The organism is Streptomyces sp. NPDC001153, assembly GCF_053598315.1.
Map to the genome: position 1 here is coordinate 1 of NZ_JBSFJZ010000020.1, position 55,448 is coordinate 55,448.

A 55,448-nucleotide genomic window follows, 5' to 3' on the forward strand; every position below is an offset into this window, starting at 1 on the left:
ATCAGCTCACGCCACTGCCTGCGCGGATTGACCGCGAGCAGCGGACGCGCCACGTTCAGACCGGTGCGCTTGACGGCCTCCTCCACGTCCATGGACAGGTAGACCACCCGGTGCCCGGCCAGCAGTTCCCGCGTCTGCTCGTCGAGGATCGCGCCGCCGCCCAGCGCCAGGACGCCGCCGTGCTCGGTCAGCGCCGCGTGCACCGCCCGCTTCTCGAGCGCGCGGAAGACCGGCTCCCCCTCCTCCACGAAGATCTCGGCGATGGTGCGGCCCTCGTGGGCGACGATGTCCTCATCGGTGTCCCGGTAGCCGAGCCCGAGCCGCTCCGCCAGCAACGGGCCGACCGTCGACTTGCCGACGCCCATCGGGCCGACCAGTACGACGGCGGGCACGGCGCTCACCGGATCCGCAGGTTGTCGAGGTACGACCGCACGTTGCGCCGGGTCTCGGCCACCGAGTCGCCGCCGAACTTCTCGGCGACCGCGTCCGCGAGCACCAACGCGGCCATCGCCTCGGCGACGATGCCGGCCGCCGGCACCGCGCACACATCGGATCGCTGATGGTGGGCCTGCGCCGGCTCGCCCGTGGACACATCCACCGTCCCCAGCGCCCGTGGCACCGACGCGATCGGCTTCATCGCCGCCCGCACCCGCAGCAGCTCGCCGGTGGACAGACCGCCCTCGGTGCCACCGGAGCGGCCCGACCCCCGCCGGATGCCCTCGGGCGTGGTGACGATCTCGTCGTGGGCCCTGGAGCCGGGCACCCGGGCCAGCTCGAAGCCGTCCCCGACCTCGACGCCCTTGATCGCCTGGATGCCCATGAGCGCCGCGGCGAGCCGGGCGTCCAGCCGGCGGTCCCAGTGCACATGCGAGCCCAGGCCCACCGGCACCCCGTACGCCAGCACCTCGACCACGCCGCCGAGCGTGTCGCCGTCCTTGTGCGCCTGGTCGACCTCCGCGACCATCGCCTTCGACGCGTCCGCGTCCAGGCAGCGCACCGGATCCGCGTCCAGCTTCTCCACGTCCGCCGGGGTCGGACACACCCCGTACGGCGCCCTGGCCGAGGCCAGTTCCACGACGTGCGAGACGATCTCGATGCCCGCGGTCTCCCTCAGGTACGACCGCGCCACCGCGCCCAGCGCCACCCGGGCCGCCGTCTCACGCGCCGAGGCGCGCTCCAGGATCGGGCGGGCCTCGTCGAAGCCGTACTTCTGCATACCGGCCAGGTCGGCGTGACCGGGCCGCGGCCGGGTCAGCGGGGCGTTGCGGGCCAGGGCCGCCAGCACCTGCGGATCCACCGGGTCGGCCGCCATGACCTGCTCCCACTTCGGCCACTCGGTGTTGCCCACCATGATCGCGACCGGGGAGCCCAGCGTCAGACCGTGCCGGACACCACCCAGGAAGGTGACCTCGTCCCGCTCGAACTTCATCCGCGCACCGCGGCCATGGCCGAGCCGCCGCCGCGCCAGGTGGTCCGCCACCATCTCCGTGGTGATCGGCACGCCGGCGGGAAGCCCCTCCAGCGTCGCGACAAGTGCGGGACCGTGGGACTCCCCCGCGGTCAGCCAACGCAGCCTGCTCAACGGTCGTCCTCCATGGCCGATGCGGCGACTTCCGCCGGGAGCGCGTACCACGGGAACAGCCGTCGCATCTCCGTGTGGAAGTCCGGGAATGTCTTCGTGACGCACTGCGGGTCGTCCAGAGTGACGCTTCCGGGGACGGCGAGACCGAGCACGGCGAACGCCATCCCGATGCGGTGGTCTCGGTGACAGGCGATACGGGCGGGCTGCGGTGCGCCGGGGCGGATGGTGATCCAGTCCTCGCCCTGCGTCGCCTCGATGCCGCAGGCCCGCAGGTTTTCGGCGACGACGGAGATACGGTCGCATTCCTTCAGCCGTGCGTGTCCGATGCCATGGATCGTGATGGGTGCGTCGGCCAGGGGAGCGATGGCGGCCAGCGTCATGAAGGTGTCCGAGATGTCGCTCATGTCGACTGAGAAACCTCCGCTCAGTCGTCCGGGGCCGGTCACGGTGGTCTCCGCCTGCTCCACTCGGACCTGGGCGCCGGTCCTGGCCAGGATCTCCACGAACCGCAGATCGCCTTGCAGGCTGCCCGCGCCCAGGCCGGGCACCGTCACCGTCCGCCCCGTGACGGCCGCGGCGGCGAAGACGTACGTGGCCGTGGACGCGTCCGGTTCGATCACGACATCGGTCGCGGCGTACGGAGCCGGCGCGACCCGGAGTGTCCCGTCCGCGTCTTCGGCGACGCGTGCACCGAAGCGACGCATCAGCGCGACGGTCATGTCGACGTAGGGACGGCTGACGAGCTTCTGGGCCCGGACCGACAGTCCATGGCGCATCAACGGCGCCGCCATCAACAGGCCGCTGAGGTACTGGCTGCTCATGGACGAGTCCACCGCGATCTCCCCGCCCGCCAGGCCCCGTGCACGGATCAGCAGCGGGAGCCCCTGGCCCGGGCCCGCCTCGATGTCGGCCCCCAGTCGGTGCAACACCTCCAGCAACGGCCGCTGGGGGCGGGCGCGCAGCTGTGAGGAGCCGTCGAAGAGGTAGGAACCCAGGCCGGTGGCGGCGAAGGGCGGCAGAAACCGTGCTGCCGTGCCGGCGTCCGCGCACCACAGGCGCGCCCGCCCGTCGGGTCCCCGGCCTGTCCCGGTCACGTCCCAGAACTCGTCCAGGGGACTGCTCTCGACCTGCACGCCGAGTTGCCTCAGCGCATTGCGGAACGCCACCGTGTCGTCGCTGACGAGCGGGGCCCGGACGCGGCTGACACCCCGGGCGGCGGCGGCAAGCAGGAGTGCTCTGTTGGTGAGGCTCTTCGAGCCCGGTATCCGGGCGATGAGCTCGGTCGAGGTTCCGGTGTCCGTGGTCATGTCTGCTCCGGGGTGCCGGCGGCCAGGGGGTTCCGTCCGCTGGATGTCGACGGCTCGGTCGGCGCCCCGACGTTCCCGCCCGTGGGACCCGGAACCTCCTCCGGGTACCGGTGGCCGGGTGCCGTGGGCAGGCGCAGCCCTCGGTGGATGTCCATGGCGGCGGACGAGGTGTTGAGGGTGATGTAGTGCAGGCCGGGGGCGCCCTCGTCGAGCAGTCGTTGGGCGAGTTCGGTGGCGTGATCCACGCCGATGCGGTGGGACTCGCGCGGGTCGCACTGCGCGGTGCGCAGGCGCAGTGCGAGATCGCCGGGAATCGAGGCGTTGCTGAGGCGGGCGAACCGGCTGATCTGGTCGTAGCGAGTGGCGGGCATGATCTCGGGGATGACGGGCGTGTCGCATCCTGCGGCCGCCAGCCGGTCGCGCAGCCGAAGATAGTCCTCGGCCCGGAAGAACATCTGGGTGATGGCGTAGTCCGCGCCGGCCCGGCACTTCGCCACGAAATGACGGATGTCGCTCTCCCAGTCGGGTGAGCGCGGATGCCGCTCGGGGAATGCTGCCACGCCGATGCCGAAGTTGCCGCAGGTGCGGATGAGTTCCACGAGTTCCGCAGCGTGCTGCAGTCCGCTCGGGTGGGGAGTCCACGGTCCTTGCGGGTCTCCGGGCGGATCTCCTCGCAGAGCGAGCACGTCACGGATGCCGGCGTCGGCGTAGCGGCCGATGATCGTGCGCAGCTGGGCCTTCGAGTGGCCGACCGCAGTGAGGTGGGCCACGGGGCGCAGCGTCGTGTCTTCCGCGATCCGTTCGGTGAGGGCGGCGGTTCGTTCCCTGGAGGAGCCGCCTGCTCCGTATGTCACGGATACGAAGGCCGGGTTCAGGGATTCGACACGGCGCAGCGCACTCCACAGGGCTCGCTCGCCTCTGGGGGACTTGGACGGGAAGAACTCGAACGAGTACGACCGGTGGCCGGCCGCGATCAGTTCGGCAGGACTCCGTCGGATCGTTGCCGCAGGCGTGGGGGCCAGGGCCAGGGTGGCCGCGGTCATGAGCGATCGTCTCCTGACGGCAGGTCCGTGGCCGCATGGACGTCTGGGCCGTGTGCGGTCGCCAGCAGTTCGCGCAGGCGTGCCGGGGAAGCGGCGTAGGTCTGGGTGCCGACGAAGGAGAGGGCGAGTGCCGCCAGGGCCGATCCCGTCCGTGCACAGGCCACGGCGTTCTGGCCCGTGGTCATGGCGGCCAGGTATCCGGCCCGGAACGCGTCTCCGACACCGGTCGGATCGGCGACCGTCGCCGCCGGGACCGCGGGAACGTCGAGCGGGGGTTCATCGGCACGTTCGATGCGGCTGCCCTTCTCGCCGAGGGTGGTCACCCAGGTGCCGGCCCGCTTCAGGACGTCGGCTCGCGTCCAGCCCGTCTTGGCCAGCAGCAGTCCGTGTTCGTATTCGTTGGTGAACAAGAGGTCGGCGCCGTCGACCAGTTCGCGAATCTGTTCGCCGTCGAGCCGGGCGAGCTGCTGGGACGGATCGGCGATGAAGGGCAGGCCGTGGGTGCGGCAGGCGCGGGTGTGGCGGAGCATCGCGGCGGGCTCGTCCGCGCCGATGTGGACGAGGTCGACGCCGCCGTGGTCGCGGACGACGCCGGCCAGGTCGATGGCGGCCGCTTCGGTCATCGCACCCGGGTAGAAGGAGGCGATCTGGTTGCCGTCCGGGTCGGTCGTGCACAGGAAGCGGGCCGTATGGCGTGTGGTGGAGAAGTGGACCCCGGAGACATCCACGCCCCGCTCGGCCAGCCGCCGGCCGTAGGGGTGGAAGTCGGCACCGACGGCGCCCACCAGGAGCGGGCGATGGCCCAGGGTGGCCAGCCCGTAGGCGATGTTGGCGGCCACGCCGCCGTCCCGGATCTCGAGGGTGTCGACCAGGAACGACAGCGAGACGCGGTCCAGCCGGTCGGCCAGGAGCTGGTCGGCGATGCGGCCGGGGAACGTCATCAGGTGATCGGTGGCGATGGAGCCGGTGACGGCGATCCTCATCTCAGCACCCCGCCGCGCGACGCAGGGCATCCACACGGTCGACGCGTTCCCAGGTGAAGTCGGGCAGCTCGCGCCCGAAGTGGCCGTAGGCCGCGGTCTGGGCGTAGATGGGCCTCAGCAGGTCGAGGTCGCGGATGATCGCGGCCGGGCGCAGGTCGAAGACCTGCTGGATGGCGAACTCGATGGCCGTCTGCGGCACGGTGGCGGTGCCGAAGGTCTCCACGAACAGCCCGACCGGATCGGCCTTGCCGATCGCGTAGGCGACCTGGACCTCACAGCGGCGGGCGAGCCCGGCGGCGACGACGTTCTTGGCGACCCAGCGCATCGCGTACGCGGCACTGCGGTCCACCTTGGACGGGTCCTTGCCGGAGAAGGCACCGCCGCCGTGGCGGGCCATGCCGCCGTAGGTGTCGATGATGATCTTGCGGCCGGTCAGGCCGGCGTCGCCCATCGGACCGCCGATCTCGAACCGGCCGGTGGGGTTGACCAGCAGCCGGTGGCCCTCGGTGTCCAGCTCGATGCCGTCGGCCGCCAGTCGTGCGAGTTCGTGCTCGACGACGTGCGTGCGGATGTCGGGGGCCAGCAGGCCCTCGAGGTCGACGTCGGCGGCGTGCTGTGCGGAGACGACCACGGTGTCCAGACGGGCCGCCCGGCTGCCCAGGTACTCGACGGTGACCTGGGTCTTGCCGTCCGGACGCAGATACGGCGCGATGCCGTCCCTGCGGACCTGGGAGAGCCGGTACGAGAGCCGGTGCGCCAACTGGATGGGCAGGGGCATCAGTTCCGGCGTCTCGTCGCAGGCGTACCCGAACATCAGCCCCTGGTCGCCCGCCCCTTGCGTCTCCAGAGCGTCATCGTCCCCGTCGGCCGGGTCCACGCCCCGCGCGATGTCCGGGGACTGGGCGCCGATCGAGACGGACACGCCGCAGGAGCGGCCGTCGAAGCCCTTCTTCGAGGCGTCGTAGCCGATGTCGAGGACCGCCTCGCGGACCAGACCGGGGATGTCCGCGTACGCCGCGGTGGTCACCTCCCCGGCGACGTGGACCTGACCGGTGGTGATCAGGGTCTCCACGGCGACCCGCGACCGCGGGTCCTCCTTGAGGAGGGCGTCGAGGATCGTGTCGCTGATCCGGTCGGCGATCTTGTCGGGGTGGCCCTCGGTCACGGACTCCGACGTGAACAGGCGGCGGGACATGGCTCTCCCTGGGGTCGCAGCGGCTGCTGGCTCTTTGGTTGGTCGGTGTGCTCTGGTGGGGGGCCGGGCCGGAGAGCTCCTCGGGGGATGTAGGAGCTCTCCGGCCGGTAGGAACGCGGACAGGGCCGACGGGGACCGATGGCCGGCGTCTGTCGGCGGGCAGTGGCATCGACGGGGACTGCCCTCCGCGTCCCGCACGGGGACGGAAGCGTTATCGGCTTCCGCCGGACAAGGCGACGACGGCCCGCGCGAGTCTCACGACGCGTTCGGCCTGGACGCGGGCCGCGTTGCGGGTGATGTCACCGACCGGTACGGTGCCGCCGGCGTCGTGGTGCGCGGTGCCGTAGGGGTTGCCGTCGATGAACTTGTCCGGGTGGGTGAATCCTGGGGCGACGACGATTCCGCCGAAGTGGTGGAAGGAGTGCATCAGGGCCAGCAGCGTGGACTCGTTGCCTCCGTGCGGGCTGCCCGTGGAGGTGAAGCCGCTGTAGACCTTGTCGGCCAGTTCGCCTGTGCGCCAGGCACCGCCCAGGGTGTCGATGAACTGCTTGAGCTGGGAGGAGATGTTGCCGAATCGCGTCGGTGACCCCATGAGAACGGCGTCGGCCCACAGGACGTCCTCGACCTCGGCCACCAGGACCTCCGCCGATGCCGCGGCGTGGGCGGACCACGCGGGACTGGACTCGACGACGGCCTGCGGTGCCAGTTCCCGGACCTTGCGCAACCGGACCTCGGCGCCCGCCTTCTCGGCCGTCTCCGCCATCTCGCGGGCGATGTCGGCGACATGGCCCGTGGCGGAGTAGTAGATGACGGTGACCTTCACCGCGGTCGTCATGGCGGCGCTCACCAGTCCGCCAGGTGCAGGATCTTCACCGGCTCCTCGGCCCCTGCCGCAGTGGCGGGAGCCGGGCGGGCGAAGGTCCGGTCGTAGTACACGAGCGGTGTCCGGTCGTCCGCATAGGTGTCCACCACGCGGCCGATGAGGATGCTGTGATCCCCCGCGTCGACGATGGAGTGCATCGTGCAGGCGACGCGGGCGCAGGCGCCGTGCGAACCGGGCAGCCCGAGTTCGCAGCTCTCCATGTCGCCCGCGGCGAACCGGTCGACTCCGGACCGGGCGAAGCGGCGCGCGACCGCGTCCTGACCGTGCGCCAGGACGTTGATCAGGAAGCGGTCGGCGGACGTGAACGCCTGGTGCGTGCTGGCGTTCTTGTTCAGGCAGACCAGGACGAGGGGCGGGTCCAGGGAGACGGAAGTGAACGAATTGGCGGTGAATCCCCAGCGTTCGCCCGTGCCGTCGATCGTGGTCACCACGGTCACCGGTCCGGGAACCCTGGCCATCGCATGCCTCAGAGCTGTGCCTTCCATGGTGTCCTCTCCGGTTCGTTGCGGGTCAGGGCTGGAGCCGGCACGTACGCCACCCGTGGTTCTGGCGGTCGTAGCGCAGCCTGCGGTGCAGTCGTTCGGCGTCGGCGCACCAGAACTCCACGGCGACAGGGGTCAGCCGGTACCCGACGAAGCGGGCCGGGCGGGGCAGCGGAGTGCCGGGAGCCCCCAGTCGGGCCGCTTCGGCTCGCAGGTCTGCCACGGCCGCCGGGCCGTCGAGCGGTTCGCTCTGCCGGGAGGCAAAGGACATGGAGTGCAGGGGGATCGGCCGGCCGAACCAGAGGGCGTCGGATGCCGCGTCGTCGAGCTGTGACACCGGTCCGGAGAGGATGAGTTGCTGGCCGGTCTCGCGCCAGTAGAACAGGCCGGAGGCCCAGCCGGTGTCGGCCAGTTCGCGGCCCTTCTGGCTGGTGTTGTGGCTGGCGAAGACCAGCCCGCGGTCGCTGAGCTCGGTGACGGTCACGATGCGGCTGGAGGCTCGGCCCTGGCTGTCGGAGGTCGCCAGGGCCAGCGAGCGGGGCTCCCGCACGCCGCGCGCGGTGGCCTCGGCGATCCACTGGTGAACCAGCGGCATGGGGTCGGCCGGTGGGTTGTCGTACTCGGGGAAGTCGATGTCGACCTCGCCGGTGAGGCTTTCGAACTGGCTGGTGTTCATGTGTCCTCGCTAGACATAAAGGGTGCCGCGGGCGGCCACGGCGCCGTGGCCGCCGACCTGCACGCTTCGGACGTCGTCGCCCGCTCCGTCCGCGGTCGCCAGCATGAGCGAGGGACGGCCCATCTCGACGCCCTGGAGAATCTGGAGCCTGTCCCCGTACGCGCTCAGTCCGTGCCGCGCCAGGTGAATGGCGAGAGGGCCGGCGGCCGAGCCGGTCGCCGCGTCCTCGACCACCCCGTAGGCGGGTGAGAACATCCGTGTCCGCCAGTGGGTGCCGTCGCCGGCGAAGCAGTTGGCCGCCATGTCCGGGAATCGGCTCAGGGCACGGTGGTCCGGTGTGAGGGCCGACAGCGCGGCAACGCTGTCGACCCCCACGAAGACGTGCCGCGGGCCGTTGCGGTAGATCTCGACCGGTGCTGTGGACTCCGCGACGCCGAGCGCCTCCAGGAGTTCCGCGCGGTGTTCGTACGGCTCCCATGTGGGGATGGGCTGCTCCATCCGCACGGCCGGGATGCCCTCGTCGTCGTGGAGCTGGAACGGGACGACCCCCATGGCGGTCTCCAGAAGGAGCCGGTCCCGCTTCAGGGTGTGGCCCAGGGCCACTGCCGTACCGAGCAGGGGATGACCCGCGAACGGCAGCTCGTTGACGGGGGTGAAGATGCGGATCCGGGCGTCACCGCCCTGCTCCGGCGGCAGGACGAAGGTGACTTCGGACAGGTTCATCTCCCGGGCGATGCGTTGCATCAGCTCGGCGGTCAGGTCGGCGGCGTCGAAGAAGACGGCCACGGGATTGCCTTCGAGCGGACGGCGTGCAAAAGCGTCCACCACTATGTATGCGTGCACGGTGTCTCGTTCCCCCGTACGGATGTGGGCGGTGTCGCGGCCGACGCGAACACGGGGCCGAGGCCCTGCAGCTCGCGGAGGGCATACGCTCCTTCGACCGTGGCCTCGACGTCGAACGTGGTGCGATGAGTGGGCGGGCGGCCGATCAGTTCGGCGGCCCGGTTCGCCGGGAGGCCGGCCGGACGCTCCGACTCCCAGAGCATGACCGCGCCCCAGCGGTTGCGCTGCCGGTCCGCCATCCAGAACTTCAGCCGCAGACCCGGGACTTCGCGCCAGGCGTCGGCGGTGCCGTCCCGCAGGTGCGCCCGCAGGGAGTCGATGGTCTGCGGGGTTCCGTCGAGCTCCCACCAGGCGATGTCAACGCGCACGGCCGAGCACCTCCCGGATGGTCTGTCCGACGATGCGCGGCCCGTCGACGGTGAGGACCGACTCGGCGTGGAACTGCATCGAGGCGAAACCCGGCCCGCGCAGCGCGTGCACGTGACCGGTTCCCTGGTCACGACTCACTTCCACCAGGCCGATTCCCTCGATGTCCAGCTTGTCCTCGGTGCTGCGGGCGGCGAACGTGTTGTAGAAACCGACGCGTTCGCGGTGGCCGAACAGATCGATCTCCCGCTGCACGCCCTGGTTGGGAACATCCCGGCGGACGAGGTCGAGGCCAAGGGCCAGGCTGAGCACCTGATGGCTCAGGCACACGGCGACGAAGGGCCGCCGCCGCTCGAGAAGGCCGTGGACCGCCGAACGGAGATGACCGATCCTGGGGTCGTCGGCAGCACGCGGGTCACCGGGACCGGGCCCCATCACGACGAGGTCGTGGCCGTCGGACTCGTAGGCCTCGTCGAAGCGGCTGACCGTCACGTGCACGCCCTGCGCGCGGAGCTGGTGTCCGATCATCGCCGTGAAGGTGTCCTCCGCGTCGACGACCAGTGCCGTCAGCCCCTCCAGCCCGGGGACCGCCGGCCGGCGGCTCCCACTGTCCTGCAGCCAGAACTCGGCGATGGAGGTGTTGCGGCGGCTGAGGGCGGCACGGACCTCCGGATGCGCGCCGAAGCGGCGGGTGCCTCCGGCCTCCAGGGCGGCAAGGAGCCCCGAAGCCTTGGCACGTGTCTCCGCGACCTCGGAGACCGGGTCGGAGTGACGCACCAGCGTGGCACCCACACCGATGCGGACCCGGCCGTGTGCGTCGATGTCGGCGGTGCGGATGAGGATGGCCGAGTCGAGTGAGCGTTCACCGTTCACGTCCCGGCCGATCAGCGCGGCCACTCCGCTGTAGTAGCCGCGGCCTTCGGGTTCGTACTTGCGGATGACGCGTGCCGCGCTCTCCAGCGGGCTGCCGGTGACGGTGGGGGCGAACATCGTCTCGTGCAGGATGTCGCGCACGTCGCGGTCGGTTCGGCCCTCGATGAAGTACTCGGTGTGGGCCAGCCGCGCCATCTCCTTGAGGTACGGGCCCAGGACCCGGCCGCCGCCCTCGCAGATGCGGGCCATCATCTTGAGTTCCTCGTCGACGACCATGTACAGCTCGTCGGTCTCCTTGCGGTCCGCGAGGAACTCCGTGACGCCTTCCAGGGTGGGGCCGGCCGGGGGATAGCGGTAGGTGCCGCTGATCGGGTTCATCACGGCGGTGCCGTCGCTCACCGAAATGTGCCGCTCGGGTGTGGCCCCGACGAGGGTGCGGTGCCCGGTGTGGATGAGGAAGGTCCAGTACGCGCCCTGCTCCCCTTCCAGCAGACGGCGGAAGAACCCCAGCGCGCTGGACAGCGAGTAGTCGCTGATGTCGGCCACGAAGGAGCGCTTGATGACGAAGTTGGCCCCTTCGCCCGTGCCGATCTCGTCCTTGACGACCCGTCGCACGGTGTCGGCGTACCGTTCGTCGTCCACGTCGAAGCCGTGCGCCGTCATGTGTGTCGGGGCGTTCGGCAGCCGCAGGAGGATTTCGGGCACGGACACCCTGGCCTGCCGGGTGACCGACAGGGCGATGAGCGGCACGCCGTCGTCGGGTGCCGTGAACCCCCGCTCGGTGATCTGCCGGTACGGCACCACGACCAGGACGTCGTGGTCGGTCCGCGGCGATTCGGGCCCCGCCTCGGTGAGGGGGATGTCCGCCAGCGTCCTGGGCAGCGACACGTCGCCGACCAGGATGTCCACGGTGTCCGGCACCCCGCACTCCGGCCGGTGCAGCAGGGCGAACGCGGGCGGTTCCAGGTTCAGGACGCTGCCGAGCAGGTCGCCGCGATCCCGGCTGTTCATGCGAACACCTCCGTGGACGGGACGACCACCGCACAGCGCTGGGCCGCGTAGTCGAGTGCGAGCCGATGGTGGTTCTCGGAGAAGTCACCGAGGGCGTCGGCGGCCAGGAACGTCTGGATGTCGTTGGCGAAGGCGTCGAGCGCCGTCGCCAGGACGCCGACGTGCGCGTACACGCCGCAGAGAATGATCTGGTCACGGTCTGCGGCTCGCATGCGCGCCAGCAGGTCCGAGCGGAAGAAGGCGCTGTACCGCCACTTGGTGAACGTCCAGTCGCCCTCGGCGGGGGCCAGCTCCGGCGTCACTTCCCGGTCGGCCGGCTCGGTGCGCATGCCCGGGCCCCAGAAGTCCTTCAGCAGCCCTCGCTGCTCGTCCGTCATCCGTCCGGGCTGCGCGGTGTACGCCACCGGCACGCCGAGAGCGGCACAGCGCTTGCGCAGGGTGGCGGCGTTGTGGACGAGCTCGGAGCGCAGCGGCTCCGGCAGGGCGTTGAGGAAGTAGCGCTGCATGTCGTGGACGAGCAGGACGGCGCGCTCCGGGCGCGGGGTCCATTGCGCCAGGTTCTCGGGCAGGCTCTCCGGGACGGGCAGGGGGTACGACGCGATGGGGGGCAGGCCGGCCATCGAACAACTCCTTTCCAGCGATGTGGCCGAGACGGTGGAGGCGTTCACAGAGCGTCGGACCAGGCCGTGACCAGGGAGACGGCCTGCCGTGAGTTGAGCCGCGGGTCGCAGAAGGTGGTGTGCCGGCCGGCGGCGGAACCGAGTGCGGAGGCGTCGGCGACGCACTCCGTCACGTCGTCCGGGGTCGTTTCCAGGTGCAGTCCGCCGGCCACGCCGCCGGCGCTCGCCACCGCGCGCCGGAACCCGACGACCTCCCGGGCCAGGGTGGTCAGCAAGCGGGTCTTCCTGCCGTCCGCCGCGGTGACGGTGTTGCCGTGCATGGGGTCGCACAGCCAGATCGCCGGATGACCCGCGGAGCGGACCGCAGCGACCAGCGGTGGCAGCCGGTCGCTGACGACGTCAGCGCCCATACGCGCGATCAGGGTGAGGCGACCGGGCTCCCGGAGCGGGTCGAGACGCTCGCACAGGAACGTGATCTCCTCGACGGTCATGTTCGGACCGACCTTGCAGGCCACGGGGTTCACGACATCGGCGAGCAGCTCGACATGGGCGCCGTCCAGCTGACGGGTCCGTTCGCCGATCCACGGCCAGTGCGTGGAACCGAGCCAGCGCCTGCCGTCTCCGACCTCGCGGATCATCGGGACTTCGTAGTCCAGGAGTAGTGCCTCGTGACTCGTCCACACCAGGGGTTCGATGCTCGGCCATGCGCGCAGAGCCGGTGCGCGCCACCCCAGGTGATCCACGATGTCGCCTGCCGCCATGTACCCGGTGAGGATGCGCAGCGGGTCGGGCTGCCTGCTCTCCGGGTCGGGTTCCGGGCTGTTGACCATGTGTCCGCGGTACACCGGCAGAACGAGGTCGCCCACCTGCTCGAAGGAGTTCGAACGCGGCTTGGCGAACTGCCCCGCGATGCGTCCCACGCGCAGGACGGGCTTGCCGGTGACCATCTTCAGCGTGGTGGCCAGCAGGTCCAGTACGGCGGATTTTCGGCGGACGTGCTCCGCGGTGCACTCCTCCGGGTCCTCCGCGCAGTCCCCCGCCTGCACCACGTGCGCTTCGCCCGCGGCGACGGACGCGAGCAACGACTTGAGGGTGTGTACGTCGTCCACGCGGACCAACGGCGGTCGGGAGCTGAGAATTTCCCTGACGCGCTGAACCTGTGAAAGATCGCTCCATTCGGGCTGTTGCAGGGCTTTGGCCCGCTGGATTTCGGTTACTGCATGTCCCACGACTGTTCCCCCGTCAGGCGGAGAGGATGTACGGCCGGATCGCGATGGTCCGCGTTCATGCGGATCAGCTGTCAGGTGGGGATACCCTCACGCTCGATGCGCGGGACGTCGATTCCCAGGGAGCGGAACTGCTGGCACGGGTTCATGAACTCGCGCTGCTGCTTTATCTTCCCGTTCTCGAACAGGAACGAGTGGAGGAAGTGATTACGGTAATGACCTTCGGGATATCCGGGAAAGAGGATCCGGCCCTCGCCGTCGCATTCGACCCAGAAGCGGTCGGGGTCCTGGGTGTCGAAGATCTCGATGTTGGTCCAGGCCCAGTCGGGGAAGCACTTGAGCGACCAGACGGCGTGCTCCCCCAGCCGCTCGCGGCCGCGGATGACGATCGGTTCGCCGCTCTCCGTGGTCCACAGGCCACCGACGCCGTCCTCCGTGAAGAGCAGGTGCCGCCGGAGCCGGTCCTCGCCGCGGGTGTTCATGTACTGCTCGACGACGGCGCGGTTGTGGGCGCGCAACTCGGTCTCGTCGGTGGGTATTCGGGGCTCTGCCATGGGTGTCCTTCGGTGTGGGAGACGGACGTACGGGTTCGGTCGCGTCTCGGCTCAGACGATGAAGCTGATGTCACGGGGGTCCTGGCCGACCAGAGCGCGGCCGTAGACCTGTTCGGGAATGCCCATGCCGAACCCGGCGTGCCGGCTGCCGACGTTGATGTCGCGCCAGAGCCGCTGCAGCGGGTTGGCCTCGTTGAAGGCGGAGGAGCCGTGTGCGGTCAGCAGGGTGTCGACGGCCTCCCGGCACAGCCGGCCGACCTGGGCGGACTCCAGCCGGTTGCGGGCGCGCACGGTCAGATCCGTGTTGATCCCGGCATGGGCGTACTCGTCGACGGTGCCGGCGATACGGGCCGCGATCAGCTTGGCCGTGTCGATCTTCGAGGTGGCGTCGGCGAGGTCGAGCTGGAAGGTCGGCGACTGGGTCTGGTCGCGGTAGGTGGAGCCCGCCACGGGACGGGTGGGGCCCTTCTCCCGGACGAAGTCGAGGGCGGCTTCGGCGCCGCCGATCAGCGCGCCGATCAGGCCGATGGCGAACAGGCCGGTCAGGCTGTTGCGGTAGGGCAGGCCGGGGTCGACCACGCCGTCGGTCTCGCCGTTGAGGACGGGCACGTAGGGCACCAGCCGGTGGCTGGGCACGAAGAGCCGGTCGGCGACGACGGTGTTGCTGCCGGTGCCGCGCATCCCGGCGAAGTGCCAGGTGTCCTTGATGGTGACGTCGTCGGCCCGCATCAGGGCGAAGTTGATGTCGGGCCGGCCCTCGGCGGTGGGTACGGCGATCAGGGCGCTGATCCACTGGGCGTGCAGGCAGCCCGAGACGTAGGCCCACTGGCCGCTGACGACGACGCCTCCGTCGGCGTGCTCGACGTCCGGTGCGGGGAGCCCCAGGACCAGGGCGCACTGGGCGTCGGGGTTCTCGCCCCACACCTCGTCACCGGCGGCCGGGGGGAACAGGGACGCCACGAAGTTCCCGGCGTTGAGCACGCCCGCGATCCAGGCCGCGGAGCAGCAGCCGCGGCCGAGTGCGGTGGCGACCTCGAGCAAGGTGCGCATGTCCGTCTCGTAACCCCCGTGCCGTCGCGGGGTCATCAGCCGCAGCAGGCCCGACTCGGTCATGGCGGAGACGACGCCGGCGGCGAGACGGCGCTCGCTTTCGCAGGCGACGGCATGCTCGGACAGCAGCTCCCGCAAGCCCTCGGCCCGCTTCACGAGCTCGATGCGGTCAGGAGTCTGTACGACGGTGGAAACCACCGGATTCGACATTCCGAATCATTCCCTTCGGATTTCTCGACACTGGAACGCTAGATCTCCGAAAACTGCGGAGTCAAGGCCGGAATTCCCGTTTAACCGAGAATTCAATTTCCCGGAAAAGGCATGACTGATCTGCACGGCACCGCGGGGATCGCGTGTGTGATTCCGGCTGTTCGGAGTGACAGAAAGACGGTTGCGCCGGTTAACGGTTCTCCTGGCTTCCTCGGTGGCGCAGGTTGCCGAGGACCATCCGCCCGATGGTGACGGGATTGAGCAGGATCGTGGGCGGAGAGAGCAGTGAGCTGACCTTGACGAACTCCTGGGTGAGCGCCGAGTCGTGTTCCGCGGCGCTCAGCAGCCGGCCGAAGAAGGCGTTGGTGATGCGTACGGGGAGCGGGCGCGGGCCGGTGACCTCGGGGAGCGCCAGGTCGCTGCCGACGGCCATCTGCCAGGCGACCTCGATGCGCCGTGCGGCGGCCTTGAAGAAGCGGCGCGGCAACTGGTCCCCGTGCTGAGCGAGAGCTTCCTCGAGCGCGCCGGCCTGCAGCGCGGCGGCGGACATCCCCTGACCGTAGACGGGGTTGAAGCTGCAGATCGCGTCGCCGAACACGAGGAGTCCGTCGGGGAAGCGCTGCAGCCGCTCGTAGCGGCGGCGCACGCTCGCCGGATAGCGGTGCGCGACGGGGTCGTCGAGGGGTTCGGCGGCGCAGAGGGCCTCGAAGACGTCCGGGGGGACGATGGGCTTGGCGAAGTCCAGGAAACCGCTCGGGTCGACGGGCGGGTGATGTCCGCCGTAGCCGATCAGTGTCAGCATCCAGTGGTCGTCGCCGTGCTGGAGAAACGTGGCGCCGGTCGGTCTTCCCGGACAGGCGCCGACGATCACGACCTTTCTGCGGCCGAGAGAGCCCGGTGCCACCCTGAGGTTCCGGCTGACGTACTTGATGTCGACGGCGATCCGGTCTTCCTGCGGCTGCTCGTAGCCCAGGTCCGCGAGCCATCGCGTGGTGCGGCCGCCGCGTCCCGTCGCGTCGACGACCAGGTCCGCGGCGAGTTCCTGCTCCACCGCGTCGTCGCGGTGCGCGACGCGGACACCGGTGACGCGGCGTCCGTCCGGGGAGCTGATGAGTCCGGTCGCCTCGCAGCGGTCGATGATCTCGACGTTCGGCAGCGCCCGCAGCCAGGAGCGTACCCGGCCCTCCAGTTGCGGACGGCTCGGCTGATACGTGGGGATGGGGTCCGCGTAGCGGCCCTCCTGGCTGAGGAGATGGCCTCCCGGGGCGAAGTGCATCTCGGTGGGTTCCCGGACCACCGGCACGCCGTCGGCTTCGATCTCCGCCAGCAGGCCGGGGAACATCTCCTGGAGCCACTTCGTGCCGGCGGGCAGTATCGCGTGCGCGTGACGGCCCTGGGGCACTCCGCGCCGGTTCTCGACCGTCTCCGGCAGCGCGTCCCGGTCGATCACCGTCACCCGGTCGAAGGTGTCGGACAGCACCCGGGCGGCGAAGAGCCCGCCGATGCTGGCCCCCAGCACCACACAACGGCTCCACGGCGTCCTGGACGCGGACTCGCCGGAGCGGCCGCTGCTTCGTAAGCGGTGCTCCTCCGGAGAGTGGGGGCGTGCAGTGTCGTCAGGCATGCGTTTCCTCCGCTGTCCTCGTGGGGTGGTGGGTGGGCGTGGTCAGGCAGACACCGATGACGGCGAGGTGAACGTGGGTGCTGCGCGCATCGGGATTTCCGCTGTCCCCTCGGCCGCGCACGTATTCGGCGGGCAGGGATGCCGCCGCGCAGGTCTCGCGGGTAGCTCCCGCGCGCCGGTTTGACAATCGGCGGGTGAATTCCCTGGACGGCTTCAGCGACACCGGCGCGTCCGTCTCATGAACCCGGGGACGCCGCTGAGTCATAAGCCGCGGCAGGTCCGTATCGGGTGTCGAAGGAATGATCCGTTCAAAGGCGTGCCACGCACGGTCTGGTTGCACGATGTCCCCCCGTACCGAGTCCGGCGAAACTGCAGTGCAATGCACCGCATCATTTCAGCCAGAAACCCCCTGTGATGACGGAGGTCAGCCCGCCATCAATGGAATTCGGGATTCCGGATTCCCTGCTGCCGAGTCCGGAATCCTGTTGATTCCAGGAATTCCTGTCAGGCCACGGCCGGTCCGGCGGAAGGAGTGAGCCTGGCGGTCGTCAGCCAGCACGCCGGGAGCGGTGCCACCGTGCGTCCGTGTCCGATTCGGGTGTCGTCGCCGGCGTACACCTCCGCCTCCCACCCGTGGCCGCCCATCCAGGAGACGAGGTCGTCGCGAGCGGAGAGCCAGGAGGCGCCCTGCTCCTCGACGCGCTCCCGCACGGGCCTGCCCGCCTCCTCGAGCATCGCCGCCTGGAGGTGCTCCAGCATGAGCCGGCTTCCCGGTGCGGACAGCTCGGTGACACCGGCCAGGATCGCGTCTCCCGCGGCGTCGGTCAGATACATCAAGAGCCCTTCGACCAGCCAGACCGTCGGCTGCGACGGATCGAAACCCGCAGCTCGCAGGGCCGATTGCCAGTCCTCCCGGAGGTCGGCGGCCACCCCGTGGCGCTCGCACCCGAGGGGCAGGCCGGACCGTTCGATCAGGGCGTCCTTGAACGCGGTCATCTCCGGCAGCTCCACCTCGAACCAGCGCGTCCCGGCCGGCAGCTCCAGCCGGACGGTACGCCCGTCCACGCCCGCGGCCAGCGTGACGACCTGGCGGATCCCGCTCCGGACCGCGGAGAGCACCTCGTCGTCGAAGAACCGCGTGCGCACCGCGAAGTACGCCGGGAAGCCACGCGCGCTGTTGTGGGTCTGCTTGATCACCTCGGCCACATCGGCCAGTACCGGATCCTCCGCCAGGGCCGACAGCATGGCAGCGGCGAGCGGGTCCCGGAACAGCGCGTCCGGACGTTCGCTTTCCAGCTGGCGCATCCACGCGACGAAGAGTGCGGTCTGCCCGACTCCGACCGAAGGCGTCTTCAACTCGACCATAAAATCCTCCCCAAGACGAGGTCTGTTCACTGAAAAGGAGCGGTCTACATTTCTGTAGACGTACGGCTTGAAAGGCTCATCGGAATGGCTGGAACATTCACTTGGCACATGGGGCTCGAAAGAGAGAGATGGGCAGACAGCTGGTCCGCTGCGCACGATGTCGACCAGATCAGAGTAACTCTGATGAGCGGCAACTGATGGAATTCTGCGGACCTCTGAGGCTGCGATGGTAGCGTGGCCTGCGCTATCTTCAACTTTATTCCACGGAGCAGCCTCCCACTGAAGGATGTGTGCATGCTCGACGACCTGGATCGTGCCCTGATACACGCGCTGCACATAGACGGCCGCGCGCCATTCAGTCATTTCGCGGCCGCGCTCGACGTATCGCCCCAGACGATCGCCCGCCGCTACCGGCGCCTACGGGACGAGGCGTCGCTGCGCGTCGTCGGGCTCGCGGACCCCCACCGAGCCGGTCAGACACAGTGGCTCGTCCGGCTCACCGCCGCGGCGAGTTCGGCGCAGGACCTCGCGCACGCCTTGGCCCGCCGACCTGACACGTCGTGGGTCAAACTCACCTCCGGCGGCACCGAAATCGTCGCGATCATCCACACCCCGACCGACGCCGCCGCCGGCAACTCCCTGCTGCTGCGTGACATCCCGCGCACCAACAACATCACGGCCGTGTCCGCTCACTGTCTGCTGCACATGTACCTCGGAGGTCCCACGAACTGGCGCCGAAGCGCGAACACCCTCAACGAGGAACAGCAGCGCATCCTGCGGTCGAACGAGGCCGCCGACACCGCGTACGTGCCCGTGCCACGTCAACTGACCGACGGGGACGCTGATTTGCTGGTTGCACTGCAGAAGGACGGGCGCGCCAGCCACGCGGAACTCGCCCAGGCGACCGGCTGGTCCCCGGTGACCGTCGCGCGGCGGCTGGCCGATCTGCAGGCCGGCGGAGCCCTCTTCTTCGACGTCGAGGTCGACACCGGGCTGTTCGGCGCCAACACCAGGGCACTTCTGTGGATGTCGGTGAGCCCCGCGCATCTGGATCACGTGGCGACGACCCTGGCGGGACACGACGAACTCGCCTTCGTCGCCGCGACCACGGGTCCCACCAACCTGGTGGCCCAGGCGCTGTGCCGCGACCCTGCCGACCTGCACCATTACCTCGCCCGCCGGCTCGGCTCCCTCGACGCGATCCACACCCTCGAGACCAGCCCGGTGCTGCAGAACGTCAAGGCGGCGAGCCCCATGATCACGGATCTGGTCCGTGCCCGGCGGACCGCTCCGGCTTCGCGTCTGCGACCGTGAAGCCGTGGTGGGCGCACACACACCGATGCGGCGACCGGAAGGCCGCCGCATGAACCGCTCAGGAGTGTGGCTCGATCAGTGCTGTGCCCCGGCCTTGTCCGAAGCATCCTTCTCGATCATCATCCTGCTGGTGACGAAGCTGATCACCACCAGCGCGACGGCAACCCAGAAGGCGACCTGGACCGCGTGCAGCGCGGCCGAAGGGCCGCCGGGCCGTGCGCTGTTGAGGTAGACACTGCCCAGGACGGCGACCCCGAGCGTGGCGCCCAGCTGCTGGACGGCGTTCAGCAGTCCGGCGGCCGACCCGATCTCCTGCGGCTGCAGCGGCTTCAGGGCGATGGTGAAGAAGGCAGGGCTGAAGAGCCCGACTCCCAGACCCACCACACCCAGCGCGATCAGCAGCGGCCTGGGGTAGGACGTGGGATCTGCCTCGTGGTACACGGCGATGGCGGCCAGCGCTCCGACCAGGAGTACGACGAGTCCCAGGGACATCATGCGGTGACCGTAGCGCCGGACCAGATGGGCACCAGCCACCCAGGAGGCCACGGCCAGACCCACCGACCAGGGAGCGAGGGTCAGGCCCGCGTTGAGCACATCGGTGCCGAGCCCCAGCTGGAGCTGCAGCACGATGACCATCATCAGACCGTTCGTCACCGCGAAGAAGGTTGTCGACGTCACCAGGGCGGCCGGGAAACCCCGGTGCGCGAACAGGCTCGGCTCCACCACCGGGCTCCGGCCGGCGGCGGCGACACCGCGCTGGTGCAGCGCGAACACGACCAGCACGATCAGACCGGCCACGATGGCCCCCCAGCTCCATACGGACATCGCGGCGATGTCCGCACCGATGAGGGGGTAGACGACGAGCCCGACGCCGATCGTCGCCAGGAGCGTGCCGGTGAGATCGAGAGTGGGCCGCTTGGGAGCGCGGTTCTCCAGCAGTTTGGGGGTCAGGGCCAGCACGACCAGGGACACGGGCACGTTGACCAGGAATGTCGCGCGCCACGACGAACCGAACAGGTCGGCATGCGTCAGCACACCGCCGAGCACCGGACCGCACACGGCCGCCAGGCCCATCACGGGGCCGATGCTGCCCAGGGCCTTGGACATCTCGTCACCGGAGAACATGGTCTTGATCAGACCGATGGTCTGGGGAATGATCACAGCCGCCGCTGCCCCCTGCACCACGCGGAAGCCGATCAGCAGACCCACCGAGGGCGCCAGTGCGCATGCGGTGGACGCCAGCATGAATCCTGTGACGCCGATGACGAACAGCCGTCGTCGGCCGGCGATGTCGCCCAACCGGCCACCGGTGATCAACAGCACCGCGAACGGGAGGGTGTAGGCCGTCGTGAACCACTGGATGTCGGACACCGAGCCGCCCAGATCGGCATGGATCGCCGGTGCGGCGACCTGCACGATGGTCGCGTCCAACAGGTTCATGGCCTCACCGAGCAGCAGGGCGGTGAGCGCCAGCCACCGCCATCGGTACGCCGTTGTGGGAGTCGGCGCAAGCACACGCTCAGCAGTCATCGGGGTTCCTCTCCACCATTGTCGACGCGCCGAACCGATCCCCCGGGAGCGGGGCATCGAGTTCGACCACGAGTCAGCGTGGAGGGACGGATCCGCGGCCTCCAGCCAGAGCCGGGAGATGGACGATTCCTTCCACCGAGGACGTCTGCGGTGACGATTTCCCACGCGGCGGCCCCGTGCACGCGCCCCGGCCGGCCGGCCCGCGGAGGGATGCCCGGGCCGGCCCCCGGATGTGAGCTTCCTTCAGCCAGGCGTCTCGGATGGAAGAAATGTTCCAGTGCGGCACCGTGACTGGAGTCGGCGGACGTGATCGCTCCACCCTGGGGCTCCCTGGTCACTCCGCGTGCACCAGGGCTTCACATCCGTACGTCCTTCCTGTTCAGGAGCGTGAATGGCAGCCCTGCCCGCTACCCAGAGAGAAGTCCGTCTCGCGGCCAAGCCCGAAGGGCTTCCGCGGCTGGAGCACTTCAGTGTCGTCGAGACACCCCTGGCCTCGCCGGGGGACGACGACGTACTGGTACGCAACGTCTTCTTCCACGTCTTCGCCACACTGCGCATACTCATCGCGGGTGCCACGCAGGACACGCCGTTCCCCGTGCTCAACGCCGGCGACACCCTCGTCGGCGCGGCGATCGGCGAGGTGGTCTCCGCCCCCGAGGGCAGCGCACTGCGGCCGGGCGATCTGGTGTCGCACTGGCTGGGCTGGCGTGAGTACGCCGTCGTCCCCGCGGGCGAGTGCGCGCGGCTGGACACCGAGGCCCTTCCCGACCCGATCACCCACCTCCAGCAGGGCTGGACAGCGTACGCGGCACTGACGCGCGGGGTCGAACTCCGCCCCGGGGACACCGTGTTCGTCTCCGCGGGCGGCAGCGGGATCGGCGCGATGGCCGGGCAGATCGCCAAGCGGCTGGGCGCCGGCCAGGTCATCGCCAGCACCGGCTCGCAGGAGAAGGCCGACCGTCTCGTGAACGAGCTCGGTTACGACGCGGCCGTCATCCGCGGTGCCGCACCGCTCGCCGAACAGCTGGCGAAGGCCGCACCGGACGGCATCGACGTCTTCTTCGACAACGTCGGAGGCGAACAGCTGCGGGCGGCTGTGGAAGCGGCCCGTCCGGGTGCCCGCTTCGTCCTGATCGGCGCCCTGTCCGGGCAGCTGTGCGAGGACGGCACCGGCACCACGGCACCCGTCGAGCTGGACTCCCTGCCGCTCATCCACAAGCGGATCGTGATGCGCGGCTTCAGCTCGGACGACTTCGACGACTGCGGGGAGTGGACCGAGAGGTTCGGCGCGTGGCTGCGCGCGGGGCAGATGGTCTTCCCCCACGTGCGGATCAAGGGCATCGAACACGCCCCTCAGGCCCTGCTGGAGGTGATCGAAGGGCGGCACATCGGTGCCGTCATCGTCGAGCTGTAGCTCCGTGCTCCGTCCACAACTCCGGTGCGCCGACGGAGGTACCGCATCTCCGCCGGGCAGTCCCCACCTCACCTCATACGCCCAGAAGGAGTTCCCGTGCCGCGAGCCACCACACAGGTCCTCGACCTTCCCCTCGATGTGCGTCCCGAGCCGGACGACCTGATCCAGGCCGCCATGGAGTGGCACTTCAACCCCGATACGGGCTCGCGGTTCTGGCTGGAGCGAGCCAAGACCCTGCCCTTCGACCCCCGCAGTGAGATCCGTACCCACGAAGATCTCAGGCTCTTCCCCAACGTGGCGGCCGAACTGCGCTCCGTCCGCGCCGAGGACCTGATCCCCCGCGGCTACGGCCGGCACCCCGACGTGATCGGGGTGTTCGAGAGCGGTGGGACCACGGGGGAGCCCAAGCGGGTCGTCCTGCTGCGGGACTGGCTGGAGCGCATGGTCCACTGGAGCAACGCCAACCTCGACGCCCACGGCTTCCCCGCCGGCGCCGACTGGCTCGGCCTGGTCCCGACGGGCCCGCACATCGTGGGTGAATACTTCCGCAGGTCCGCGACCAGCCACGGCCGCCGCGGCTTCACCGTCGATCTCGACCCCCGATGGGTGAAGAAACTGATCTCCGGCGGTCAGTGGGACCAAGCCGCCGCCTACACCGAACACCTCATCGACCAGGCCGCGTTCGTGCTGCGCACACAGGACATCGGCGTCCTGACCATCACGCCCCCGCTGCTGGAGCGCCTCGCCCTGCGCGACGACCTGGCCGAGCTGGTCAAGGAGAAGGTCCGGGCGATCCGCTGGGGCGGCACCCAGCTGGATCCCGACTCCCGCTACCTCTACAAGACCGAGGTCTTCCCCGGGACGGTCCTGTGCGGGAACTACGGCAGCACCATGATCCTGGGGTTCGCCGGTGAGCGCCCGGACCTCCCGGAGGACGCCGGCTGCGTCTTCGACTCCTGCAGCCCCTACGTGACGTTCTCGGTCGTCGATCCGGAGACGCTCATACCGGTCGCGTACGGCGATCGCGGCCGCGTCCTGGTCAACCACGTCAGCAAGTCGTTCTTCCTGCCCAACAACCTGGAGCGGGATGTCGCAACCCGGATCGAGCCCCTGGCCGGTCAGGTCGGTGACGCGGTGGCGGACATCGCTCCGGTGGCGACCTTCGAGAACGAGACCGTGATCGAAGGGGTCTACTGATGGCGCACTCCGACGCCGGTGCGGTGCAGCTCGACGCCCTCGGGCCGCAGGGCGCGTTCAGGTCCCGCAGCCGTACGGCCGTGCACGACGTCGCGGGCCGGCAGGTCGCCGAACTGAGCCTGGTCCCCTCCCTGTTCGTCGACCGCACGATGAAGTCGCTGCACCGGGCTTCCACTCCTCCCGTCGACGAGCGGATCGGGATGATCAGCCACGCTGCCGAGCTCTTCGCGACCGCCACGCTGCGTGACCAGTCGGTCCAGGAGTACGAGTACCAGGTCAGTCGCGTCGGCGGGATACCGGTCTCCGTGGTGCGGTCGACCACGCGGGCCATCGCGGCCCGGATGAGGCAGGCCCACCACAGCGTGGAGTGCGCCCGGCCGACCGGAGCGGTGAGGCGTTGGGACGACCCGCTGACCCGCACCGGCCGCGCGGTGTGGACCCGGCGCGGGAACGTCTTCGCCGTGCACGCCGCCGGCAACCACCCCGGGCCGCACAGCCTCTGGCCGGAGGCGCTCGCGCTGGGCTACCGCGTCGCCGTCCGGCCCTCCCGGCGCGAGCCGTTCACGCCGCACCGACTGGTCACCGCACTGCGCGACGCCGGCTTCGGCAACGACCAGGTGACACTGCTGCCGACCGACCACGCCACCGCGGACGTCCTGCTGCGGGGCGCGGACCTCGGGCTGGTCTACGGCGGCGACGACGTGGTGCGCAAGTACGCCGCCGCCCCCTCGATCCTCCCGCAGGGTCCTGGCCGCTCGAAGATTCTCCTGACCGAGGAGATGGACTGGCGGGATCATCTCGACACGATCGTCGACTCGGTGAGCGGCAAGGGCGGCACGGGCTGCGTCAACACCACCGCCGTCTTCGTGGAAGGCGACCCGGCCCCGCTCTGCGAAGCGCTCGCCGAGCGCCATTCCTCGGTGCCCAGCCTGCCTCCCGAGGATCCCCGGGCGGTCTTCCCCGTCCAACCGCTCGCGACGGCCAAGGCGTTCGAGGCGCACCTGCTCGACAAGGCCTCGGGAGCAAGGCCCTGGCTCGGCGGCGACGGCGTCATCGACGAACTGGGCGACGGCAGCGCCGTACTGCGCCCCGCCGTCTTCCAGCTCGACCGGCCCGATGCGCCGCAGTCTTCCGTCGAGCTTCCCTTTCCTTGCGTCTGGGTCGCTCCGTGGACGCGTGAAGCAGGCATCGCGCCGCTGAGGAACAGCCTCGTCCTGACAGCGCTCACCCACGATGCCCACCTCGTCGGACAGCTGCTGGAAGATCCGTCCATCAGCAATGTCTACGTAGGAGATCACCCGACGCACCGGATGGAGTCCGGCATGCCGCATGACGGCTATCTCGCCGAGTTCCTGATGCGCTGCAAGTCGGTGATCAGGGACTGACCGGTGACCGTGGCGGCGAACGCTCGCCGCCACGGTCGACGGCGAGGGACTCCTCCCCTTCGACCTCCGGGCCGCCGGACCCGGGTCCAGACCGAGCGGAGCACCGGCGTGTGCAGGCATCGCCTCCGGCGACTCGCCGCGGCCTGCCACGCGGTGCGTGAAGGATGGTGTGCGAATGCTCGACGACCTCGATCGCGCCTTGATCCATGCGCTGCACATCGACGGACGTGCCCCCTTCACACAGATAGCCCACGTACTGTCGGTCTCCCCGCAGACGGTCTCCCGTCGTTACGACAGGCTGCGCGAGCACGCCGCGCTCCGCGTCGTCGGGTTGCCCGACCCGCACCTGACGGGCCATGAGCAGTGGCTGCTGCGGCTGACCGCCGCCCCCGAGACCGCACTGGATCTCGCCCACGCCCTCGTCCGGCGCCAGGACACCTCGTGGGTCTATCTCACCGGTGGCGGCACCGAGATCGTCGCGGTGCTCGAAACACCACTCGGTACGGCGCACGGCCACTCCCTGCTCCTGCACGAGCTGCCCCCCAGCATCGGGCTCACCGCCGTGTCCGCCCACCATCTGCTGCACACCTATGTCGGCTGGCGTACCCCTTGGCGCATGAGCGCCAACGCCCTCAAACCACGACAGCAACGCCTGTTGGCCGACGCGAAACGCACCGACTGCAACGAACCCCCCTCCCTGGACCGGGACCGGGATCGGCAGGTGAGGCTCTCCCCCGCGGACCACGCCTTGATGGAAGCCCTGCGACAGGACGGCCGAACAGGGGTCGGCGACCTCGCCGCCACCACGGGCTGGTCGCCCGCGACGGTGTCGCGCCGGCTGGACAGCCTGCGCGACTGCGGAGCGATCTTCTTCGATGTGGAGCTCGATCCCGCGCTCCTGGGGGGCATCGCCAAGGTCCTGCTGTGGATGGCAGTCGCTCCCGCCCATCTCGATGAGGTGGCCACGACGTTGGCGCGCCATGAGGAACTCGCCTTCGTGGCCCACACCACCGGTCCCACCAACCTCGTGGCTCACGCCCTGTGCAGGGACACCGCAGCGCTGTACCACTACCTCACCCAGGGACTGGGCTCGGTGAAGGCGATCCGTAGCCTGGAGACGGCACCTGTGCTGCGCACCCTCAAGGCCGTCGGCACCCTCGCGTCCACGCCCGCGTCATCCCACCGCGGATAGGAGACCGAAGTCCTCGGCATGATGGAGAACCGCCGCTGTCCGGAGATCCTGTCCGTCCGCCGGCCTTCGGTGCCGCGGCGGTTGCGCTTCCATGGATACAGCGTGAGCCGAGGCGGTGTCGCGAAGGGCGGGGAAACGCTGAATGCCGGACGACTCGTTGTTCGCACTGGCGTGTGTGCCCGGGCGGCGCGTCTTCTCGGTGAGGGCGACCAGCAGCGCAAGCGCGCGCAGCGGGAGCGGCTGGAGCGCACCCTGACCACGCTGCTCGGGGCGCCCGGCGACGAGCGGCTGCGCGTCCGGGCGGAGGCGGCCTGGCAGACCCGCTTCGAGGATCTGCTGGAGGACGCCGAGCGGTCCGGTCGTCAGGTGCAACTCGCGGCTGAGTCACGTCAGTTGGTGTCGGTGTGCGCGGGCGCGTACGCGATGGCGAAGCCGGTCGGTGCGAGCGCGGGGAACCTCACCTCCCCCGGGCCGTCCGTCGCGCCGCCGCCCGGCGCCGCCCTCCCTGCGCCCGGCCCGCTGTCCGCGCCGGCCCCGCCGACCGCCGTTCCGCCCATCCCGCCCGGCAAGACACAACTGGCCGCGCACTTCGTGCGGTGCGTCCGGCATGAGGGGACCGTCGACCTGGTGGTGTGGGTGACCGTCGCCTCCCGCGGCGCGGTCGTCTGCGACTTCGCGGCGGCCGCCGGAGCCGACCCCGGGCAGCCGGAGCACGGCGCACAGGCCTTCCTGGCCTGGCTGCGGGCGACCGGCCGGCGCTGGCTGGTGGTGCTCGACGGGCTGACCGACCCGGCGGAACTGCACGGTCTGTGGCCGCCGGAGCGGCCGGGTGCTGGTCACCGCCCGGCCCGGGGTCCCACTCCCCCTCGGCAGCACCCGCGTCCCCGTCGGGCCGTACCCACGCGAGACGGCGTTGCTCCGGCTGGCCGAGGACCTCTGCTCCCAGGGCCGGTACGTGCAGCTCGGGGAGGTCGACGCGCTCGCCGCCGACCTGGGTCACCTGCCGCTCGCCCTGTCCCGGGCGGCGGCCTGGCCGGCGGAGTCCGGGCTCAGTTGTGCCGACTACCGCGACCGGCTCGCACAACGCACCGGGAGCGGTGCCGATCCCCTCACCGCCTGCTGGTGACTGTCCGTCGAGCTGGCCGACCGCCGCTGCGCCGGACTGGCCCGGCCGATGCTCGAACTCGCCGCCCTGCTCGCCCTGTACGGCGTCCCCGTCACCGCGCTCACCAGCCGCCCGGAACTCGCCCATCCGGCCCGGCGGCGCACGCCGGCAGCCGCCTCGGAGGCGGAGCCGGTGGGCGTCCCGGACGCCGCGGACGCCCTGGAGGCACTGCGCCGGCTCGGCCTCGTGGAGTGCGAGGGCGAGGCGCCGTACACGACCGTGGGGTGAGCGGCGCGCTGCAGGCCGTGGTGCGTGCGGCCGTACCGCCCGAGGAGTACGGCGCTCTGGTCGCCGCGGCCGCCGACGCGCTGCGGGCCGCGTGGCGGACGGCACCGGCGGCGGAGCGGGGGTCCGCGCTGTGCCGGGCGCTGCGGGCGGGGGCCGGCAATTCCAGATGGCGGCACCGCGCGACGCCTTCGACCGCCCTTTCCCCTCGCTGTTCCCCTCCGCCGGCCGGCCGGGCGCCCCGCTGCGCGGCCCGCTGGTGCTCACCCACTCCCGCTGGGACCGGGCGACGGGGTTCTGGCATCTGCGCGCGGAGGGCGCGGCCGGCATCGGCCACTCGGGGGCGGGCGTGGCCCCGGTCCCTCAGTTCCACGTCCGGCTGCTCGACGTGGGCGAGCGGTACCCGGCGGTCGCCCTGGACCACCGACTGGTCGACGTGGACGCCAGCCGCCTCTTCCGCGGCGGCGTCCGGACCCGGATGGCCCCGGCCGGAGCCCACTCCGACTTCGCCCGCCCCGAGTCCGCGCACCTCATGCTGAGCCTGGCCGCGATGTCCAGGTGATCTGACCTGCTGTGATGTGCCGCCGGTGGGCGGCGCGCTAGGCGTTCTCAGGTGCCGGAAGCGGAGTCCCGGCCGTGGGTGCCGGGGTGCGGTCGGGCCAGCGGATCCGGAACGCGGTCAGCGTCACGATCAGGGCCGACGCGGCGACGGTCGCCATGCCGAGGGTGAGGCTCGTGGTGCTCGCGACGAGGCCGATCAGTGCCGGGCCGGCCAGCAGCCCGGTGGTGCCCATCGCGGCGACCAGGGCCAGGGCGTCGGAGCCGTGACCGGCGGCCGCGACGTAGACGCACGGGGTGACGGCGGCCGCGCCGAGGCCGACGCAGGCGAAGCCGAGGAGGGTCGGGACCAGCCCGCCGGTGAGCAGGGCGAGGGCGAGGCCGGTGGCGGCGACCGCGCTGCCGGCCCGCACCACCCGGCCGTCGCCCCAGCGACCGCGCCAGCGGTCCGCGCGCAGGCGGGCCAGCAGCATCATCACGGAGACGACCGCGATGCCCAGCGGCGCCACGGACGCCGAGGCCTTGACGACATCCTTCAGGTAGAGCGTCGACCAGTCGTTCATCGCGCCCTCGGTGATGGTGCCGAAGGCCATGGCGCAGCCCAGCAGCAGGGTCGTCCAGGAGGGCAGGGCAGGGCGGCGGCTCCGCTTCGGGCCGTCCGGCGTGCCCGGTTCCGTGCGGGTGAGCAGCCCGGAACGGGCGCCGGCGAGCAGGAGCAGCAACAGGGCTCCGGCCACGGTGAAATGGGCCGGCACCGACCCGGTCAGCGTGGTCACGCCCGAGGTCAGCAGGGCGGCGGCGAGCAGACCGGCGCTGAACGTGGCGTGCAGCTGGGACATGGCGGTGCGGTCGTAGGCCTTCTCCAGCGCGGCGCCCTGGGCGTTCATGGCGACGTTGAGGCAGCCGACCGCGACTCCGTCGGCGCAGACGGCCAGGAGCGCGAGCGGGTAGTTCGGTACGGCGGACAGGGCGGCCAGTACGGCCACCAGGCACACGGCGGAGGCCAGGGACAGCCGCCGGGAGCCGAGGCGGCGCATCAGGAGGGCGACCAGCGGGAAGGAGGCCGCAGCACCGGCCCCGCAGACCATCAGCAGCAGGCCCACCTCCCCGGCGCCCAGGTCCAGCCGGGTCTTGAGCGCGGGAAGCCGGGAGACCCAGGTGCCGTACTGGAAGCCGAGGAAGCAGAACAGCGCCGCGATGGACCACTTGGCGCGCTGGAAGGAGGCAGCGGGCATCAGCTCGCCCTCCGCACGGCGGCGACCTGCGCCGACATGTACACCGCGCCGCTGCCGTACCCGGCCGGGACGTGCGCCTCGCGGTGGGCGCGGTAGCCGTTGGCCCGCCAGAAGGGTTCCTTGCCGGCGACCGCGATCAGGGACATCGTCTCGAAACCGCGGGCGCGGGCGATGCCCGTCAGGTGGCGGGCCATACGGCTGCCGAGCCCCCTGCGGCGCAGGGGCGCGGTGATGACGAGGTCGTGCAGGTGCAGGTTGGTGGAGCAGTGGGCCGCCCGCTCGGCGCGGGTCAGGTCGGGGCAGCGGAACCTCGGGTACGGCAGGGCCAGGGCATAGCCCGCGATCCGGCCGTCGAGGTCCAGGACGAGGCAGGTGCCCGCCGAGGCCCGGGAGCGCAGCACGGCCTCCCCCTCCGTGAGCGCGGTGTCCGCGTACGCCTCCGCTTCCAGGGCCACGACCGCGGGCCAGTCGGCCTCGGTGACGCCGCGTATCGGGTGTGTCATGTCAGTGGTGTCCTTCCTGGCCCCGGATGCACACGCAGGGCAGCGGGCGGATGCCGTTGAAGCCCTGGGTCGTGTAGCTGGTGGCGTAGGCGCCGGCGGAGAGGATCCAGACCGGGTCGCCGGAGGTGACGGACGCCGGCACGCGCACCGGGTGCCGGCCCTCGCCGTAGGCGTCGTCGCTGTCGCAGGTGGGGCCGGCGACGATCGCGGAGACGTGCTCCTGTGTTCCGAGGTGGCCCGGGAACACCATCCGGTGCGTCAACTGGTCCATCTCATAGAGGCCGTTGAACTTTCCGCAGCTCAGGTAGAGCCAGTGGGCGACGGTGCCGTCCGGCTGCCTGCGGCGGGTCAGCCGGGAGACGTGGGCCCGGACCGCACCGTGGTCGGCGACCAGGTGGCGGCCCGGTTCCATCACGAAGTCGAGCGGAGCGGAGGTGAGGTCGCGCAGCCGGTCCATGCCCTCGCGGAGCACGGCGAAGATCTTGTCCAGGGGCGGGTCGAGCGGGTTGCCGTGACGGTCCTGGTAACCCAGCGCGGGCAGACCGCCGCCGAGGTTGACGTGGTCGGGTACGATCCCCCGCCCGGCCAGCGCCGCCAGCGTCCCGGCGAGGGTGTCCAGGGCCTGCTGCCAGGCCTCGCCGGTCATCTGCTGGGAGCCGACGTGCACGGACAGGCCGGCCGGGGTGAGTCCGGCCTCGCGGGCCGTCTCCAGCACGCGGACGGCGTCGTCGGGGGCGCAGCCGAACTTGCGGTTCAGGCCCCACAGCGCGCCCTCCCCGCTGGTGGCGAGGCGGCAGAACACCCGGGCGCGGGGCGCGTGCGCGGCGATGGCGGTGACGTCCTCGATGCTGTCGGTGGCGAAGGTGCGGACACCCAGGCGGTGGGCTTCGGCGATGTCGTGGTCGGACTTGATGGTGTTGCCGTAGTGGATGCGGTGTGGCTGGGCGCCGGCTCGGAGGGCTTGGGTGATTTCGGCGGGGCTTGCTGCGTCGAATCCGGCACCGCGGGCCGTGAGGGTGTGCAGGACCTCGTCGACGGGGCAGGCCTTGAGCGCGAAGCGAATGTGGGTGCCGGGCAACTCGTTGAGCAGGGCGTCGTATTGGTGCTCTATGCCGGTCAGGTCGTAGATGATGCGGTCGGATTCGGCTGCGGCGAGTGCGGTGCCGAGTGCGCCTGCGGAAGTGCCCGGATGTGCCGTCGCGCGAGTGCCGGTCCGCCGTGGTTGATCGCGCCCACGCGGCGGTAGCCGCATATCAGACAGGGCCCCGCGCCCCTTTGGGGCGCTCATGTGCGGGCTGCTTTGATCAGTGCCGGCCAGGCCTCGACCAGGTGTGCGAAGTCCTCCATGTCCGACTCCGCCTCGTCCAACAACCGTTCACGCTCTTCCGCGAGTTGGTCGGCGAACGTCGCGTACCGGCCGCCCAGCTTGCGATAGGCCGTGTCCACCCGGTCCAGTCGCCAGACGTTCTCCGCGCGGTCCAGGTCGGTGCTCTCCCGCAGGAACTCCACGATCCGGTCGGCCCGTACCCGATGCCGCTCGTCCAGCAACCCCACACCTTCGGCGGCCATGCGGTCGTAGACGTGGTGGAAGTGGAGCATGGAGAGGAGGAACTTCACGAACCGCCGCTGGTAGGCCGGGAAGCCGGTGTCGGTGCGGCGTTCGGGGGTGTGGAAGTTCTCGATGTGGCGGTTGTGCAGGATGCCGGGCAGAACGGCGTCGTGGACCACATGGAGGAGGAAGTAGTCGCTGCCGATGGTGTCGGTGGCGGGTGGGAGCGGGATGCGTTCGTAGATCGCGCGGTCGAAGGCGATGTTGCACATGTCGACGCGCATGGGGTCGACCACGGTGAGGGTTGCCCGGTCACCGGTGAAGGGTGCCGTGCCCGCGCCGGTGAAGGACTCCTCCACCAGGTGGCGTTTGCGGTCCTCGGGCCAGTCGCCGGGCGCCCAGAGGCTGACCACGTCGTGGTACACGCCCTCGTCCAGGCGTCGTATCTCCCCGATGTCGACGGAGAGTTCGCCGATGAAGGAGGCGCCCGTCAATGACACCGGGCGGGCCGGCAGCGCCGGGCCGAGGTCGGTGTGCGGGACGGAGGCCGTGGCCTCGGCGGCGGGACGGCCCAGCCAGGGCAGCTCGTGGTGCACGGGGAACACCGGCTCGCCGCCGTGGAGTTGGTAGGCGCTGTCGGAGTCCCTGCGGTGCAGCGAGTCGCAGCCGAGGGCGGCGGCCAGCAGGAAGGCGCGGTTGGTGCAGGCGCCGTAGGAGACGGCGGGCGGGAGCATGAGGCGCAGGAGGCGGTCGACGTCGGGCAGCCCGGCCCGCTCGATGGTCCTGCGCAGGAAGGCCCGCTGCTCGAACTCGCCGAAGTGGTGGACGGTGACGCCGGGTACCGGGTGGAGGCCGGCCACGACCCGGGTGTGCTCGGCGCGGGTGCGGGCGTCGGAGGAGTCGAGGATGAGGAGTTGGACGTCGGCGCCGTGGTGCTGGGCGGCGTAGGCGGCCTCGGCGTGGAGGGCGGTCAGGGTGGCGGAGCAGGCCCGGTTGGTGGGCAGGCAGAGGCAGATCCGGTTCACTGTGCCTCTTCCGCGGCAGCGGCCCAGGAGTCCAGTCCGAGCAGCTTTCTGCCGAGCGGGGTGAGCGTCGCGGGTCCGTAGCGATCGGCCTCCGGCCGGCGGGCGTCGCCGAGGAGGGTGGCGTTCCAGTCGGGGGTCGCGAGGGTGCGCCAGGAGTGGACGCGGGAGTCGCGCAGGGCGGTGTGCTCCTCCAGCGCGGGCATCATCGACAGGTACTGGACGGCTCGGACAGCGTTGTCAGAGAGGTTCGGTGCGACGCCGTGCGCCAGCAGCCCGTTGAAGATCAGCAGGTCGCCGGCCTGGAGGTCGGGGCGGATCACCGGGAACTCGGCGCGGTCGGTGCCGGGCCGGACCGGGTCGCGGCCGGGCGGCTGGGCCAGGCGCCACTCCTCGAGGCGGCGGAAGAGCTCGGGGGCGCACTGGAAGCCGCCGAGTTCGGGCCGGGTGTCGGTGAGGGCGATGATGCCCTGGACGCGCTGGGGGTGCACGGCGAGGGTGGTGTCGACGTCCCAGTGCAGCTCGATGTCGAAGCCCTCGTCGGTGGGCTCGATCAGGGAACGGGAACGGGTGCGGGTGTTGGGCGGGTTGAGGTTGAGCCGGTCCAGGGTGACCCACAGCTCCTCGCAGTCCCAGACGTCCACGAACGCGTCGTAGACCCGCCGGGTCTGGCGGCTGTCCCAGAGGAGCTGGTGGTGGTAGGCCTCGACGAAGCCGTAGATGAACAGGTGCTGGTCGAGTTCGGAGCGGAACGAGGGTTCCGCGTACCAGGTTTCGGGGTCGTCGGGGTCGAGTCCGGTGAACTCCCAGGCGAAGTCGAGGAGTTGCTTGGCCTCGCCGGGGGTGACGGCCTCGCGTACGACGACGTAGCCGTAGGTCTGCCAGAAGGCGAAGTCCTCCGCGGAGAGCACCCTGAGGGGTTGGGACTTCTCGAGGTGGCGCAGGGGGGCCGGGGCGAGGTAGGTCTCGCCGTCGGCGCTGAAGTAGGGGCGGGTGGAGGCCGCCCGGTGGAGGAAGGGGTGGGGCGTCTGCATGCGATTCCTCTGGACAACACGTGCGGACAACAGCGGTGGGGATCCGGGAGAAGAGCACGGTCGACCCGGCCGCCCGCGCCGGCGGGCGGCCGGTGGAGCGAGTGGGTTCAGCCCGCCACGACGGCCTCGGCCGCCGCCACGCCGCAGACCCGGGCGGCGCCGTAGGTGGCGATGTGCAGGGCGCCGCGCGGCGGGGCCTGGGGCAGGCCCATTTCCACGACGACGGTGTCCGGGCGGGCGGCGAGCAGGGTGTCGAGCGCGGAGCGCATCCAGTCGTGCCGGTGTTCGTCGCGGACCACGGCGACGATCCGCCGGCCGTCGGCGGTGGCGAGAGCCGCGCCGCCCGCGTCGTCGCCGGTGAAGGAGGCGGAGGCGGTGCCGGGCAGCAGCCGCTCCAGCTCGGCGGCCACGCCCCACGGGGTCTGGTCGCCGACGGCGATGTTGCGGGCCGGCTCGAACTGGGCGACGTACACCGGTGCGGTGGCCGGTGCGGCGGCGCCCGCGCGGGTCACCGTCAGCGCGCGGCGGGCCGCGACCAGGCCGATCTCCGGGTTCGGCTCGGTGTTCGCCGCGCCGCTGCGGGCCCTGGCCGTCCACCGGGCCAGGTCCCGGACCCGGGCGGCGGCGTCGGCCAGCCGTTCCTCGGGCAGTTCGCCGGAGCGTACGGCGGCCACGAGCGCGTCCCTGAGCCTGAGCACGGTGCCCTCGTCGCACAGCCCGCCGCCGACGCAGATGGCGTCGGCGCCGGCCGCGATCGCCAGGACCACGCCGTGTTCCAGTCCGTAGGTGCCGGAGATCGCGCGCATCTCCATGCCGTCGGTGACGATCAGGCCCTGGTAGCCGAGTTCTTCGCGCAGCAGCTCGGTGAGGATGCGGCGGGAGAGGGTGCCGGGTCGGTCCGGGTCGAGCGCGGGCACGAGGATGTGGGCGCTCATGATGGCGCGGGTACCGGCGGCGATGGCCGCGCGGAAGGGGGGCAGCTCGCGGGCGTGGAGGGTGTCGGCGTCGACGTCGATGCGGGGTACGGCGTGGTGGGAGTCGACGTTGGTGTCGCCGTGGCCCGGGAAGTGCTTGGTGCAGGCGGCGACGCCGGTGGACTGCAGGCCCTCGACCCAGGCGGCGGTGTGCCGGGCCACCAGGTCGGTGCTCGCGCCGAAGGAGCGGACGCCGATGACGGGGTTGTCGGGGTTGGCGTTGACGTCGGCGGACGGCGCCCAGTCGAAGTTGACGCCGCAGGCGGCCAGGCGCCGGCCCAGCTCGCGGGAGACGGACCGGGTGAGACCGGGGTCGTCGACGGCGCCGAGGGCGTGGTTGCCGGGGAAGGAGGAGCCGGTGCGCACGTCGAGGCGGGTGACGTCGCCGCTCTCCTCGTCGATGGCGACCAGCAGGTCGTCGCGTTCGGCCCGCAACTCCTTGGTGAGCGCGGTGACTTGCTCCTCGGTGACGACGTTGCGGCCGAACAGAGCCACGGAAGCGAGCCCTTCACCGAGGCGGCGGCGCACCCAGTCGGGCGCGGTGGTGCCGTCGAACCCCGGCTGCAGCACCGCGAGGGCGTCCCGGGTGAGGGTGTCGCCCGCGGCGGAGCCGCTGTCAGACCCAGTGGTGGCGAGTGTGGTCATCGGCGGGGTCATCCCTTCACGGCGCCGTCGGTCAGGCCGCTGACAGCCTTGCGTTGCAGGAAGATGAAGAGGATCAGGATGGGCAGCGCGAACAGGGTCGAGGCGGCCATCGTGGCGCCCCAGTCGTCACCGAAGGCGGTCTGGAACTGCGACAGCCACAGCGGCAGCGTCTGCTTCTCGATGTCCTTGTTGAGGATCAGGACGAGCGGGTACTCGTTCCAGGCGGTGATGAACCCGAACAGCGAGGTCGCCATCAGACCGGGAGCCAGCAGGGGGAAGATGACCCGGACGAAGGCCTGCGTGCGGGTGCAGCCGTCGACCATGGCCGCCTCCTCCAGGTCCTTCGGTACGGCGGCCACATAACCGCGCAGGGTCAGGACGGTCAGCGGGAGCACCATCATCGTGTAGAAGACGGTGAGCGGGACCAGGCTGTCCAGCATGTCGTTGTCGCGGACGATCATGTAGATGGCGATGATCAGGACCTCCCAGGGGGCCATCTGCGCCAGCATGAACGTCACGATGAGCCCGCGCCGGCCCCTGAACCGCATCCGGGCGAGCGCGAAGGCCGCGAACAGGGCGATGACGAGCGAGAAGACCACCGACAGGACCGTGACGGTGACGGAGTTGACGACCAGGGTCCAGAAGTGGTCGGCGTGGATCGCCTTCTTGAAGTGGCCGAGGGTGACGTTCGTCGGGAACCACACCGGGTTGTCGGAGATGATGTCGCCGGTCGGTTTGAGGGCCGTCGCGAACATCCAGTAGACGGGGAACGCGAAGCCGACGAAGAGGACGACGGCGGTCGCGCCGGGCCAGATACGGCCGATGAGCGAGCGCTTCACAGCTCGTCCTCCTCTTGCTTGAGCACCATGCGCAGGTAGTACGAGGTGATGACGAGCAGTACCAGGATGGTCAGGAAGGAGATCGCCGCGCCGACGCCGAAGTGCTGGTTGCCGACGCCCTCGACGAAGGCGTAGATCGGCAGGGTCTCGGTGAGGCGGTCGGGGCCGCCCTGGTTGATGGCGAAGATCTGGGTGAACGCCTTGAAGACCCAGATGACCTCGAGGAAGGTCGTGGCGTACAGGAAGGGCCGCAGGAAGGGCAGGGTCACCGAGGTGAAGCTCTGCCAGGCGCCGGCGCCGTCCAGGGACGCGGCCTCGTACAGCTCCTTGGGGATCGTGGTGGTGGCGGCGTACAGGTTGATCGCCACGAAGGGGATCGACTGCCACACGATGAGCAGGACGACCACGGAGAAGGTGGAGAACTGGCTGCCCAGCCAGTTGTGGTCGGCCATGGAGTGCCAGCCGAGCTTGTCCAGCGTCCAGTTGACGACGCCGAAGCGCTGGGCGAACAGCCACTGGTAGACGGTGGTGGCGGCGATGGGGGGCATCGCCCAGGCCAGGACGAGGCCCACCATGAGCAGCAGCCGCATCCGCTTGCCGAGCCGGGCCAGCAGCAGTCCGATCAGGGTGCCGAGCACCATGATGAGGACGACGTTGGCGGCGGTGAAGAAGACGGTGCGCTCGACGACGTGCCAGAACTCCGGCTCGGACAGCACCTGCCGGTAGTTGTCGACGCCGTTCCACTCGGTGAGGTGCTGGATGAGCTGCCGCGGGTTGAGGTTCTGGAACGACAGCATGCCGTTCTTGACCAGGGGCCAGCCGAGCAGGACCACGGTGGCCAGCAGCGCGGGCAGCAGGAGGAGGTAGGGGGCGGCGGCACCGCGGCGGGACGGGGACCCGGAGTCACGGTCCGCGCCCCGCGGCGGCCCCGGTATCCGGGCCTTGCGGACAGCGGGCCCACCGGCCGTGTCCGTGCCTTGGGTCTGCACTGACATGTGTTGCCATCTCTTCCGTGGCCGAACCGGCCGTGGGAACGACCGATCCGGGGGCGCCGCCGCGCGGCGCCCCCGGCGTGGTCATCAGTTCTTCTGGGCCAGGCGCTTGTCGATCTCGGCCTCGACGTCCTTGGCGGCCGCAGCCGGAGCCTTACCGTTCAGCACCGCGGTCATGTAGGACTTGATCGGGTTCGGGGTGTTCTCCACCGCGGCCCACTCCGGGATCAGCGGGGTGGTGCCGCCGACCGCGGCGGCGGGCGCGGCGGCCTCGGCGGCACCGTTGCCCTTGAGGTTGCTCTGCAGGGCCGTCTTGTTCGGGATGACCCCGTTGAGCTTGGACAGTTCGCCCTCGTACTGGTCGGACAGGGCGATCTTCAGGAACTCCTTGGCCAGCGACTGCTTCTTGCTGTTCTGGGCGACGGCGAGGTTGGAGCCGCCGAGGAAGACGCCCTCGGGCTTGTCGGCCGTGGCGCCCGGGATGGTGAAGTAGCCGAGGTCCTTCTCGATGGACTTGTTGGCCTGGATGGCGGTGGCGGCCTCCCAGCCCATGCCGATGAACGCGCCGGTCTTGCCCTTGGCGAAGACCGTGGCCTGCTGCGGGGTGGCCTCGTCCTTGTCCTTGGGCGCCTTGGAGTAGGAGGCGTACTGCTTGTAGAGGTCCATGGCCGCGGCGACCTTCGGGTCGGCGAGGTTGGAGACGTACGTGCTGCCCTGCTTCTTCACCAGGTCGCCGCCCTGGCCGATGATCAGGCCGTCGAGGAAGTACCAGTTCTGGCCCGGCAGGTAGAGCGGCTCGGCGTCGGTCTTCTTGCCGATGGTCTGCAGGTCCTTGAAGAACTCGTCGCGGGTCTTCGGGGTGGACGTGATGCCGGCCTTCGCCCAGATGGCCTTGTTGTAGATGACGACGCGGTTGGCGAAGTACCAGGGGGCGGCGTACTGCTTGCCCTGGTACACGGAGGACTGGGAGACCGAGGGCGTCCAGTCGGCACCGATCGACTGCTTGACGTCGCTCAGGTCGGCGAGGCCGCCGGTGGCCGCGTAGGCGGGGGTCTGGGTGTTGCCGACCTCCAGGACGTCCGGCGGGTTGTCCTCGGAGAGGGCGGTGGTGATCTTCTGCTGGATCCCGTCCCACTTCTGGATCTCGAACTTCAGCTTCGCGCCGGTCTTCTTCTCGAACGCGGCCTGGACGTCCTTGCTCCACTGCGGCGGCGCGGAGCCGTCCATGGTCCAGACGGTGAGCGTCTGGCCCTTCCAACTGCTCGGTCCCGCGTCCTTGCCGCTGTCCTTGCCGCCGTTTCCGCCACACGCCGCAACGGAGACCATCATGCCCGCGATCACGATCGCGGCAGCGAGCTTGCGCTTCACGCCACCCTCCTCAGGGATGCCACTAACCCCCCACGCCCTCGGCGGTGACCTGCGTACGACGCTGTTGCACGTAGGGCTCGGGACCTGGCCACTAATGGTGTAGACCAGTACGGTGGAGCTTGGCCTAGACCTTTCGGGGTGTCAAGGGTGGTCCCGGAAGCCGATTCCGGCCGTTACGAGAACGTCACCGGAGCGCGTCCGTCCGCATCCGTCCGATTCACCCGGGCATCGGTTGGACCGGACCTGAGCGGGCGGGTTGGACTAGACCATAGGGCAGTTGGTCGCTATAACGGGAGACCGTCGACACAGCCGGGAAGGCAGGCATGACCACCGACGTCAGCAGCGCCCAGCCGCACAGGGGGGCGTCCGGCCGCACCGCGCGCGTGCCGAAGTACTACCGGATCAAACAGCAACTGCTCGCCATGGCCGAGGAGTTGCAGCCCGGCTCGGCGATGCCGGCCGAACGGCTGCTCGCCGTGCGGTTCGACACCTCGCGGACCACCATCCGGCAGGCGCTCACGGAACTCGTGGGAGAGGGCCGGCTGGACCGGATCCAGGGCAAGGGCACCTTCGTCTCCCAGCCCAAGCTGTACCGCACGCTCCAACTGACCTCGCACACCGAGGACATGCGCGCCCAGGGCCTGACCCCCGCCTCGCAGGTGCTGGACATCGGGGAGATCCCGGCCGACCAGCGCCTGTCGGAGCTGCTCGGCATCGGCATCGGCGAGCACGTCCTGCGTATCGAGCGGCTGCGGCTTGCCAGCGGTGATCCCATGGCGATCGAGACGACCCACCTGTCCGCGCGGCGCTTCCCCGGCCTGCGCCGCTCGCTGGCGACCCATCCCTCGCTGTACACGGCGCTCGCCGAGGTGTACGGCGTCCATCTCGCCGAGGCCGACGAGACCATCGAGACCTCGCTGTCCACACCGCGCGAGGCACACCTGCTCGCCACCGACGTGGGGCTGCCGATGCTGCTGCTGTCCCGGCACTCGCGGGACGCGGAGGGCCGGCCGGTGGAGTGGGTGCGCTCGGTGTACCGGGGTTCCCGGTACAAGTTCGTGGCCGCCCTGCGGCGCCCGGCGCAGGGGTGACGTCGCACAGGGCCCGGGTCGGGTGGTCCACGACCGGGGCTCGCCTTGACCCCTCGCGTACGGACGACCGTCACTTCTGGGTGAGCTTGACGTCCTGTTCCTTCAGGGCGTGGAAGGCCGGCAGCAACAGCAGCAGGTCGCCGGAGCGCAGTTCGGTGACCGTCGCCTGCACATGGGCCTTGCCGGCCTTCAGGGACTTCGGCGAGATCTTGCCGGAGTTCTCCCAGTGGTGCTCCGCGCCGTCGCACTGGGCGGGGGTGCCGCCGATGCCGTACACGCTGGTGCGGTCGCCCTGGCTGATCGAGGAGCTGACGAAGGCGATGCCGGCGGTCCCGGAGCAGCGGTAGGTGCCGGTGAGGGTGATGGTGCCGTCCTTGGCGATGTGGCCGGTCGGATCGACGGTCACGGTCTCGGTCTCGGACGGGTCGGCGGCGGCCGAGGGGACGGCGGCGCACAGCAGGGCGGCTGCGCCGAGGGCCGCGGCGAGAGCGGGGCGTACGGGCACGGGTACCTCCGGATCCACGGAACAGTGGGTTCCACTGGTACCGGTCGGCCGGGCCGTCGGCCGTGACCGTCACCCCATCGGTGGCGCGTCATGGAAGCGTCCGGGAGTTGTCCGGGTGTTGTCACGCTTCACGGCGCGCGGTTCCGGGGCGTTCACGGCGGGAGCATGGTCTGTGTATGACGGGCCCGCGGCCGCATCCGCCGGCCCCTCACATCCCGATGTGGAGGTGCGCCATGTGCTCCAACCGGTCCTCGTGCCCCGCGTCCGGCCCCGCCCTGCGACACCCGGTGGCCGCCCATCCCGAGCAGGGCTGGACCTTGCTGTGCGACGGCTCGATCGTGTTCGACGACAGCGGCGAACTGCACGCGGACGGCAGCGTCGTCCCGCCGTGCCGGGTCCCGGCGGAACGGCTCGCCGTCGCGGCGGCGGCCTGAACGCCACGGAACTCCGGCCGGCGGCACCGCCCGGCGGCTACGGCAGCACCGCGAACCCGTCCAGCTCGACCATCGCCCGCTCGTCCCACAGCCGTACGACCTGTACGACGGCCATCGCCGGGTAGTCCCGGCCCGCCGACTCCCGCCAGATGCGGCCGAGCCGGCCGGCGTGGGCGCGGTAGGCGGCGATGTCCGTGGCGTAGACGGTGACCCGGGCGAGGTCGGCGGGGGTGCCGCCGGCCGCGCGCAGCGCCGCGAGGAGGTTGCCGAGAGCCCGCTCGAACTGCTCGGGGAGCGTGTCGCCGGTGATCTTGCCGTCGGCGTCGAGGGCGGTCTGGCCCGCGAGGAACACCACGCGCGAGCCGGACGCGACGACGGCGTGCGAGAACCCCGTGGGCGGGGACAGCTCGGGCGGGTTGACACGCTCGGTCGTCACCGGGACGCCTCCTCGGTCTTGGCGTACAACTCCTTGGCGATGATGCCCCGTTGGACCTCGCTCGCGCCCTCGTAGATGCGCGGGGCGCGCACCTCGCGGTAGAGGTGTTCCAGGAGGTGGCCGCGGCGCAGGGCGCGGGCGCCGTGCAGCTGGACGGCGGTGTCGACGACGTACTGCGCGGTCTCGGTGGCGAGCAGCTTGGCCATCGCGGCGCGCCCCGGCACGTCCGCCGCGCCTTCGTCGTACGCCGTCGCCGCCGCGTACACCATGAGCCGGGCCGCCTCCGTGCGCAGGCCCATCTCGGCGACCTGGTGGGAGACGGTCTGCAGGTCCATCAGCCTGCCGCCGAAGGCCTCGCGGCGGCGGGTGTGGCCGAGGGTGGCGTCGAGCGCGGCCTGGGCCATGCCGACCGCGAAGGCGCCGACGCTGGGGCGGAAGAGGTTGAGGGTGCCCATGGCGACGGCGAAGCCGCGGTCGGCCTCGCCGAGCACGTCGGCGGCGGTGACCGGCACGGCGTCGAAGTCCAGGGCGCCGATGGGGTGCGGCGAGAGCATGTCCAGGGCGGTGCCGGTGAGTCCGGGCCGGTCGGCGGGGACGAGGAAGGCGGTCACGCCCCGGGCTCCGGCGCCGGGTGTGGTGCGGGCGAAGACGGTGTAGAAGTCGGCCTCGGGGGCGTTGGAGATCCAGCTCTTGGCGCCGATGAGCCGCCAGCCGTCCGGGCCGTCGGGCTCGGCCGCGAGGGACAGCGCGGCCGCGTCCGAACCGGCCCCCGGCTCGCTCAGCGCGAACGCGGCGACCGCGCTGCCGTCGGCGACGCGGGGCAGCCAGTGCTCGCGGTGGGCGGGGCTGCCGTGGGCGTGCACCGGATGGGCGCCCAGGCCCTGCAGGGCGAGGGCGGTCTCGGCCTCGGTGCAGGTCTGGGCGAGGGACTCCCGCATCAGGCACAGGTCGAGGGCGCCGGAGGTGAACAGCCGGGCCAGGAGGCCCAGTCGGCCGAGTTCGGCGAGGAGCGGCCGGTTGACGCGGCCCGGCTCGCCCTTGTCGGCCAGCGGGCGCAGCCGTTCGGCGGCCATGGTGCGCAGCTCGGCACACCAGGCGGTCGCGTGCGGTTCGAGCGAGAATGCGGGCACTGCCGGTCCTCCCTCCGGTCCGGGCCGACCTGACCCTTCCCGTTCGCCGTCCGGGGCATCTTGGGCATCCCCCTGGGCCTGCCCCCGGCTCCCCACCGACGTTATCGCGAAAGGTTGACTGCCGTCACCAAGACGATACGCTCGAGGCGCGAGCCACCAGGACGCCGGTGCCCACCACGACGCCCGTCTTCGACGCTTGTCACGGCAAGGGGGCGAACCGCCATGCATCGCTCGGCCCATGTCGACACCTTCGCGCGCGACCATCTGCCGCCGCCGGACGAGTGGCCCGAGCTGCTCCTCGACCTGCCGGAGCTGCGCTACCCCGAGCGGCTGAACTGCGCCGCGGAACTCCTGGACCACGCCGAGGCGGACCGCCCGGTCTTCCGCACCCCGGCCGGTCCCCCCTGGACGTACGGCGAGCTGCGCACGCACGTCGACCGGATCGCGCACGTGCTCACCGGTGACCTCGGCGTGGTGCCCGGCAACCGGGTACTGCTGCGTGGCCCCACCACGCCCTGGCTCGCCGCCTGCTGGCTGGCCGTGCTCAAGGCGGGCGCGATAGCCGTCACCGTGCTGGCCCAGCAGCGCCCGCACGAGCTGGCCACCATGTGCGAGATCGCCCTGGTGCGGCACGCGCTGTGTGACATCCGGTCGGTGGCGGACCTGGCGAAGGCCGACATCCCCGGATTGCGGATCACGACGTACGGCGGTGACGGCCCCGACGACCTCCTCCACCGCCCCACGCCCGACACGCCGTACCGGGCCGTCGACACCGCGGCCGACGACGTGGCCCTGATCGCGTTCACCTCGGGCACCACGGGTCGCCCGAAAGGGTGCATGCACTTCCACCGGGACGTGCTGGCGATCGCGGACACCTTCTCGAAGCACGTGCTGCGCCCGCGCGCGGACGACGTCTTCACCGGCAGCCCCCCGCTCGGCTTCACCTTCGGCCTGGGCGGCCTGGTGGTCTTCCCGATGCGGGCCGGCGCCAGCTCTTTGCTCCTGGAGGAGGCGGGCCCGCGCCGGCTGCTCCCCGCGGTCGCCGAGCACCGCGTCTCGGTCCTGTTCACCGCCCCGACCGCCTACCGCGCCATGCTGGAGCAGCTCGACGGGTACGACGTCTCGTCGCTGCGGCGCTGTGTCTCGGCCGGCGAGAACCTGCCCGCGGCCACCTGGCGGGCCTGGCACGAGCGCACCGGACTGCGCCTCATCAACGGCATCGGCGCGACCGAGCTGCTGCACATCTTCGTCTCCGCGGCCGACGAGCGGATCAGACCGGGCACCACGGGGGTGCCGGTCCCGGGCTGGCAGGCGCGGGTGCAGGACGCGCACGGCACGCCGGTGCCGGACGGCGAGCCCGGCCTGCTCGCCGTGCGCGGCCCGGTCGGCTGCCGCTATCTGGCCGACCCACGCCAGCGCGTGTACGTGCGCGGCGGCTGGAACATCACCGGCGACACCTATGTCCGCGAGCCCGACGGCTACTTCCGCTATGTGGCCCGCGCCGACGACATGATCATCTCCGCCGGGTACAACATCGCCGGACCCGAGGTGGAGGACGCGCTGCTGCGCCACCCGGACGTGGTGGAGACGGCGGTGGTGGGCCGCCCGGACGAGGCCCGCGGACAGGTGGTGGTCGCCTACACCGTGCTGCGCGAGGGCGCCCGGCGCGACCCGGAGGCCCTGAGCGTGTTCCTCAAGTCGGAACTGGCACCCTACAAATGCCCGCGCGAGTTCGTCTTCCTCGACGCGCTCCCGCGCACCGCCACCGGCAAGCTCCAGCGCTTCCGGCTGCGCAGCGAAGGTGACCGGCAGTGATGCCGACGACCTAAAATGATCAACGTGTCCGAGCAGCACGCCCCCAGGTCCCTCATCGTCACGCTCTACGGCGCGTACGGCCGCTACATGCCCGGCCCGGTGCCCGTCGCCGAGCTGATCCGGCTCCTGGCCGCGGTCGGCGTGGACGCGCCCTCCGTCCGTTCCTCGGTGTCCCGGCTCAAACGGCGCGGCCTGCTGCTGCCGGCCCGCACGGAGCAGGGCGCGGCCGGCTACGAACTCTCGCCCGAGGCACGGCAGTTGCTGGAGGACGGCGACCGGCGCATCTACGCGACCACGCCCATGGAGGACACGGGCTGGGTGCTCGCGGTGTTCTCCGTGCCCGAGTCGGAGCGGCAGAAGCGGCATGTGCTGCGCTCCCGGCTGGCCGGCCTGGGCTTCGGCACGGCGGCCCCCGGGGTGTGGATCGCCCCGGCCCGTCTCCACGAGGAGACGCGGCACACCCTGTGCCGGCTCCACCTGGACCCGTACGTCGACCTCTTCTGCGGCGAGCACCTGGGCTTCGCCCCGACGGCCGAGGCGGTCGGCCGCTGGTGGGACCTGGCCGCGATCGCCAAGGAGCACGAGCGGTTCCTGGACGCGCAAGCCCCGGTCCTGCGGGCCTGGGAGCGGCGCAGGGGCACCCCGCCCGAGGAGGCCTACCGCGACTACCTCCTCGCACTCGACTCCTGGCGCCACCTGCCGTACACCGACCCCGGTCTGCCCGGCCGGCTGCTGCCCGAGGGCTGGCCGGGCGTGCGCTCGGCGGAGGTGTTCCAGGGGCTGCACAGGCTGCTGCGGGACGCGGGGGCGCAGTTCGCGGGGGTGTGAGACGGGGCGGTGTCACAGGGAGGTCAGGCAGTACAGGTGTGCTCCCTCCGTCCGGGCGCGCTGGGCCAGGCCGACGAACGTGCGGATGCTGTCCTCGGCGTGCAGGTAGTCGGAGAAGTGCGCCTCAGCGATGTCGCACGCCTGGAGCGCGAGCATCGGCACCGCGTCCTCGACCACGTCGGCGAGCGCGTCCCGCCAGGCGTCGGGCAGTTCCCCGAGGAACGACCCGTCGTCCCAGGCGGTCGCGGACACCACCGGTGTCTCATGGGGGTACGGCACCTCGTCCGGGAGGGGCGAGACCAGTTCGGGCCCCTCCCCGCGGGCGGGCGGTATACCCGCGGCGAAGGTGATCAGCCGGGGCAGCGCCAGATGAGGGTCCATGTTCCCCACATCGAGCCCGTCCAAGCCCAGCCACTCACCGTCCGGCCCGATGACCCGCCCCATCGCCGTGCCCCGGTCGCCGGCGAGGAAGTACTCGTGCGACACGCCCATGATGTCTCCGTTCGTCTCACTGCCCCCAGGAGTCGAGTACAGCAGACGGCACCGACAGTCATCCGCCGAGGGTCAACCGTGGCTTCGGCGCGTCCGTGCGGCCGGTCTGCGGGCGGCGGCTGCCCGCGCGGTAGGGCGCGGGCCAGACGACGCCGGGGCCTTCGTAGCCCTGCTCGGCCGCCGCGTGCAGGGTCCAGTGCGGGTCGTACAGGTGCGGACGGCCCAGCGCGCACAGGTCCGTACGCCCCGCGAGGATCAGGGAGTTGACGTCGTCCCAGGACGAGATCGCGCCGACGGCGATGACCGGCACACCCGCCTCGTGCCGGATCCGGTCGGCGAACGGCGTCTGGTACGACCGCCCGAACTCCGGCCGCTCCTCGGCCACCACCTGCCCGGTGGAGACGTCGATCGCGTCGGCCCCGTGCGCGGCGAAGGCGCGGGCGGTCTCCACCGCGTCCTCGGCGGTCGTTCCGCCCTCGGCCCAGTCGGTGGCCGAGATGCGCACCGTCATGGGCCGCTCCGCCGGCCACACCGCGCGTACGGCGTCGAAGACCTCCAGCGGGAACCTCAGCCGGCGCTCCGGCGAGCCGCCGTAGGCGTCGGTGCGCCGGTTGGTGAGCGGGGAGAGGAAGCCGGAGAGCAGATAGCCGTGCGCACAGTGCAGTTCGAGCAGGTCGAACCCGGCCCGCGCGGCGCGCCAGGCGGCGGCGGTGAACTGCTCGCGGATGTCGGTGAGTTGGGCCCGGGAGAGCTGCCGCGGGGTCTGGCTGCCCGGCTTGTACGGCAGCGGGGAGGCGGCGACCAGGGGCCAGTTGCCGCGGGGCAGGGGTTCGTCCATGCCCTCCCACATCAGCCTCGTGGAGCCCTTGCGGCCGGAGTGCCCGAGCTGCACGCCGATCGCGGTGCCGGGTGACCGGCTGTGCACGAAGTCGGTGACCCGCCGCCACGCCTCGGCCTGCCGGCCGGTGTAGAGACCGGCGCAGCCGGGGGTGATGCGGCCCTCCTCGCTCACGCACACCATCTCGGTCATGACGAGCCCGGCCCCGCCGAGGGCACGGGCGCCCAGGTGGACGAGGTGGAAGTCGCCGGGGACGCCGTCGGTGGCGGAGTACATGTCCATCGGCGACACCACGACCCGGTTGCGCAGGGTCAGGCCGCGCAGCCGGAACGGGGTGAACATCGGGGGTGTGCCGGGCGGGCAGCCGAACTCGCGCTCGACCGCCTCGGTGAAGCGGGCGTCGCGCAGCCGGAGGTTGTCGTGGGTGACGCGGCGGCTGCGGGTGAGCAGGTTGAAGGCGAACTGCCGGGGCGGCTGGCCGAGGTGGAGCCCCAGGTTCTCGAACCATTCGAGGCTGGCGCGGGCGGCGCGCTGGGTGGACGCGACGACGGGTTTGCGCTCCTCCTCGTACGCCGCCAGTGCTGTTTCGAGTGTGGGCTGTTCGCGCAGGCACGCCGCTAGTGCGAGGGCGTCCTCCACGGCCAGCTTGGTGCCGGAGCCGATGGAGAAGTGGGCGGTGTGCGCGGCGTCGCCGAGGAGGACGACGTTGCCGTGGGACCAGCGGTCGTTGACCACCGTGCGGAAGGTGGTCCACGTGGAGTTGTTGGAGTGCAGCGGGCGGCCGCGCAGCGCTTCGGAGAAGATCTTGGCGCAGCGCTCGATGGATTCGTCCGCCCCGAGTTCGTCGAATCCCGCGGCCCGCCAGACCTCCTCGCGCATCTCGACGATCACGGTGGAGGCGTCGGGCGCGTAGGGGTAGCCGTGCAGTTGCATGACGCCGTGCTCGGTCTCGGCGATCTCGAAACGGAAGGCGTCGAAGGCGAAGTCGGCGGCGAGCCAGATGTACCGGCAGCGGTGCTCGGTGATGCGGGGGCGGAAGACCTGGGCGTAGGTCTCGCGGGTGGTGCTGTGCACACCGTCGGCGGCGATGACGAGGTCGTGGGTCCGGCAGAGCTCGTCCGGGGGCGGGGCCTCGGTGCCGAAGGCGATGGTCACGCCGAGGGAGAGGCAGCGCTCGTGCAGGATCTTCAGCAGGGTCCGCCTGCGCACCGCCGCGAAGCCGTGCCCCCCGGAGGTCTGGCAGGTGCCTCGGTGGGCGATGTCGATGTCGTCCCACCGCACGAAGCGCCGCTGCAGCGCCTCGTACACCACGGGGTCGGCGTGTTCGATGCCGCCCAGGGTCTCGTCGGAGAGGACCACCCCGAAGCCGAAGGTGACGTCCGGGGCGTTGCGCTCCCAGACGGTGACCTCACGGGTGGGATCGAGCCGCTTGAGGAGAGCTGCCGCGTACAGGCCACCCGGGCCGCCGCCGATGATCGCCACCCGCATGAAGGCTCACCTTCCCCGCCACTTCGGCGCGCGCTTCTCCGTGAAGGCCGCGTGGAACTCCGCGTAGTCCTCGCCGTGCATCAGCAGGGCCTGGGTCGAGGCGTCCAGCTCGACCGAGGCCGCCAGGGGCATGTCCAGCTCGGCCGTGAGCAGGGCCTTCGTCTGCGCGTACGCCAGGGCCGGGCCGTCGGCCAGGCGGCGGGCCAGCGCCTGAGCCGCCTCGTCGGCCCGGCCGTCCTCCGTCAGCTCGCTGATCAGGCCGATGCGCTCGGCCTCGGGGGCGCGGACCGGTTCGCCCAGCATGAGCAGGCGGGTGGCGTGGCCGAGGCCGACGACGCGGGGCAGCAGGTAGGCCGCGCCCATGTCACCGCCGGACAGGCCGACGCGGGTGAAGAGGAAGGCGAAGCGGGCGGTGGGGTCCGCCACGCGGAAGTCGGCCGCCAGCGCCAGGACCGCTCCTGCGCCCGCCGCCACGCCGTGCACCGCGGCGATCACGGGGAACGGGCACTCCCGGATCGCCCGTACGACCTGCCCGGTCATCCGGTTGAAGTCGAGCAGCCGGGCGGTGTCCATGCCGAGGGTGGCGCCGATGATCTCGTCGACGTCGCCGCCGGAGCAGAAGCCCCGTCCCTCGCCGGCCAGCACCAGGGCGCGTACGGCGCGCTCCCGGGACAGCTCGGCCAGCAGGTCGCGCAGGTCGGCGTAGGCACCGAAGGTGAGCGCGTTGAGCTTCTCGGGACGGGCGAGGGTGACGGTGGCGACCCCGTCGGCGAGCTGGACCCGCAGATGCTCCCAGTCGGAGGTGCGGGCGGCGGAGCCGGTGAAGGGACTCATGACGTGCGGCCTCCTAGGGCGGCGGTGCCGTACGTTGCGCAGTCCTCCGAAGTTATCACCTGTTTGTGACTGTCGTCACGAGTGCGCGACAGACGGCGGCCGATCGGCCGAGTCCGGTCACGTCCGTCACGGGTCGTCGACAGCGCCGTAACAGTGGGCCCGGGCGGGCGAGGCGGGCCGCCGGCCGGGGTAGGCCGCTCGTTACCGGGGCCGGAGGTTCCGGGCGAAGCCCGCCGACGGTGTCGTCGGCCGGGCCCGTACCATTCCTACAGTCGAAAGCAGGACAGCCTGCTCCATGAACGGACTCGCCTTGCACGAACGCCCCACCGAACCGGCCTTCTGGCGCATCGCGCTGCCGCACACCGCCGCGGCGGTGCCCGTGGCCCGTGCTCTGGTGCGCACGGCCCTCGCCGAGGTGGAGCACCCGGCCGACAGCGACACCGCGGAGCTGCTCACGGCGGAGCTGGTGGCCAACGCGGTGGAGCACACCGCCGGGCGCGGCCCGATAGAGCTGGTGGTGGAGCTGTTGCCGAGCGGCTGCCAGGTCGAGGTGCACGACCCCGACCCGGCGCCGCCGGGTCGGCTGACCGCGCCGGTGATCGAGGAGCCCGACGTCTGGCAGGAGGGCGGGCGCGGGCTGCTGCTGATCCGCACCCTCAGCTCGTCCTGCGGTCACCGCCCCACCCCGTCGGGCAAGGCGGTGTGGTTCAGACTGCCTGCGGTTCCCGCTCAGCGGCGGCGCTCGGCGTGACCTCGGGGGCCGCCTGAGCCAGCGTGGAGTGCCGGCGGCCGTAGCCGGCGTAGATCGCCAGGCCCACCGCGAGGAACACGGCGAACTGGATCCAGGTCCGCCAGCCGGTCTCGTACATGAGGTACAGGCAGAAGGCGACGCCGAGCAGCGGGCCCACCGGGTAGAGCGGCACCCGGAAGCTGCGGCTGAGGCCCGGCTCGCGGCGCCGCAGGGCGATCACCACGATGTTGACGACGGCCATGATCGCCAGGGTGCCGATGGTGCACAGGTTCATCACGGCGTCGAGGGAGGCGAAGGCCGCCGGGAGCGCGAAGACGACGGCGACGATCAGCGTGCCGGCCACCGGGGTGGAGGTCTTCGGGTTGACCTTCTCGAAGACGCGCGGGATCAGGCCGTCGCGGGACATCGACATCAGGATGCGCGTCTGGCCGTACATCACCGCGAGGACGACCGAGGCGATGGCGACGACCGCGCCGAAGGCGATCACTCCGCCGCCGACGGCCGAGCCGGTGACCTCGTTGACGACGTACGACAGCGCGGCGGGACGGTCGGCGACCTGCCTGCCGCCGATGGCGCCGATCGCGGCGACCGCGACCGCGCAGTAGAGGAGGGTGACCAGGCCCATGCAGACCATGATCGCGACCGGGATGTCCCGGCGCGGGTTCTTCGCCTCCTCGCCCGCGGTCGTGATCGCGTCGAAGCCGATGTAGGAGAAGAACGCGGCCGTGGTGCCCGCGCCGATGCCGCCGAGACCGGCCGGCGAGAACGGGGTGAGGTTGCCGTGCTTGAAGGCACTGTAGCCGATGGCACAGAAGGCCAGCAGGATGACGAGCTTGACCGCGGCCATGGCGGCCGTCGCCCGGGCGCTCTCGCGCACCCCGCGCACCAGCAGCACGGAGGCCAGGGCGATGACGATCACGGCCGGGAGGTTGATGATCCCGCCGTCGCCCGGGCCCGCGGACAGGGCGGCCGGGAGCTGGACGCCGGTGAGGCTGTGCAGCAGCTCGTTGACGTACTGGCTCCAGCCGACGGCGACGGCCGAGATGGAGATGCCGTACTCCAGCAGCAGGCACCAGCCGACCAGGAAGGCGGTGGACTCGCCGAGGCCGGCGTAGGCGAAGGAGTACGAGGAGCCGGAGACCGGGATCGCGCCGCCCAGCTCCGCGAAGGAGAAGGCGGTGAACACGCAGGTGATCGCGGCGAGGACGAAGGAGACGACGACGGCAGGGCCGGCCTGGGCGACGGAGTCGGAGAGGCCGACGAAGATGCCGGTGCCGACGATGGCGCCGACGCCGAAGCAGATGAGCTGGAAGAGGCCCATCGTGCGCTTGAGGCCGTGGCCCTCGCGGTCGGCGCCGGATTCGGCGACGAGCAGGTGCGGGGACTTGATGCGGGGAGCGGGCATTGCGGGTGGTGCTCGTTTCTGGTGGTGCGGGCGACCGGGTCACAGTCGCGGCGACGGCCCGGAAGGGGTGGTTCAGGGCCGTCGGTCAGGATAAGGGCCGGTCGGGAAGGTGGACCAGGGTCAGCGGGCGAGTGTGGCGACCAGCACCGCCTTGATGGTGTGCAGCCGGTTCTCGGCCTCGTCGAAGACGACCGAGTGCGCGGACTCGAACACCTCGTCCGTGACCTCCAGCGAGTCCAGGCCGTAGGTCTCATGGATCTCGCCGCCCACCGTGGTGCCGAGGTCGTGGAAGGCCGGCAGACAGTGCAGGAACTTCACGTCCGGGTTGCCGGTGGCGCGCAGGACGTCCATGGTCACGGCGTACGGCGTGAGCGCGGCGATCCGCTCCGCCCAGACCTCCTTCGGCTCGCCCATGGAGACCCAGACGTCGGTGGCGACGAAGTCCGCCCCCGAGACGCCCTCCCGGACGTCCTCGGTGAGGGTGATCCGGGCGCCGCTCGCCTCGGCGAGCTTGCGGGCGTGGGTGACGACGTCCTCGGCGGGCCAGTAGGGCCTCGGGGCGACGATCCGCACGTCCATGCCGAGCAGGGCGCCGGTGACCAGGTAGGAGTTGCCCATGTTGAAGCGGGCGTCGCCGAGATAGGCGAAGGCGGTCTCCGTCAGCGGCCTGTCGCTGTGCTCGGTCATGGTGAGCACGTCGGCGAGCATCTGGGTGGGGTGCCAGTCGTCGGTGAGGCCGTTGTAGACGGGCACGCCGGCGTACGCGGCCAGCTCCTCGACCTTGGCCTGGCTGTCCCCCCGGTACTCGATGCCGTCGTACATCCGGCCCAGCACCCGCGCGGTGTCCTTCACGGACTCCTTGTGGCCGATCTGCGAGCCGGACGGATCCAGGTACGTCGTGTGGGCGCCCTGGTCGGCGGCGGCGACCTCGAACGCGCAGCGGGTGCGCGTCGAGGTCTTCTCGAAGATCAGCGCGATGTTCCGGCCGCGCAGGTACTGCGTCTCGGCCCCCGCCTTCTTGGCCGCCTTCAACTCGGCCGCCAGCTCGACCAGACCGCGGAACTCGTCCTCGGTGAAGTCCAGCTCCTTGAGGAAGTGGCGGCCGGCGAGGGCGGTCGGGACTGTCGCCATGGGGGGCGCTCCAGATGTACTACGACTACAGGACTCTGGAAGTCTATACGACCTTTCACATTTTTATACGGCGTCTCGCTCCACGGGACAGCTCATGCACCTCGGGCCGCCCCGGCCCCGGCCCAGCTCGCTGCCCGGGATCTCGATCACCTCGATGCCCTGCTTGCGCAGATGCGTGTTGGTGGTGGAGTTGCGCTCGTAGGCGACGACGACCCCGGGCTCGACGGCGAGGACGTTGCAGCCGTCGTCCCACTGCTCGCGCTCGGCGGCGTGCACGTCCTGGGTGGCGGTCAGCACCCGGATCTCGCCGAGGCCGAGGGCGGCGGCGATGGCGCGGTGCATGTGCTCCGGCGGATGGTCGGTGACCTTCAGCTCCTTCTCGGTGACCCCCGGCTCGATGGTGTACGAGCGCAGCATGCCGAGGCCCGCGTACTGCGTGAAGGTGTCGCCGTCGACCATGGTCATCACGGTGTCGAGGTGCATGAAGGCGCGCCGCTTGGGCATGTCGAGCGCGACGATGGTGCGCGCGGAGCCGGCCGCGAACAGCTTGTACGCCAGCATCTCCACGGCCTGCGGGGTGGTGCGCTCGCTCATGCCGACCAGCACGGCGCCGTTGCCGATCACCAGGACGTCGCCGCCCTCGATGGTGGAGGGATGGTCGGCCTGCCCCTGGGACCAGACGTGGAAGATCTCGTCGCGGAACAGCGGGTGATGGCGGTAGATCGCCTCGAAGTGGACGGTCTCGCGTTGCCGCGCGGGCAGCCGCATGGCGTTGATGGCGACCCCGTCGTAGACCCAGGCGGAGGTGTCGCGGGTGAAGAGGTGGTTGGGGAGGGGGCCGAGGAGGAAGTCGTCGAGGTCCATGACATGGAAGCGGACGGAGGTCGGCTCGGGGTGCGCCTGCAGGAACTCCCGCTTGGTCATGCCGCCCACGAGCGCCTCGGCCAGCTGGGGTGCGGGCAGGGACTCGAAGGCGGCGCGCAGGTGGTCGGTGGCGAGAGGGCCGTACTCCTTCTCGTGGAAGACCCGGTCGAGGACGAGGGTGCGGGCCTCGGGGATCTCCAGGGTCTCGGTGAGCAGGTCGCCGAAGAGGTGGACGGCGACCCCGCGGTCCCGCAGGACGTCGGCGAACCCGTCGTGCTCGGCGCGCGCCCGGCGCACCCACAGCACGTCGTCGAAGAGCAGGGCGTCCTTGTTGCTGGGGGTGAGCCTTTTGAGCTCCAGATCGGGCCGGTGCAGGATCACGCGGCGCAGCCGCCCGGCCTCGGAGTCGACGTGGTATGCCATGCCTCCATCCTGGCCGTCTCCGCCCGCCTTCACGCCCTTGTCGACCGTTTCCGGCCCTTCCTGTTTTCGTCCTATTGACGAGAAGCAGCCCCTCCGCTTATCGTCGTCATGACGAAAAACGGGGGCCGAAAACAACGAGGGGGAGCCATGGCCGACATCACCCGGCGCCTGGGCCTGCGCCATCTGCGCGGCACACCGACCGCGCACATCCGGCACCACCGCTCGGGCACACTGGTGCACGACGGTCCCGGGCTCAGCTTCTGGTTCCGGCCGCTGACCGCCGCGCTGTCCGAGGTGCCGGTCGACGACCGCGAACTGGCGATGACCTTCCACGCCCGGACCTCCGACTTCCAGGACGTGTCCGTCCAGGCCACGGTCACCTATCGCATCGCCGACCCGGCCGTGGCCGCCGCGCGCCTGGACTTCTCCATCGACCCGGACACCGGCGTGTGGCGCGGTTCGCCCCTGGAGCAGCTGGGGACGCTGCTGACGGAGACGGCCCAGCAGCACGCCCTGGACGTGCTGGCCCGTACGTCGCTGTCGTCGGCACTGGTCGACGGCGTGGCGGCGGTACGGGAACGGGTCGCGGCGGGGCTGGGCGAGGAACCGCGCCTCCCGGCGACCGGCATCGAGGTGGTCGCCGTGCGTGTGGTGGCGCTGCGCCCGGAGCCGGAGGTGGAGCGGGCCCTGCGCACCCCCGCGCGGGAACAGATCCAGCAGGAGGCCGACCGGGCCACCTACGAGCGGCGGGCCGTGGCCGTCGAGCGGGAGCGGGCCATCGCCGAGAACGAACTGGCCAGCCAGATCGAACTCGCCCGTCGCGAAGAGCAGTTGGTGGAGCAGCGCGGCACCAACGCCCGCCGCGAGGCCGAGGAGCACGCGGCGGCGGACGCGGTACGGGCGGAGGCGGAGGCGGCCCGGACGGTGAGGCTGGCGGAGGCGGAGGCGCAGCGGTCGGTACGGCTCGCCCGCGCGGAGGCCGAGGGGGCCCGCGAGGTCGGTGAGGCGCGGGCGCAGGCCCAGGCGGCCTGGCTGCGGGTGCACGCCGACGTGGACGTGGCGACGCTGCACGCCCTCACTGGGACGCGGCTGGCGGAGAACCTGCCGAACATCGACAGCGTGACCATCTCCCCGGACGTGCTGACGGGCCTGCTGGCGCGGCTGGGCTCCCAGGAGCGGGCGTGAGGGCGCACAGGCCGCCGGAGGCGGACCGGGGCACGGCGTCGTGCGCGCCCGGCTGTCCCGCGGAGTGCGCCGCATGAGCCTCGCCCCGCGGGCCGTGCTGGTCCATCGCACCACGGAGTACGAGGAGTTGGTGGCCCGGCACGGCACGCACGGCCAGGCCGCGTTCTTCCTCGCCTCCCGCGGCCGGGACATCGAGGAGGTCGCCGAACGCCACCGGCGCGCCCGCCGCGCCCTGGCCGAGGTGACCGCGGCGGTGCCGCTGACCTGGCGGCAGGCACAGGTGGAACGGGGCGACCTGGACCGGTTCCTGTTCGCGCCCGAGGACGTGGTGGTGGTCATCGGGCAGGACGGGCTGGTGGCGAATGTCGCCAAGTACCTCGTCGGCCAGCCGGTCGTCGGCATCGACACCGACCCGGGCCGCAATCCGGGTGTGCTGGTACGGCACCGCCCGGCCGACGCGACGAAGCTGCTGGCCGCCACCGACCACACCGCGGTGGACGAACTCACCATGGTCGAGGCCGTAGCCGACGATTCCCAGCGGCTGCTGGCACTCAACGAGATCTACCTGGGCACCCCGGGTCATCAGACCGCCCGGTACCGCCTGGGCCTCGAGGACGACGGGGGTGTCGTCGAGGCCCAGGCCTCCTCCGGGGTGCTGGTGGGGACCGGCACCGGCGCGACCGGCTGGCTCCGCTCCGTGTGGCAGGAGCGGGGCAGCCGGATCCCGCTGCCCTCCCCCACCGAGGACCGGCTGGTGTGGTTCGTCCGCGAGGCCTGGCCGTCACCGGCCACCGGTACGAGCCTGGTGGCGGGCGAGCTCGGGGCCTCGGCGTCGCTGACGGTCACCGTGGAGTCCGACCGCCTCATCGCCTTCGGCGACGGCATCGAGACCGACGCGCTCCAGCTCACCTGGGGGCAGTCGGTGGACGTGCGGGTGTGCGCGGACCGGCTGCGGCTGGTCGGCTGACGCACCGCCGCCGCGGCCTCACGGCAGTCACCACCCCGGTGGTCGCAGCAGTTCCGGCCGGGCCAGCATGCGGCGGCCCGACCGGCCCGGTTCGAGGGTCGCGCGGGCGACGATCCATCCGGCCAGGGCGTGCGGCTCGGCCGGGTCGTCGGCGAGGGCGTCCTCGTAGCGGGCCAGCGCGACGGCCGGGCGGCCCGCGGCGAGGTGCTCGTCGGCCGTACGAGGGGTGGTGGGGCGGATGGCGAAGGCCTGGGTGCGGACGTCCGGCCACAGGGTCCGGTCGGGGCGGAACCGAGGAGCGTCCCCGAGGGGCTCCCCGGACGGGTCGATGTTGCGCAGCCGCCACTCCGTGCGGTGCAGGACGGCGGCCGTACGGGCACGGGTCAGGGCCGGCTCGGGTACCGGCTCGCGCAGCCAGCCGTCCAGCGTGCGGGCGAGCCCCGCCACCAGGGCCGTGCCCTGGGCGGTCAGCCGGCCGCAGGTCAGCAGGGTGCGTACGACGAGGCGGCACTGGAGGCGGCGCAGGGCGAAGTGGTAGGCGGCCTCCTCGGGCGGCTCCGGCCCGGCCAGCCGGTCCCGCCAGAAGCCGGCGACGCCGGTGAACGCGTAGGCGCCGTGCAGGAGTCCGGTGAGATGGCGCGGGTCGGCACGCCAGGGGGCGTAGTAGCGCTCCTCCCGGTCGTCGTCGAGCAGCGGGAAGAGGTGGAGGAGAGCGGCGAGTTTGCTGTGCTGGAACTCGTGGACGAGGGTCTCGGCGAGGGCCAGCGCGGAGGCGGGGCGGGCGATCACCATGGCTC

General features: G+C 71.2%; 54 protein-coding genes (1 of these 54 running past the window's edge). 15 read left to right on the forward strand and 39 right to left on the reverse strand.

What is annotated here, in order from left to right:
• The 18 genes from ACWDEN_RS22985 to ACWDEN_RS23070 all read right to left on the reverse strand — a co-directional run.
• Positions 1–401: shikimate kinase (locus ACWDEN_RS22985; protein ID WP_450860001.1), on the reverse strand; the 401-nt coding region annotated here is incomplete at its 3' end.
• On the reverse strand, positions 398–1,582 hold the full coding sequence (gene aroC / locus ACWDEN_RS22990) for a chorismate synthase (RefSeq protein ID WP_450860002.1): 1,185 nt from the start codon (positions 1,580–1,582) through the stop codon (positions 398–400). The genes aroC and ACWDEN_RS22985, both read right to left, overlap by 4 nt.
• The gene (aroA, locus tag ACWDEN_RS22995; protein ID WP_450860003.1) at positions 1,579–2,889 is read right to left on the reverse strand and encodes a 3-phosphoshikimate 1-carboxyvinyltransferase; all 1,311 of its coding nucleotides are present in this window, start codon (positions 2,887–2,889) and stop codon (positions 1,579–1,581) included. The genes aroC and aroA overlap by 4 nt, the downstream gene beginning before the upstream one ends.
• Positions 2,886–3,932 carry a methylenetetrahydrofolate reductase [NAD(P)H] gene (gene metF, locus ACWDEN_RS23000; RefSeq protein WP_450860004.1) on the reverse strand — a complete coding sequence of 349 codons (1,047 nt, stop codon included), beginning with the start codon at positions 3,930–3,932 and terminating at the stop codon, positions 2,886–2,888. The genes aroA and metF overlap by 4 nt, the downstream gene beginning before the upstream one ends.
• Positions 3,929–4,915, reverse strand: coding sequence for a carbohydrate kinase family protein (locus tag ACWDEN_RS23005; RefSeq protein ID WP_351612623.1), 987 nt, complete (start codon positions 4,913–4,915; stop codon positions 3,929–3,931). The genes metF and ACWDEN_RS23005 overlap by 4 nt, the downstream gene beginning before the upstream one ends.
• A 1-nt stretch (position 4,916) precedes the next feature.
• Positions 4,917–6,110 carry a methionine adenosyltransferase gene (gene metK / locus ACWDEN_RS23010; protein WP_450860005.1) on the reverse strand — a complete coding sequence of 398 codons (1,194 nt, stop codon included), beginning with the start codon at positions 6,108–6,110 and terminating at the stop codon, positions 4,917–4,919.
• A gap of 211 nt (positions 6,111–6,321) precedes the next feature.
• A complete protein-coding gene (wrbA, locus tag ACWDEN_RS23015) occupies positions 6,322–6,945 on the reverse strand; it encodes an NAD(P)H:quinone oxidoreductase (RefSeq protein ID WP_351612617.1) in 624 nt (207 codons plus the stop codon).
• Between the two features lie 8 nt (positions 6,946–6,953).
• Positions 6,954–7,478: a flavin reductase family protein gene (locus tag ACWDEN_RS23020; RefSeq protein ID WP_450860006.1), complete on the reverse strand. Its 525-nt coding sequence runs from the start codon at positions 7,476–7,478 to the stop codon at positions 6,954–6,956.
• Between the two features lie 25 nt (positions 7,479–7,503).
• On the reverse strand, positions 7,504–8,151 hold the full coding sequence (gene phzG / locus ACWDEN_RS23025; RefSeq protein WP_351612611.1) for a phenazine biosynthesis FMN-dependent oxidase PhzG: 648 nt from the start codon (positions 8,149–8,151) through the stop codon (positions 7,504–7,506).
• Between the two features lie 9 nt (positions 8,152–8,160).
• The gene (locus ACWDEN_RS23030; protein ID WP_351612609.1) at positions 8,161–8,994 is read right to left on the reverse strand and encodes a PhzF family phenazine biosynthesis protein; all 834 of its coding nucleotides are present in this window, start codon (positions 8,992–8,994) and stop codon (positions 8,161–8,163) included.
• The gene (locus tag ACWDEN_RS23035; RefSeq protein WP_351612606.1) at positions 8,979–9,362 is read right to left on the reverse strand and encodes a hypothetical protein; all 384 of its coding nucleotides are present in this window, start codon (positions 9,360–9,362) and stop codon (positions 8,979–8,981) included. The genes ACWDEN_RS23030 and ACWDEN_RS23035 overlap by 16 nt, the downstream gene beginning before the upstream one ends.
• On the reverse strand, positions 9,352–11,244 hold the full coding sequence (locus ACWDEN_RS23040) for an anthranilate synthase family protein (protein ID WP_351612605.1): 1,893 nt from the start codon (positions 11,242–11,244) through the stop codon (positions 9,352–9,354). The genes ACWDEN_RS23035 and ACWDEN_RS23040 overlap by 11 nt, the downstream gene beginning before the upstream one ends.
• Entirely contained in the window at positions 11,241–11,864 is a 624-nt protein-coding gene (locus ACWDEN_RS23045) for an isochorismatase family protein (RefSeq protein WP_351612603.1), read from the reverse strand. Before ACWDEN_RS23045 ends, ACWDEN_RS23040 begins: the two co-directional genes overlap by 4 nt.
• A 44-nt stretch (positions 11,865–11,908) precedes the next feature.
• Entirely contained in the window at positions 11,909–13,093 is a 1,185-nt protein-coding gene (locus tag ACWDEN_RS23050; protein ID WP_351612601.1) for a 3-deoxy-7-phosphoheptulonate synthase, read from the reverse strand.
• A gap of 71 nt (positions 13,094–13,164) precedes the next feature.
• Positions 13,165–13,644 carry a PhzA/PhzB family protein gene (locus tag ACWDEN_RS23055; protein ID WP_351612600.1) on the reverse strand — a complete coding sequence of 160 codons (480 nt, stop codon included), beginning with the start codon at positions 13,642–13,644 and terminating at the stop codon, positions 13,165–13,167.
• A gap of 51 nt (positions 13,645–13,695) precedes the next feature.
• Positions 13,696–14,904, reverse strand: a complete 1,209-nt coding sequence (locus tag ACWDEN_RS23060) for an acyl-CoA dehydrogenase family protein (protein ID WP_351612598.1) — start codon at positions 14,902–14,904, stop codon at positions 13,696–13,698.
• Between the two features lie 190 nt (positions 14,905–15,094).
• Positions 15,095–16,528: an FAD-dependent oxidoreductase gene (locus tag ACWDEN_RS23065; RefSeq protein ID WP_351612596.1), complete on the reverse strand. Its 1,434-nt coding sequence runs from the start codon at positions 16,526–16,528 to the stop codon at positions 15,095–15,097.
• Between the two features lie 504 nt (positions 16,529–17,032).
• Positions 17,033–17,893 (reverse strand): SAM-dependent methyltransferase, encoded by an 861-nt coding sequence (locus ACWDEN_RS23070; RefSeq protein ID WP_351612595.1) that lies wholly within the window; start codon positions 17,891–17,893, stop codon positions 17,033–17,035.
• 294 nt (positions 17,894–18,187) lie between these two features.
• Between ACWDEN_RS23070 and ACWDEN_RS23075 the strand changes: the two genes are divergently transcribed.
• Complete coding sequence (locus ACWDEN_RS23075) at positions 18,188–19,207, forward strand: Lrp/AsnC family transcriptional regulator (RefSeq protein ID WP_351612592.1); 1,020 nt, start codon at positions 18,188–18,190, stop codon at positions 19,205–19,207.
• Positions 19,208–19,282: 75 nt separating this feature from the next.
• Here ACWDEN_RS23075 and ACWDEN_RS23080 read toward each other — a convergent pair whose 3' ends face one another.
• Complete coding sequence (locus ACWDEN_RS23080) at positions 19,283–20,737, reverse strand: MFS transporter (RefSeq protein ID WP_351612590.1); 1,455 nt, start codon at positions 20,735–20,737, stop codon at positions 19,283–19,285.
• A 391-nt stretch (positions 20,738–21,128) separates the two neighbouring features.
• Between ACWDEN_RS23080 and ACWDEN_RS23085 the strand changes: the two genes are divergently transcribed.
• The 4 genes from ACWDEN_RS23085 to ACWDEN_RS23100 all read left to right on the forward strand — a co-directional run bounded on the left by ACWDEN_RS23085 (position 21,129) and on the right by ACWDEN_RS23100 (position 25,925).
• Entirely contained in the window at positions 21,129–22,151 is a 1,023-nt protein-coding gene (locus ACWDEN_RS23085) for an MDR family NADP-dependent oxidoreductase (protein ID WP_351612587.1), read from the forward strand.
• A 96-nt stretch (positions 22,152–22,247) separates the two neighbouring features.
• The gene (locus ACWDEN_RS23090) at positions 22,248–23,348 is read left to right on the forward strand and encodes a phenylacetate--CoA ligase family protein (protein WP_351612585.1); all 1,101 of its coding nucleotides are present in this window, start codon (positions 22,248–22,250) and stop codon (positions 23,346–23,348) included.
• Complete coding sequence (locus ACWDEN_RS23095; RefSeq protein WP_351612583.1) at positions 23,348–24,733, forward strand: aldehyde dehydrogenase family protein; 1,386 nt, start codon at positions 23,348–23,350, stop codon at positions 24,731–24,733. The genes ACWDEN_RS23090 and ACWDEN_RS23095 overlap by 1 nt, the downstream gene beginning before the upstream one ends.
• A 175-nt stretch (positions 24,734–24,908) precedes the next feature.
• A complete protein-coding gene (locus ACWDEN_RS23100) occupies positions 24,909–25,925 on the forward strand; it encodes an Lrp/AsnC family transcriptional regulator (protein WP_351612580.1) in 1,017 nt (338 codons plus the stop codon).
• 389 nt (positions 25,926–26,314) lie between these two features.
• On the opposite strand, the gene ACWDEN_RS23105 is transcribed toward ACWDEN_RS23100, so the two are convergent.
• Positions 26,315–26,482: a hypothetical protein gene (locus tag ACWDEN_RS23105; RefSeq protein ID WP_450860007.1), complete on the reverse strand. Its 168-nt coding sequence runs from the start codon at positions 26,480–26,482 to the stop codon at positions 26,315–26,317.
• A gap of 272 nt (positions 26,483–26,754) precedes the next feature.
• Here ACWDEN_RS23105 and ACWDEN_RS23110 point away from each other — a divergent pair, with 272 nt between their 5' ends.
• The 3 genes from ACWDEN_RS23110 (at position 26,755) to ACWDEN_RS23120 (ending at position 27,877) form a co-directional block, all read left to right on the forward strand.
• A complete protein-coding gene (locus ACWDEN_RS23110; RefSeq protein WP_450860008.1) occupies positions 26,755–27,051 on the forward strand; it encodes a hypothetical protein in 297 nt (98 codons plus the stop codon).
• Between the two features lie 48 nt (positions 27,052–27,099).
• Entirely contained in the window at positions 27,100–27,318 is a 219-nt protein-coding gene (locus tag ACWDEN_RS23115; RefSeq protein ID WP_450860009.1) for a hypothetical protein, read from the forward strand.
• Positions 27,319–27,484: 166 nt separating this feature from the next.
• Entirely contained in the window at positions 27,485–27,877 is a 393-nt protein-coding gene (locus ACWDEN_RS23120) for a hypothetical protein (RefSeq protein ID WP_450860010.1), read from the forward strand.
• A 37-nt stretch (positions 27,878–27,914) separates the two neighbouring features.
• Here ACWDEN_RS23120 and ACWDEN_RS23125 read toward each other — a convergent pair whose 3' ends face one another.
• The 9 genes from ACWDEN_RS23125 to ACWDEN_RS23165 form a co-directional block, all read right to left on the reverse strand.
• Entirely contained in the window at positions 27,915–29,108 is a 1,194-nt protein-coding gene (locus ACWDEN_RS23125; protein WP_450860011.1) for an MFS transporter, read from the reverse strand.
• Entirely contained in the window at positions 29,108–29,611 is a 504-nt protein-coding gene (locus tag ACWDEN_RS23130; RefSeq protein WP_450860012.1) for a GNAT family N-acetyltransferase, read from the reverse strand. The genes ACWDEN_RS23125 and ACWDEN_RS23130 overlap by 1 nt, the downstream gene beginning before the upstream one ends.
• A 1-nt stretch (position 29,612) precedes the next feature.
• The gene (locus ACWDEN_RS23135) at positions 29,613–30,899 is read right to left on the reverse strand and encodes a type III PLP-dependent enzyme (RefSeq protein WP_450860013.1); all 1,287 of its coding nucleotides are present in this window, start codon (positions 30,897–30,899) and stop codon (positions 29,613–29,615) included.
• The gene (locus tag ACWDEN_RS23140; RefSeq protein WP_450860014.1) at positions 30,896–32,185 is read right to left on the reverse strand and encodes a DUF6271 family protein; all 1,290 of its coding nucleotides are present in this window, start codon (positions 32,183–32,185) and stop codon (positions 30,896–30,898) included. The genes ACWDEN_RS23135 and ACWDEN_RS23140 overlap by 4 nt, the downstream gene beginning before the upstream one ends.
• On the reverse strand, positions 32,182–33,216 hold the full coding sequence (locus tag ACWDEN_RS23145; RefSeq protein ID WP_450860015.1) for a phytanoyl-CoA dioxygenase family protein: 1,035 nt from the start codon (positions 33,214–33,216) through the stop codon (positions 32,182–32,184). The genes ACWDEN_RS23140 and ACWDEN_RS23145 overlap by 4 nt, the downstream gene beginning before the upstream one ends.
• Positions 33,217–33,323: 107 nt before the next feature.
• Complete coding sequence (locus ACWDEN_RS23150; protein ID WP_450860016.1) at positions 33,324–34,835, reverse strand: glycoside hydrolase family 3 protein; 1,512 nt, start codon at positions 34,833–34,835, stop codon at positions 33,324–33,326.
• A gap of 8 nt (positions 34,836–34,843) precedes the next feature.
• Complete coding sequence (locus tag ACWDEN_RS23155; RefSeq protein ID WP_351612559.1) at positions 34,844–35,674, reverse strand: carbohydrate ABC transporter permease; 831 nt, start codon at positions 35,672–35,674, stop codon at positions 34,844–34,846.
• On the reverse strand, positions 35,671–36,669 hold the full coding sequence (locus ACWDEN_RS23160; protein WP_450860017.1) for a carbohydrate ABC transporter permease: 999 nt from the start codon (positions 36,667–36,669) through the stop codon (positions 35,671–35,673). The genes ACWDEN_RS23155 and ACWDEN_RS23160 overlap by 4 nt, the downstream gene beginning before the upstream one ends.
• A gap of 84 nt (positions 36,670–36,753) precedes the next feature.
• Complete coding sequence (locus ACWDEN_RS23165; protein WP_351612554.1) at positions 36,754–38,034, reverse strand: extracellular solute-binding protein; 1,281 nt, start codon at positions 38,032–38,034, stop codon at positions 36,754–36,756.
• Positions 38,035–38,357: 323 nt separating this feature from the next.
• On the opposite strand from ACWDEN_RS23165, the gene ACWDEN_RS23170 reads away from it, so the two are divergent.
• A complete protein-coding gene (locus ACWDEN_RS23170; RefSeq protein WP_450860018.1) occupies positions 38,358–39,125 on the forward strand; it encodes a GntR family transcriptional regulator in 768 nt (255 codons plus the stop codon).
• A 70-nt stretch (positions 39,126–39,195) separates the two neighbouring features.
• Here the strand turns inward: ACWDEN_RS23170 and ACWDEN_RS23175 are convergent, their stop codons facing one another.
• The gene (locus ACWDEN_RS23175) at positions 39,196–39,630 is read right to left on the reverse strand and encodes a DUF6299 family protein (RefSeq protein ID WP_351612548.1); all 435 of its coding nucleotides are present in this window, start codon (positions 39,628–39,630) and stop codon (positions 39,196–39,198) included.
• 233 nt (positions 39,631–39,863) lie between these two features.
• Here ACWDEN_RS23175 and ACWDEN_RS23180 point away from each other — a divergent pair, with 233 nt between their 5' ends.
• Positions 39,864–40,064 (forward strand): DUF5999 family protein, encoded by a 201-nt coding sequence (locus ACWDEN_RS23180; RefSeq protein WP_450860019.1) that lies wholly within the window; start codon positions 39,864–39,866, stop codon positions 40,062–40,064.
• 37 nt (positions 40,065–40,101) lie between these two features.
• Here ACWDEN_RS23180 and ACWDEN_RS23185 read toward each other — a convergent pair whose 3' ends face one another.
• Together ACWDEN_RS23185 and ACWDEN_RS23190 are read right to left on the reverse strand one after the other, a co-directional pair.
• On the reverse strand, positions 40,102–40,500 hold the full coding sequence (locus tag ACWDEN_RS23185) for a RidA family protein (protein ID WP_351612544.1): 399 nt from the start codon (positions 40,498–40,500) through the stop codon (positions 40,102–40,104).
• On the reverse strand, positions 40,497–41,630 hold the full coding sequence (locus ACWDEN_RS23190; RefSeq protein WP_450860020.1) for an acyl-CoA dehydrogenase family protein: 1,134 nt from the start codon (positions 41,628–41,630) through the stop codon (positions 40,497–40,499). The genes ACWDEN_RS23185 and ACWDEN_RS23190 overlap by 4 nt, the downstream gene beginning before the upstream one ends.
• Positions 41,631–41,852: 222 nt before the next feature.
• Here ACWDEN_RS23190 and ACWDEN_RS23195 point away from each other — a divergent pair, with 222 nt between their 5' ends.
• Together ACWDEN_RS23195 and ACWDEN_RS23200 are read left to right on the forward strand one after the other, a co-directional pair.
• Positions 41,853–43,445: an AMP-binding protein gene (locus tag ACWDEN_RS23195; protein ID WP_351612538.1), complete on the forward strand. Its 1,593-nt coding sequence runs from the start codon at positions 41,853–41,855 to the stop codon at positions 43,443–43,445.
• 15 nt (positions 43,446–43,460) lie between these two features.
• Positions 43,461–44,273: a PaaX family transcriptional regulator gene (locus ACWDEN_RS23200; RefSeq protein ID WP_351612536.1), complete on the forward strand. Its 813-nt coding sequence runs from the start codon at positions 43,461–43,463 to the stop codon at positions 44,271–44,273.
• Between the two features lie 12 nt (positions 44,274–44,285).
• On the opposite strand, the gene ACWDEN_RS23205 is transcribed toward ACWDEN_RS23200, so the two are convergent.
• The 3 genes from ACWDEN_RS23205 to ACWDEN_RS23215 are packed head-to-tail and all read right to left on the reverse strand — an operon-like array spanning position 44,286 to position 47,925.
• Complete coding sequence (locus ACWDEN_RS23205; protein ID WP_351612534.1) at positions 44,286–44,765, reverse strand: hypothetical protein; 480 nt, start codon at positions 44,763–44,765, stop codon at positions 44,286–44,288.
• A 58-nt stretch (positions 44,766–44,823) separates the two neighbouring features.
• Entirely contained in the window at positions 44,824–47,091 is a 2,268-nt protein-coding gene (locus tag ACWDEN_RS23210; RefSeq protein WP_450860021.1) for a bifunctional salicylyl-CoA 5-hydroxylase/oxidoreductase, read from the reverse strand.
• A 6-nt stretch (positions 47,092–47,097) separates the two neighbouring features.
• The gene (locus ACWDEN_RS23215) at positions 47,098–47,925 is read right to left on the reverse strand and encodes an enoyl-CoA hydratase family protein (protein ID WP_450860022.1); all 828 of its coding nucleotides are present in this window, start codon (positions 47,923–47,925) and stop codon (positions 47,098–47,100) included.
• A gap of 295 nt (positions 47,926–48,220) precedes the next feature.
• Between ACWDEN_RS23215 and ACWDEN_RS23220 the strand changes: the two genes are divergently transcribed.
• A complete protein-coding gene (locus ACWDEN_RS23220) occupies positions 48,221–48,676 on the forward strand; it encodes an ATP-binding protein (protein ID WP_351612525.1) in 456 nt (151 codons plus the stop codon).
• Here ACWDEN_RS23220 and ACWDEN_RS23225 read toward each other — a convergent pair.
• From ACWDEN_RS23225 to ACWDEN_RS23235, 3 genes are all read right to left on the reverse strand, one after another.
• The gene (locus tag ACWDEN_RS23225) at positions 48,633–50,081 is read right to left on the reverse strand and encodes an amino acid permease (protein ID WP_450860023.1); all 1,449 of its coding nucleotides are present in this window, start codon (positions 50,079–50,081) and stop codon (positions 48,633–48,635) included. The genes ACWDEN_RS23220 and ACWDEN_RS23225 overlap by 44 nt on opposite strands.
• Before the next feature lie 120 nt (positions 50,082–50,201).
• Positions 50,202–51,212 carry an ornithine carbamoyltransferase gene (gene argF, locus ACWDEN_RS23230; RefSeq protein ID WP_450860024.1) on the reverse strand — a complete coding sequence of 337 codons (1,011 nt, stop codon included), beginning with the start codon at positions 51,210–51,212 and terminating at the stop codon, positions 50,202–50,204.
• 63 nt (positions 51,213–51,275) lie between these two features.
• Complete coding sequence (locus ACWDEN_RS23235; protein ID WP_351612517.1) at positions 51,276–52,499, reverse strand: arginine deiminase; 1,224 nt, start codon at positions 52,497–52,499, stop codon at positions 51,276–51,278.
• Positions 52,500–52,646: 147 nt separating this feature from the next.
• Between ACWDEN_RS23235 and ACWDEN_RS23240 the strand changes: the two genes are divergently transcribed.
• The gene (locus tag ACWDEN_RS23240) at positions 52,647–53,684 is read left to right on the forward strand and encodes an SPFH domain-containing protein (protein WP_351612514.1); all 1,038 of its coding nucleotides are present in this window, start codon (positions 52,647–52,649) and stop codon (positions 53,682–53,684) included.
• A 73-nt stretch (positions 53,685–53,757) separates the two neighbouring features.
• The gene (locus ACWDEN_RS23245) at positions 53,758–54,651 is read left to right on the forward strand and encodes a diacylglycerol kinase catalytic domain-containing protein (protein WP_351612511.1); all 894 of its coding nucleotides are present in this window, start codon (positions 53,758–53,760) and stop codon (positions 54,649–54,651) included.
• Between the two features lie 27 nt (positions 54,652–54,678).
• Here ACWDEN_RS23245 and ACWDEN_RS23250 read toward each other — a convergent pair whose 3' ends face one another.
• On the reverse strand, positions 54,679–55,448 hold the final stretch of the coding sequence (locus tag ACWDEN_RS23250) for an HEXXH motif domain-containing protein (RefSeq protein ID WP_450860025.1). It continues 988 nt past the right edge of the window; only the last 770 of its 1,758 coding nucleotides appear in the window; its start codon lies beyond the right edge, outside the window; it ends in the stop codon at positions 54,679–54,681.

Coding starts and splice junctions, on each gene's coding strand:
- wrbA (WP_351612617.1), bottom strand. CDS start 6,945: ATGACGACCGCGGTGAAGGTCACCGTCATCTACTACTCCGCCACGGGC.
- ACWDEN_RS23105 (WP_450860007.1), bottom strand. CDS start 26,482: ATGGGCGGAACGGCGGTCGGCGGGGCCGGCGCGGACAGCGGGCCGGGC.
- ACWDEN_RS23235 (WP_351612517.1), bottom strand. CDS start 52,499: ATGGCATACCACGTCGACTCCGAGGCCGGGCGGCTGCGCCGCGTGATC.
- ACWDEN_RS23005 (WP_351612623.1), bottom strand. CDS start 4,915: ATGAGGATCGCCGTCACCGGCTCCATCGCCACCGATCACCTGATGACG.
- ACWDEN_RS23180 (WP_450860019.1), top strand. CDS start 39,864: ATGTGCTCCAACCGGTCCTCGTGCCCCGCGTCCGGCCCCGCCCTGCGA.
- ACWDEN_RS23085 (WP_351612587.1), top strand. CDS start 21,129: ATGGCAGCCCTGCCCGCTACCCAGAGAGAAGTCCGTCTCGCGGCCAAG.
- ACWDEN_RS23080 (WP_351612590.1), bottom strand. CDS start 20,737: ATGACTGCTGAGCGTGTGCTTGCGCCGACTCCCACAACGGCGTACCGA.
- ACWDEN_RS23075 (WP_351612592.1), top strand. CDS start 18,188: ATGCTCGACGACCTGGATCGTGCCCTGATACACGCGCTGCACATAGAC.
- ACWDEN_RS23245 (WP_351612511.1), top strand. CDS start 53,758: ATGAGCCTCGCCCCGCGGGCCGTGCTGGTCCATCGCACCACGGAGTAC.
- ACWDEN_RS23045 (WP_351612603.1), bottom strand. CDS start 11,864: ATGGCCGGCCTGCCCCCCATCGCGTCGTACCCCCTGCCCGTCCCGGAG.
- ACWDEN_RS23205 (WP_351612534.1), bottom strand. CDS start 44,765: ATGGGCGTGTCGCACGAGTACTTCCTCGCCGGCGACCGGGGCACGGCG.
- ACWDEN_RS23100 (WP_351612580.1), top strand. CDS start 24,909: ATGCTCGACGACCTCGATCGCGCCTTGATCCATGCGCTGCACATCGAC.
- metK (WP_450860005.1), bottom strand. CDS start 6,110: ATGTCCCGCCGCCTGTTCACGTCGGAGTCCGTGACCGAGGGCCACCCC.
- ACWDEN_RS23125 (WP_450860011.1), bottom strand. CDS start 29,108: ATGCCCGCTGCCTCCTTCCAGCGCGCCAAGTGGTCCATCGCGGCGCTG.
- ACWDEN_RS23055 (WP_351612600.1), bottom strand. CDS start 13,644: ATGGCAGAGCCCCGAATACCCACCGACGAGACCGAGTTGCGCGCCCAC.
- phzG (WP_351612611.1), bottom strand. CDS start 8,151: ATGAACACCAGCCAGTTCGAAAGCCTCACCGGCGAGGTCGACATCGAC.
- ACWDEN_RS23065 (WP_351612596.1), bottom strand. CDS start 16,528: ATGCCTGACGACACTGCACGCCCCCACTCTCCGGAGGAGCACCGCTTA.
- argF (WP_450860024.1), bottom strand. CDS start 51,212: ATGGCGACAGTCCCGACCGCCCTCGCCGGCCGCCACTTCCTCAAGGAG.
- ACWDEN_RS23170 (WP_450860018.1), top strand. CDS start 38,358: ATGACCACCGACGTCAGCAGCGCCCAGCCGCACAGGGGGGCGTCCGGC.
- ACWDEN_RS23130 (WP_450860012.1), bottom strand. CDS start 29,611: ATGACACACCCGATACGCGGCGTCACCGAGGCCGACTGGCCCGCGGTC.
- metF (WP_450860004.1), bottom strand. CDS start 3,932: ATGACCGCGGCCACCCTGGCCCTGGCCCCCACGCCTGCGGCAACGATC.
- ACWDEN_RS23060 (WP_351612598.1), bottom strand. CDS start 14,904: ATGTCGAATCCGGTGGTTTCCACCGTCGTACAGACTCCTGACCGCATC.
- ACWDEN_RS23240 (WP_351612514.1), top strand. CDS start 52,647: ATGGCCGACATCACCCGGCGCCTGGGCCTGCGCCATCTGCGCGGCACA.
- ACWDEN_RS23225 (WP_450860023.1), bottom strand. CDS start 50,081: ATGCCCGCTCCCCGCATCAAGTCCCCGCACCTGCTCGTCGCCGAATCC.
- ACWDEN_RS23215 (WP_450860022.1), bottom strand. CDS start 47,925: ATGAGTCCCTTCACCGGCTCCGCCGCCCGCACCTCCGACTGGGAGCAT.
- ACWDEN_RS23145 (WP_450860015.1), bottom strand. CDS start 33,216: ATGCAGACGCCCCACCCCTTCCTCCACCGGGCGGCCTCCACCCGCCCC.
- ACWDEN_RS23200 (WP_351612536.1), top strand. CDS start 43,461: ATGATCAACGTGTCCGAGCAGCACGCCCCCAGGTCCCTCATCGTCACG.
- ACWDEN_RS23135 (WP_450860013.1), bottom strand. CDS start 30,899: ATGAGCGCCCCAAAGGGGCGCGGGGCCCTGTCTGATATGCGGCTACCG.
- ACWDEN_RS23210 (WP_450860021.1), bottom strand. CDS start 47,091: ATGCGGGTGGCGATCATCGGCGGCGGCCCGGGTGGCCTGTACGCGGCA.
- ACWDEN_RS23120 (WP_450860010.1), top strand. CDS start 27,485: ATGGCGGCACCGCGCGACGCCTTCGACCGCCCTTTCCCCTCGCTGTTC.
- ACWDEN_RS23070 (WP_351612595.1), bottom strand. CDS start 17,893: ATGGTCGAGTTGAAGACGCCTTCGGTCGGAGTCGGGCAGACCGCACTC.
- ACWDEN_RS23115 (WP_450860009.1), top strand. CDS start 27,100: ATGCTCGAACTCGCCGCCCTGCTCGCCCTGTACGGCGTCCCCGTCACC.
- ACWDEN_RS23095 (WP_351612583.1), top strand. CDS start 23,348: ATGGCGCACTCCGACGCCGGTGCGGTGCAGCTCGACGCCCTCGGGCCG.
- ACWDEN_RS23220 (WP_351612525.1), top strand. CDS start 48,221: ATGAACGGACTCGCCTTGCACGAACGCCCCACCGAACCGGCCTTCTGG.
- ACWDEN_RS23195 (WP_351612538.1), top strand. CDS start 41,853: ATGCATCGCTCGGCCCATGTCGACACCTTCGCGCGCGACCATCTGCCG.
- ACWDEN_RS23020 (WP_450860006.1), bottom strand. CDS start 7,478: ATGGAAGGCACAGCTCTGAGGCATGCGATGGCCAGGGTTCCCGGACCG.
- ACWDEN_RS23160 (WP_450860017.1), bottom strand. CDS start 36,669: ATGTCAGTGCAGACCCAAGGCACGGACACGGCCGGTGGGCCCGCTGTC.
- ACWDEN_RS23040 (WP_351612605.1), bottom strand. CDS start 11,244: ATGAACAGCCGGGATCGCGGCGACCTGCTCGGCAGCGTCCTGAACCTG.
- ACWDEN_RS23150 (WP_450860016.1), bottom strand. CDS start 34,835: ATGACCACACTCGCCACCACTGGGTCTGACAGCGGCTCCGCCGCGGGC.
- aroA (WP_450860003.1), bottom strand. CDS start 2,889: ATGACCACGGACACCGGAACCTCGACCGAGCTCATCGCCCGGATACCG.